Raw genomic sequence first — 57,671 nt, forward strand, 5'->3', positions numbered from 1 at the left:
ACCACGATCCGCCCCGACCGAGCACTCCCCGCGTGACACTGGTCGGACCGACCAAGACCAGACCCACCAGCCGGAAAGCCACCTAAATCACCGGTATTGGGCCTAGAGCAGCGTTTTGATATCCGTTCGGTCCGGGAGCCGCCGCGACTGCCGACCCGCATCGAATATTCACGACGACGGGCCACGGCGCGGGTGCCCGGTCGGAGCACCTTCACCGGCCGATTCGGTGAACACACTCAAATCGGCGGTCGGCTTCCCGTTCCTGGGCGACGAGACGCGCGCCCCGGTCGCGCCGCATTCGGCATCAGGATGACCTTGACGGGTCGGCTACCTGCCTGTGGCCGGCCGGCCCGCTAGCCTCCCTGCCATGACAGAGACCGCGCCCCTCACAGACCCCGCGACCATCGACCACTCCCCCACGGTATGGACCGCGGGCCAGCTCCGGGAAGCCCTCACAGGTCTGCCCGACGACGCCCTCGTCCACGTCGGCGTCGCGGACGGGCCCGGCGATTTCGACGGATACAGCGAGTACGCCCTGGTCGACCTCGCTCCTGTCGAGAAGGACTACGCCCCGGGTAGTAGGGACCATGCCCAGGAGAGTTCGGCCGGGACCGAGGTTGAGTACACGCTGTTCGCCGACTTCAAGGCCGGCCAGTACTACCGAGATCTGGCCTGACCGCCCGCCACGGACGGCTGCCCGCAGATCACACCGATATGCCTCTCAGGTCTTTCAGCGGCTGCTCCTGAGGCGTGTACTGGTGTCATCACCCATCGCCGCCCGCAAGCGGCAGCAGCAACCGAGGGGGGAACGTGGCCGACAACACCGGACCGTCCGTCTCCACCGACGGCAACGGCGCCGGCCCTGACCTGGCACCTGACACACAAGAAGTCTCACCCGACGGCAACACCGCCGGACCATTTATCGCGGCCGAAGGTGCCGGCGCCGAGGGCGGCGAACCTGGATCGGCGGTGTCCCCAGAGGAGTGAGCGGCTGGATTGCCGCCTGCTATCTGGATGAGTAGGTGATCGACGAGTTGCCGCGGACGGATCTCGACGCGTCGCGCGCGATGCGGCGCCCCATTTCACCAAAAGCCGCATCGCCCGTCCCAACGAGGAAAAACCCTCCGGCCAAGCCGTGAAACAACCACTCCAGCCCCGGCTATTCAACGGCGCACGCAACGCCACGAACCGCGAACTCGCATACGTCCACATCCGGTTGGTCGTTCACCAGCGCAGCGCGGTGAAGTCCACCGGCCGAGGTTTCATTTCGCGGGTCCGGTCGGTCAACTGCCTCAATTGATCGGCCATTTGTTGGGCAGGAAGGTGTTTGCGATCTCCGTGTCCCGGAAGCAGCCATTCGAAGCGGAGCTGGTCGGCCGTGCGTGCCAGAGACGCTGCCAGTTCTTGGATGGAGTACCAGGTGACGCTCTCCGCCACCTCGACGGCTCCGGTCGAACGTGACCAATAGAAGCTGTCACCGCTGAAGCAGTACCGCTCGTCCGCGATGTAGAGCACGCTGCCCCTGGTATGGCCCGGGAGCGGGTAGGCGAGCATTCCCTCGCCGATCTCGACGGCGCCGGTGCCGCGCATGACGCGGTCAGCGTCCGGGGCGGCGTCAAGGTCACCCTCGTGGATCCACAGCCGAGCACCGAAGTGGTCCGCGTACCGCCGGCCGTGCGCCGCATGGTCCCGGTGGGTCAGCAGAACATCGGTCACGCTGCCGAGAGCCCCGTACCGTGCGGCCAGCGACGGGCTCCAGCGCGGCGTATCCACCAGCATCAGGTTCCCCGAAGGGCGCCGGACGAGGTAGGAGTTGGCCCCTGCCGTGTGGGTCGAGTTCTGCCCACAGAGGGAGACGGTGTCGTCGAGAGGCAGCGGGAAGGGATCCAGGGCCGGGTCCAGTCGCCGGGCGGTGTGGCGGATGGAGCGGGTGTGGCAGGCGAACGCGGCGGCGTACAACTGACGGGCCTCCACTTCGCCGCGCGGCTGGCGGAGAACCTCGGATCGTCCATCGACCTCACCGATCAGGTCCGGCGCGAGCTGCCTGGCGACGTCGCAGTTCGTGCAGCGATCGTCCACGTACCAGCCGGACTCCCCGGCCTCCGCTACCGGTCCCGGTGCCGGTACCTGGTCGGCGCGTTGCGCATCATCCACGGTGATACTCACTCCTTGCGGCGTGTACGGATCTCGCGACAAAGAGGTACCTCGGCGGCTCTCGGAAGAGGAAGGGGGCCAGCTCTTGCTTCTGATGGCTGCTGCCGCTCTCACCGATGCGATGCGACGCACTGAAAAGTTAACGCATACATGACAAAACGGCACTTGAGCGGAACCATGCCCTCAGCCACGAGGCCCACACAAGGCAGTCATGAGGGGGCCGCGAGGGGGCCACGGGGCAGTCGCCAGATCGCCCGAACGCACCCCGGTCGGCCGACCGCCCGGCTTCCTGGACGAGCCACACCGGCGCCCCAGGTCCCGACCACACCCCACGCCTCGGCCCCAGGTCCACGCATCGGAACCCTGAAGAGACCGCCCCTCACCGCACGCCGCAAGGCACTTCCTCACCCCGAAGCGCGTTCCACAGGTATCAGAACGGCGGATCCGGCCTAAGGTGCTCAGGACCAATTCCCTGCCACGGAAGGGGCGTTACATGCCGATCGCGCGAAGATCAGTACTGGCCGGTTCGACCGCGGCCGCAGCCGCCACCGCGCTCGGCGCCGCGGGGAGCGCCGAAGCCGCCGGCCGGCCGCCGTCCGCGGCGTCCCCCTTGCTCCAGCGCACACCGAGCCGCCTCGACGTGCCCGGCGTGGCCGGGCTGCACCTCCAGTTCGGTGCCGACCCCGGCACCGAGATGACCGTCTCCTGGATCAGCCCCCAGTCCGTGCGCCGTCCGCAGATACGCCTCGGCTCCCCGGACGGAGGCGCCGGCCGGGTGGTCGACGCCGAGACCCGCACATACCGCGACGGACTCTCCCGCGAGGAGGTGTACGTCCACCATGCCCACCTCACCGGACTGCGGCCGAACACCACCTACCTCTACTCGGCCGGGCATGACGGCGCCGCGCCGGAGACCGGTTCGTTCACCACGGCGCCGCGCGGGCGCACCGCGTTCACCTTCACCAGCTTCGGTGACCAGGGGGCGCCCAATCTGCGCCGGGCCGTCAAGTGGCCCTCCGGGGACACCCCTTCGCCCTCCGGGCCCTTCCCGCTCTACACCAGCAGCCAGGCCGGCAGCCCGGCCGCTGCCGACATCGTGGCCGCGGTGGAACGGGTCGGACCGCTGTTCAACTTGCTCAACGGTGACCTGTGCTACGCCTCCGCGGCCGGCGTCTTCGGCGAGGACCGCGTCGCGACCTGGGCGGACTGGTTCATCAGCAACAGCCGCTCGACGCGGCTGCGCCCATGGATGCCCTGCGTCGGCAACGGCGAGAACGAGAAGGGCAACGGCCCCCTGGGTCTGGCCGGCTACCAGACCTACTTCACACTGCCCGGGTCGACGACCGCCACCGACCCGGAGACCCGTGGCCTGTGGTACGCCTTCACGGTCGGCTCGGTCCGCTTCATCAGCCTGGCCAACGACGACGTGGCGATCCAGGACACCGGCGACACCTACGTGCACGGCTACTCCGGCGGGGCGCAACGCCGCTGGCTGGAGCGGGAGTTGAAGGCCGCACGCGCGAACGCGGGCATCGACTGGATCGTCGCCTTCATGCACCACCCGATGATCTCCAGCAGCCGTGGCGGCAGCGGCAGCGACCTCGGGATTCGCAAGGCGTGGGGCCCGCTCTTCGACGCGTACGGGGTCGATCTGGTGCTCAGCGGCCACGAGCACTACTACGAGCGCTCCCTGCCGGTCCGCGGCACCCTGCCGAACGAGGCCCGCACCCCGGTCCCGGTCTCCACCAGGACCGATGTCGCCGACACCGGCAAAGGCACCGTCCACATGATCATCGGAGGCGGCGGCAATTTCGCGACCACCCAGGACAACCTGTTCGAGGAGCCCAAGGGACGCGTCGTGGTCGATCTGAGCAAGGAGACCGAGGGCCGCCACCGCAAGGCCGTCTTCGTCACCGAGGACGCCCCCTGGCGCGCCGTCCAGGACCGGGTCCACACCCACGGTTTCGCCGCCTTCGACGTCGATCCGGGCGACCGCCGTACCGGCCGTACGCGGATGCACGTCACGTACTACACCTTCGACGGCCCCTACGGAGAACTGACCCCCGTGGACACCTTCACCCTGGAACGGCCCCGTAGAGACGCACATGCACGGCACTGAGGCGACGGTGAGGGGGTCCGACCGCGGCCGCGGAAAGTGAGCGGTACGAGCCCGGGGCGGGTGGCGGCCGGGGGACGGGGTCTCCGCCCGCCGGTCCTCACGCACACGCACGCACACGCACACGCACGCACCGCTCCGGCGGAGGTCGCAGCGTTTCGCCGACGCGAGATGCGCCCTGTACGGGACCGGCTGCCCCCGGCCCGCACCGATTTCGCCGTGGGCCGGCCCGTCGCGGTCCCGGTACTCGCTGACGCCCCGCACTCGTCCACGAGGAGGCAGGACGCAAGGATGGGCGGATGACTGCCCTCTCGCGCGCCCATTCGTTCAACGCGGCCGCCGCCCAGTACGCCGCGAACCGCCCCTCCTACCCGCCTGCCCTCCTGGACGCCGTCGAGGAGCTCACGGGGCGACCCCTCGCGGGTGCCCGCGTCGCCGACGTCGGCGCGGGCACCGGAATCGCCACCGCCTTGTTGCGCGAACGCGGCGCGGACGTCATCGCCGTCGAGCCGGGCGACGGTATGGCGGCCGAGTTCCGCCGGGCGCTTCCCGATGTGCCGATCGTCCGGGGCGACGGCAATGCCCTGCCGCTCGCCGATGCCTCCCACGACCTGATCACGTACGCGCAGTCCTGGCACTGGACGGACACCAACCGCTCCGTCCCCGAGGCACTGCGCGTCCTGCGACCGGGCGGCTCGCTCGCGGTCTGGTGGAACACCACGGCCTTCGACGTGCCCTGGATCGCCGCCCAACACGAGCGCATCGCGAACCACTGCGGAGTACGGCAGCCCTCCCTCGCGCGCCCCGACGACAGCCGTGCCGCCCAGCTCGCCGGCTTCTCCGGCCTCCGCTTCGTACGCCGCCAACTGCGCTGGAGCCGTGTCGTCCCCCTCGACACGCATCTCGCCAACATCAGCAGCCACTCGGCCTTTCTCGTTCTCGGCGAGACCGGCACCCAGGAGTTCCTCACCGACGAGCGCGCCCGCCTGCGCGAGATCTTCCCGGACGAGACGGTGGAGGAGACCTATCTGGTCGACCTGCTGGTGGCCGCCCGTCCCTGATAGGCACCGATCCGACAGCCTCTCTCGTTACCGCACCCTCTATGCCTTGTCTGCATTCGCTATGCCAGCGCCGGAAGGCAGCTCCGCGCTTGCCCAGGCGTCAGGCTCGGGACGGTGGGCCGACTGCTCGAACCTTGTGTCCCTCGGTCTGCGTTGGAGCGGGGGCCGAGGTGGGGTAGGGCGGTGTTTTCGCGCCGTAGATCCAGCTCTTGATGTAGGCGCTGAAGTCTCGTCCGGAGACTTCGTTGGCGACGTTGATGTAGTCCTGGGTCGAGGCGGTCTTGTGGCGGAAACGCTCGAAGAAGGTCTTCTCGATCTTCTGGAACGTCGCGTCGCCGACTTGGCGGTTGAGACCGTGGAGCATGACGACGCCAGGCGCGTTGGTGGAGCCGAGGACGTCACCGGGGTCCTTGAGCCGGCCGGGCGGCCCGGTCTCCGAGCGGTTCTCCTGGTCGTACTCGTAGGTGCGTTCAACGCTTTCCTTCAGCGGGTGATCTTCTTTTCTTCCTGGTAGCGCAACGTGTAGTAGGAGGCGTGGCCTTCGCTGATCCACATGTCGTCCCAGCTCTTGAGCGAGACGGCGTTGCCGAAGTACTGGTGGACCAGCTCGTGGACCATGGTCGGCACATCGTCCGGTGTGCTCAGCCCCAAGGTCGACAGTGTCGCTGTTTCCAGGGCTGCCCCGTAGTCCCCCTGGGGAACCAGGACACCGTAGGTCTCGTAGGGGTAGGCGCTGCCGATCATTTTCTGTACCCAGGCGATCTGCTTGCCGATCTGGTCCGCGTACGGCCTGGTCTTGTCGGCCTGCTCCGCGGGCACGTAGCTGCGCAGCGAGAGACCGCCGGGGCCGGTTGCGGTGATCTTCTTGTAACGGCCGACCGCCACTTGGACGACCTCGGTGGGGATCGGGCCACGCGTGCCGTACACGTACGTGGTGCGGTCCCCCTTCGTGGTGGTCCGGCGCAGCGTGCCGGTCGCCACCGCCGTCAGGTTCTTGGGGACGGTGATACGGAAGGTGACACGTGCCTTGTCGCTGGGATGGTCGTTCATCGGGAAGAACAGGTGGGCCCAGTTCCCGCCGTTGCCCGCGTGCCGGGCGGCCTGCTCGGCACCGAGCAGGCCGCCATGGGTGAACACGGTGACCGGATATCGGGCGAGCGGGTTCTGCACCTTCGGATCGTTGCCGGACTGCGGGTGTGGAGGGGTGCCGCGGCCGTCGGACGTACGGCGCCGACGGCCGCGTGCTCGGTCTCGTTCCCGTGGACGGGGATCAGGAGTTGATGACGGACTTGATCCAGTCAGCCCTGATGGTCACGTTGGTGTAGATGGTGGGGTCGATGTCGGGGTCGCCTCCGTTGCCGGAGGTGGCGCCGACCAGGGCCCAGGCGCCCTTGGTCTTGATGAGGGCGGGGCCACCGGAGTCCATGTTGGCCGCGCCGCGGCCGTTGACGGCGGCGATGCACATCTCCTTGCCGTGAACGATCCCCGATCGGTCGCAGTTCCCGTCGGGCAGCCGCTCGGTGTCGAGTTCGCGCAGATCCTTGGGCCAGTTGGCGGGAATCATCTCCTTTCCGGTCAGCCCCCAGCCGAGGATGCGCACCGGGGCATGGTGTTCGGGAACATCGGTGGCGATCCGCGCCGGCGTGGCCGCGGCGGGCCTCTTGAGCTTGATCAGAGCGATGTCGTCGCCAACGATGCTGCCGGAAGGCCAGACGGCCTTCTCGACACCGATCACTTCACCACCCCGGTCCACACGCGGAGAACCGATCCGCACCTTCATGGTGTCGAACCCGCCGCGCCCGTCCACACAGTGGCGGGCGGTGACCATCCATTCCTTGTCCACGAGGGTCGCGCCGCAGGCATGTCCGTCGGGGCGGGGTGATTGGGGGTTCTGCAGCGACCCCATGAACGGGTAGCTCTCCGTGGCCTTTTCACCCTTGATGATGGCCTGGGCCTGCGGGGCCGCCGCGAGTATCGCCGTCGCAGAGGCCGGAAAGGCGCACAGGGCGCCGCGCTTGAGTCGTGTCATGCACACAAGCCTGGGCAGGAGATGTGATGGCCGGATTCCCGAGATGTGAGCGGTTCGCAACGGAAGAACTCCAGCTTCGCTAGCGCCGGATCCTGCCGGTCATCGCCCGCAAGGGCGCCCCGAACATCAAGGGACTGGGCACGCTCCGGTACGTCGTCGAGCAGGCCTTCGCCCTGCTCCACCAGTTCAATCGACTGGCCGTCCGCTGGGAACGCCGCACCGAACTCCACGGCGCCTTCGTCTCCCTGGCCCGCAGCCTGATCTGCTGGAGACACCTCAAGAAGACACGACCGTGATCGTGTTACGAGCTCTTAAGCTCTTAGCCTTCGGACCGTGTGAATTGAGAGGCTGAAGTGGCAGGGTGGAAGGGCAGATGCATCAGTTGCCGCCCGACCTGCCTCTGCTGTGGGCGCGAGGCGAGAGGGACCAGTGGGGCAAGTTTTGAGTGAACGAGCGGAAATCCGCCACGTGTTGGGAATCGGCAGACTCCATATCCCCCTTCTCCGCCGCGGCCTCGGCGTGGCTTGCGGCCAGGTTCCGGCCGGTCAGTTTTCGAGTGGTGAGCGGGAACTTGCCGATGCGGCCTGGGCGTTGATCAATCAGCCGGCCGTTCCGCCGACGGACGGGCCGACCGGCGCACTGGATCGCACCACCCCGGACGCCGCCGCGGAGCCGCTGTTCGACGTCCCGCGACGTGTGCCGCCGCATCTGCACCCCTCGTGCCGTTCTTGGCGTCGATCGCTATCGGCGTGATAGCTGCAAGCCGGACGGCGGATCCCCAGGAGACACCGATCGACGACGTTGAACTGGCGATCAGCATCCTCACCACCACGTCCGACACGCCCGCCGCCCTGGCCCTCCGTACCTGGCGGTGGGGCTCGCGAGCAGTTGTCCGGCGGGCGAGCATATGGCGCCGTTTTGGGGAATGACTTACCGCTGTCGCCGGGACCGACGGACGGCAATCGGATGCGGATCGCGGAAGTACGGCTGCCGCCGGGTCCCGCGCCATTGCGCTGCGCCGAATTTCCCGACGCCTCGGGAATCACGCCGCGGCGGCGTGTGGCATTGCGCGTACCGCTGATGCCAACCCGCACTGCACGTGTTCCAGCGGGCCCTTCCCCAGCGAGCCTTCTCACATCGGGCCCTTTTCCTATGTGGCCGCACGGCGTCATTTCCATGGTCCGGTGCGGCCGCGCGGAGCTGGATGCCACTGCTGCCGAGACGTCCGGTCAAGCGGACCGGACCGCATCTGGTCCAACCCAGCCCCCGGAACCGTCAGCCAATTGGAGGCTCAGTGCGGCAAGCTCGCATATCCCTATCCATATCCATATCCAAGTGCATATCCATCTGTACCGGCCCGGTTGTCCTCGCGCTCGCTCTCGGGCTGTGGGGTATCACGCGCGACCACAGCATGTGGCGGGATGAGGCGGCGACGTGGCAGGTAGCTCATCGGTCGGTGGCCGAGATAGGACACCTGGTCGGTCAGGTCGACATCGTCCACGGCCTGTACTACGCGGTGATGCACGGAGTGTTCGCCCTTTTCGGCGACAGTCTGGCCACCCTGCGGCTGCCCTCGGTGCTCGCCACCGCCGCCGCGTGCGGACTGACCGCGCTGCTCGGCGCCCGGCTGTCACATCGCCGGGCCGGGATGGGTGCGGGGTTCGCCCTGGCGCTCACTCCGGCAGTCCAGGAGTACGCCCAGGAGGGGCGGTCGTACGCCTTCGTCCTCGCTTTCGTGGTGCTCGCGACCTGGCTTCTCGTCGGCGCCCTTGAGCGGCCGGGAGCTTGGCGGTGGGCCTGGTATGCGGGGGCCGTGCTGATCGCCGCGCTGCTCAACTGGTTCTCGCTGCTCGCGCTCGTCGCGCATGGTGTCACCGTGGTGTGCCTGCGCCTCGACCGAACGCGCCGTGCCGGTTGGGCTCTTGCCGCCTGTGGGGCTGTCGCCGGAGCTCTGCCGATGATCCTGGCCAGTCGGGCCCAAGCCTCGCAGGTCGCCTGGATACGGCCGCTCGGCTGGTCGACGGTGCTCGGTGTGCTGATCACCGTAACGATCGCCGCGCTCTGCGCGCGCCTGCCGCACGCACGTGTGCCGAGCAGCGTGCGCAAGGCTGTGCCGCATGCGCGCGTGAGCCTCGCGGCGGTCGCGCTTCCGCTCTGTGCGGTGCCGCAGTGCGGCCTGGTTCTGATCTCCCTCGTCCAACCCCTCTACATCACCCGTTACGTGCTATTCGCCTACATAGGTCTCGCGCTCCTCATCGGCGCCCTGCTGGCCACGATCGCCGTGCGCCTCGGCACACACGCCCGAGTGCTGCTCCCGGTCGCCGTCCCCCTGGCGCTCCTGGCGCTTCTCCCGATCGAGCTCGGCCTGCGCTCCGTGGACAGCCGCGTCGACGATGTGCTCACCGCGGCGACCGTGGTCGACCACGTCCGCGGCTCCGCCGACGGCGTGCTCTACATTCCCGCCGCGCGCCGCGATACCGCCCTCGTCTCACCCCATGCGTTCACCGGCCTACGGGATCTGGCTCTGGTCCAGGGCCCGGTGGAGTCAGGCACTTTGGCGGGCACAGAGGCCGGACCGCGCGCCGTGGAGCGGGCCATGCTAAGCGCGCGGCGCATAGTGCTCGTCACCGATCCCGGGCCCCGCTCAGCCGACTCGGCACGCGACCGTGCCAAACAGCGCGTCCTGGACGAACACTTCGTGCGCCGCTCGGACAGTGTCGAGCGGGGGCGCCGGGTGAGCGTCTACGAACGACGCGAGCCGGGACGACCACGGCCAGCGGCCCAAGGCCATCCCTCTCGGCGGTGACGGGGCCGCCTTCGTTCAAGGACTGACCGGCCCCCTCCCCACCAGGCCGTAGTCATCCGTGCCGCAGAGCCCGCTCGGCGGCGTCTCCTTGACTGTCCGACGGCAACGCGGGAGAGGGGCGAGGAACTGCGACGGGGCAGCCGGTACGCGGACCAAGTCCCGTCACGACAACCGCGGATGCGCCCGCAAGCGCCCTCTACGCAGGCAGGTGGTCGGCCGGGAGTTTCGCCTTCAGGGTGTCGAGGGCAGGACGCGAGGTGGCCGGCCCGACGTACCTCGTGGGCCTGACGACGGTCCAGACGCCAGCCGCACATGGCGGCGACCGGCGTCATGGCCGTCCTGTCGCTCGTCGGCCTCGCGAGGGGCCCGCACAGCAGACAGCAGGTCAGCGGGCGAGCGGGCGAGCGGGGCCAACTTCGGCCGCCGCCTTCCGGTGGATCACGGCGGCGACGAGACGATACCGGCGCCGTTCGTGCCGGGTACGGTCTTCTTCGGAGCCTACTGGTCCATACACCTGCGCCATCTGGTCGGCAGCAGGCAGGAGATGACCGCCCCGTTCCACATCGACAACGCCGCGCTCGGCTACGGCCTGCTTCCGGCCGGCCTCCCGATCCCCTGCTCCCCTGCTCCCCCGCACCACCATGCTCGGCCGCAACGGCGAAATCCCCGAAGGCACAAGCCGGCTCCGAACATGCCGGTGCGCGCGGACGACCGCCTCGGAACTTCCCGTACGAGACCGCCGCATCAGCCCGTTGAACTGCCGCCGCAGACAGAGGAGGCCGCTCCCGTCGGTGGGTGAGCTGCCACCCCTCCTACTACGTGAGTTCACCGTGCGCCACCTCGCCACCCACCAGGTCCGGCCACCCGATGCCCCCTCCCGAAGCCGGTCCCGGATTGCCGAACAATGACCAAGTGAGGTAAACCTTACCCAACACCTCAGGTTGTCTGACGTGTTGCCTAGGAAGGTGATCCGTATGGCAGAACTGCACGATCTGACCCTGCTGGAGCAGGCGGCGGCCATCCGTGAGCGGTCCGTCTCCCCCGTGGCGCTCACCACCCACTATCTGGAGCGCATTCAGCGGCTGAACGCGGGCCTCGGGGCCTACGCACAGGTCGACGCCGAGGGTGCGACGGCCGCGGCGGAGGCGGCCGAGCGGCGAATCGCGGCCGGTGGTGAGGGAGCCGGCGAGCTGCCGCCCCTCTTGGGCGTCCCGGTGTCGGTGAAGGACACCTGGCCCGTCGCCGGGCTGCGCTGCACCGCCGGTTCGGCCGCCTTCGCCGACCGCGTCGCCCCGCAGGACGCCGCGGCGGTCGCCGCGCTGAGGGCGAGCGGCGCCGTGATCCTGGGCATGACCACGGCGGCGGAACTGGGCTGCTCGTCCTATACGGAGACGCATGCGGGCAACGCCGTCACCCCGTACGACCCGACGCGCGGCGCGGGCGGCTCCAGCGGGGGTGCGGCGTCAGGGCTGGCCGCGGGCCTGTCCGCGGGGGCGTTCGGCAGCGACGGCGGCGGCTCGGTACGTATACCCGCGGCGTTCTGCGGGGTCGTCGGCCTCAAGGTGACCCGGGGGCGGATCAGCCCCGAACCGGGCGGGGACCCGGCCGGGCTGACCGGCCCGGGACCGCTCGGCCGCACCGTCCACGACACCGCGGCACTGCTCGACGCGATGGCCTGTACGGTCCCCGGCGATCCATACCCGGCGCCCACTGCGCCGGGCACCACGTTCGCCCGGTACGCGGAGCGCGCCCCGGGGCGGCTCCGGGTGGGCGTACTGCCGGACGGGGCCGGTGACGACCTGCAGTGCCGCGCCGGCAGCGCCGCCGCGGCGAAGCTGCTGTCCGAGCTCGGGCACGAGGTGGTCCAGGCCCCGGCGACCGGAACCGACGAGTACGCCGACGCGTTCAAGGTGGTGTGGGCCATGCTCGCGACGGGCGTGGCCGTGCCCGCCGAGCGTGAGGGCCGACTGCTGCCGCTGACCCGCTGGCTGCGCGAGACCGGTCGCGGCTATCGCGCCACGGAGTTCCTGGCCGCGCTCGCGGAGCTCCGGCAACTGGCCCGCCGGATCGAACAGCGGTACTCGGCCTACGATGTCGTGCTCAGCCCGACGTCCGCCGTGCCCGCACCGCCGCTCGGCGCGACCCGGGATGACGACGACCCCGCGGCCGGCTTCGCGCGGATGCTCGACGTGCACCCGGCGACACCGTTGTGGAACATCACCGGCCGCCCGGCGATCAGCCTTCCGCTGCACTGGACGCCGCCCACGCCCGAGGCGCCCGCGGGTCTGCCGGTCGGCATCATGCTGGCCGGGCGCTACGGCGCGGACGGGCCGCTGCTGTCGCTGGCGGCGCAATTGGAGAGCGCCTCCCCCTGGATCCGGCGCCATCCTCCGGTGTGGTGAGGAGCGCGACCGCTCCCGGCTCCGGCGGGTCCACCCACCGGGGCCTGAACTGACGCACGATCAGACTGTCTTGCCGGGCCCCGCGGTCCGTCCGTACGAGACCGGGTGACCTGCTCCTGATGCAGCCGGATGGGCTGGTGGGCAGGCGGCGTGGCGGACGAACAATGCGGCGGGCGCCCGCGGGGAGGGCTGGCCCGCCCCCTCGATTGCCTGGCGTGACCTTTGCTGCCGGGCCCTCGCCGAAGTGGCAGCACCCGGGACGACGCCCGCACGGCAGTTGTGCGAGGTGCGCAGCGTGGATTCCCGATCGCGAGCCCGTCCGGGCCGTCCTGAATAGGACGGCTCCGGGCGGGCGCCGCGGTTTTTCGGAGGGGGAAGGCGGGGCCTCGATGGCGGTCTTGGGGCATCTGCTCCGCCGGTCCGTCCCGTCCACCGGTCCTTCCCGTCCGCCGGTACCTCCCGTCCACCAGTCCTTCCGGCCCGTCAGCCCTTCCGGTCCTCCGTCCGGGGCTCGGGCCGGTTCAAGAAGGCGTCGGCACTGAGGGGGCCGCGGTGACCACAGTGGCCGTAGTGATCACAGTGGGAGAGTCCGGGTGGGCTGCGAGCCCCCGGCGGACCTCAGCCCCGTACCGACCCCGACAGCCGACGTGGTGCTCCACCCCGGGATGCTCTCCTCACCGACCGCCCGTTCCTCGCGGTACTCGCCCGGCCCGACGGTCGGACCCGATCCCCGCACCGGCACGCCACAGTGCGGCCGGTGATCGTCTCGACCCAACCGGGCGAGTGGCCCCTGCCCCCTGGCCCCTGGCCGGGAGTTTCGCGGCCTTCTCTATCCCTGAACGGCACCGTTCGGTCACGTCAGCCACGTCGACTACGGGGCATCTCCTCGCGACGGCAACGGCGTTCAGTGCCACGCGCTCAGCGAGAATCCGGAACAGTGCATCAGCGCCGCGCAGTTGAACTCCCCCGACCACTCGGGGCCCGAGAAGCCCGTCTCCCGGCCCGGCGGCCTCTGTGGACCCGCCGACCCCCGCCTCACTCATCACGGCCCCCGCCCCCGACCTCCAGCAGCTCGGCCAGCGAGCCAGACGGCCTGGTGGGACGTGGGACGAACCGACCGCAGAGCCCCACCACGGCATCAACAACGAGACCGGGCACAGCCGGGCGAGGCACGGGCACAGCACCGCCGCGCCTGCGACCGGTTCAGGTGAACCGGGCCACAGGCGCGGCGCGTCGGCGGTGCGAAATCCGCTTACCCCACGGCGAGTTGACCCTCAGGCCGGTACCAGCCAGGTCCGGACGGAGGCGTTCATCCCCCGCTCACGAGGGTGTGGACCTGCGGGGCATCCGGGTCGTCGTGGCCGTGGCGGCCGCCGCCGGCGCCGTCGCCACCGCCCCCAGGGCCGGGCGATTGCCCGCCGGTGGGCGGTTCGGTGGACAGATCGCGGTCCCGCATCCGCAGCGCCAAGGCACAGGCCGCGACCAGCACGACGAACATGCCGGTCAGCGTCGTGGTCAGCCCCCGCGCGTCGGCCAGCATGCCGAACAGCGGCGAGAGGAGTCCCCCGACAGACATGGCCAGGCCCAGGGTGACACCGCTGGCCGTACCGGGCCGGTTCGGCAGGTAGTCCTGAGCCAGCGTCACCTGCGGGGCGAAGGGCAGGAACATGCTCAGGCCGAACGCCATCGTGCACACCTCCGCGACCACCGGGTTCGGGGCCAGGATGAGCCCCCCGAGCGCGGGCAGGGCCAGCACATAGCCGATACGCACCGGCACCATGCGTCCCCACCGGTCCGCGATCCAGCCGCCCGCGACGGTGCCGACAGCGCCGGCGGCGGTGAACGTGGTCAGCGCAACCGCCGCGAAGACCTTCGATCCGTCCAGGTCACGGGTGATGTACAGGGAGAGGAACGACGTGGTGGTGACATACGGGACCGACCAGCAGACAGTGGCCGCGGCGAGCCGCCCGAAGGCGCGCCAGTCGTCGCGGTGGGCCGACCGGACGGCCGTCTCCCCGGCGGGCCGCACCACGGGACGGGCCGGGGTATGTCCGCGCGCCCGCATCCATGGGCCGCTGAGAGCCCAGAGCACGGCCATCACCAGGGCGGGGGTGGCCAGCAGCCAGGTACCGGACAGGCCGGTGGCACCGACGACCAGCGTGACCAGCGGCGGGGCGAGCGACCCGCCGACCGTGCCCCCGACCGAGAACCAGCTCATCGCCTGCTGCGAGGAACCGCCCGCCGCCCGCGCCGCGTTGGTGGCCGGCGGATGGTAGGCGGCCACACCTATGCCCGACAGCGCGATGGCGAGCCAGGTCAGCACGTAATTGTCCGCCGGACCCGACAGCGCGATCCCGACAGCGGCGACGACGAAACCGGCGGGGATGAGCCAGCCCCGGTACCGGCGGTCGGCGATGGCGCCGAACACCGGCTGGATGACGCTGGACAGGCCGGTCGCGGCCAGCGTGATACCGGTGGTGGCGGCGTAACTGTAGTGACGCTCGGAGGCCAGATACGGCAGCAGAGCCGGGACGAAACCCTGGTACAGGTCATTGACGACATGGGTCGAGGTAAGAAAACCCAGTTGGCCCTTTTTCACGGGCGGTCCTTTTCTCGGGAAGGTTAAAACTCTGCGGACGGAATGCACGGAATACGCGGAATGGGCGGAATGGAGAATCTACGGAATGGAAACGGGGGCCCGACGGCCCCCGAACAGCCTTCACACGTCTGCTTGTCTGACATGTGAGAGCCGAATCCCCCGACCGTTCGACAACCGGTCGCACGGACCCCGCATCAGATCATGAGCGGGACTCCACCAACGACCGGCCCGGTCGGCACACCAGCACCCCGCAGTACGGCGCCGGTCGACTCGGACCCCGCCGTGACGATTGGCGGGAGCGCCTGCCCCAGCGCCACGCCCGCTACAATATCCACGACTCAAGTCCTCAGACAACCTGAGAGGTGAATGACGGATGTCACTAGGCACCCTCCGCCCCAGCCCCCTGGTTGAGCAGGCCACTCAGCGACTGCGCGAGCAGATCGCCGAGGGGCACTGGCCGATCGGCAGCAAGCTCCCCGGCGAGACGACGCTCGCCAAGACGCTCGGCGTGGGCCGTTCCACCGTGCGCGAGGCCCTGCGAGCGCTGGCCGGCGCCGGACTCGTCCAGGCGCGGCAGGGCGCCGGGGTCTTCGTCCTGGCCGTCGAGCCGGTCGAGGACTGGCCGACGCGGCTGCGCCGGGCCGAGATCACCGACCTCTACGAGGTGCGCATGCTGGTGGAGGTCCAGGCGGCCCGGCTCGCCGCGCAGCGCCGTACGGACGCCGATATCGCCGCGCTGGCGGCCGCGCTGGCCGGCCGACGGACCGCGGCCGCCGGCGACGACGCCACCTTCGTGACGGCCGACATAGCGCTGCACACCGCCGTGGTCGCCGCCGCGCACAACCCGGTGCTCACCGACCTGTTCGGCGAGTTCGCCCCCGCCCTGCACCAGGGCCTGGTCAACCTGCTCGACCTGCTCGGCTACCGCGCCGACGAACCGAACCATGGGGACGCCGCACACGCGGCCCTGGTCCGCGCGATCGAGGACGGCGACCCGGAGGCGGCGGGGACCCTGCTCCACGACCACCTGGCGGAGACCCTGGTACTGCTCCGGGGCTGATCCGGACCCGGCGCTCAGCCGCCCACGGAGGTCGCGGCAGTCATGGCGGCCAGGCATCTCCGACGGACACCGCCGACGTCGCCGTACGCGTGAGACGTCACCGTACTCGTGATCAGAACACGCGCGATCAGAACACTCGTGATCAGAGCTACGCGCGATCAGACCGACGCCCGGTCCGACCGGAACGTGATCGGAGCACCGCGCCCGAGACCGGCCTTCGATACCGGCGGCCTCGCGTGTTCGTCGATGCCGAGGGGGACGGTTCGCCCCCTCACCGCGGGGAGACGAACCGCCCCCTGAACCCCTTCGCACACATCGGACTCGCCGCGCAGAGCCGTCCTGATGATCAAGGAAAGCGAGCCACACCACCCGCGGATATGACTTCAGCGGTGCCAGCTGCGGATTCCTTCGAATCCATCATTTTGGTCCACGAGGAAAAACTCTGACTTGTCGGCCCACCGCACTCGACCTCGGAGACATGCTGCCCTCTTCCGTATTCACATCAAGGGCCATCAGGGCCAAGGGTAAGTCGGATTGGGATGAGTACGGGAAGGGGTGGCCTCAAGATTCACTTGGCCTACCGTCATGCGTGACGGCGGGTTGGCCCGCAGCCTCCCCTCGATGTCGTTCACCTGCTTGGTGTCCGTACTGTCGGGACCTTTTTGTTCACACATGATTCGGTAATGGGCCTGGGAGAAATCACTGCACCGCTTCCGCCAGAAGATTTCAATCAGGTCCGCCCTGTTTGCGGCCAGCATCTTGTCATTGAACGTCGGAAGCACTCTTCCCGGCATTCCTGCGAGACTCCCCTGGAGCGTCCCACTCACCAGTTCCACGAACTTGGTCCTCGCTTCGAACCCCAGGTGGCTAAAGGTGTTGTGCACTTGGTTTATGGCACTCGTGTAAGCCGTGACCTGCTCTGTGGTTTTGGGTAGCGTTGACGCCTTCCGGCTAATCGCTTCAAGCGTCAGCTGGCGCCCATACGCCAGTTCGGATTCCAGCTTCTTCCATGCTTCGGTGAGAAGCCGCGATACATCCTTCTTCAGGCTGTCCCTGACGTCGTCCAAGAGCTTGGACCAAGCGTTGCCACGCGCCGCGTAAAGCTCCTCGTAGACCCTACTTCTGAGCTGGTTGTTGCTGATGATGATTGCGGCTATCGACACCAGGCTCTTGGCGATCGAGGCGCCGATGTTGACCAGCGGAGCAATCATGACCGGCAGCGAAGAACTGATGAGTCCGATCGTGAACTTCGCTATTCCGACGGCAAGATCGACCCCATACAAGATGATGTTGGCGGTATTGCCGGCGTAAATCGCTTCCTTCAGTTTGATCGCGCTGCCCACCTCCGAGGAGATCGCTGACCCCACAGTGCCGGCGGCGGCCTTCACATCCCCCTTCAGTGCGGCTTCCACGCCCCCCTTTATGGAATCGAGGAAAAGCCCTGAGTGCTGGTTGGCCCGTGCGAACTTGGCGAGAAATCCCGCTTCGCCGAAGACTTCCTTCAGGAACGGCGTGTATGCCTGGCCGGGATTGCCCAGGGCTTCTTTCAGATCCTCGGTAACTTCTGCACCGTTGAGGATTTTATCGAACTCCTGGCGCGCGAGATTCGCTATCTCCCGGTCGGACATCCCCTCAAGTCCGTCTGACGGTTTCGACTGCTCCTGAGGTCCTCCCGCCAACTGATTGACGACCTGACGCGCCACCTGGAGCTGTTCGTTGTTCAGGCCCTTCTGGTCGAGCTTGGACAGCATCTGCTGTCGCTGCGCCTCGGTGATGACAGCCTCACCGGCGCTCAACAAACCGCCGCGGGAAACCAACGAAGCGCCGCCTGTCGCCGGATCGGCACCCGCAGATGAGGACCTGTCGAGGGCATTGGCTGCCGGCAGTCCGGATGCCCCCAGCATCGCGATACACATCGTCATGGTCACGGCAGGCTTCGCCGCCTTGCAGGAATACTTCATGAGAACTCATCTCGCTGAGTGGGAAGTATGGGTGATTCGGCTTCCTGCTCACGGAATCGGAGCTCCGAGACCATCCCGCTGCCGACGCGGGAAATGGATTACGCAGGGCCGGAGTGACGAGCCACAGGTGGATCCTGGCGAGTGAGCACGTATTCCGGAAGTCCTCCTCCTGAAACGCCGAACGACGTCTCGGGACTGGGGGCAGGGTGTGCGGGCGCCCGGGAGTGGTTGGCGAGAAGCGCAGGGGGCCTCCGGGGCAACGACGACCTGGACGTTATGCCGTGCTTCCGGTGCTTGTGCGAGGAGCGGGCTCGGCCGCGGCAATCCTGTCGGTGGGGATCAAGTTGCCGTCGACGATGACGAAGTCCCCTTCGTCCATGCCTGCCGGAGCATCACGCAGACCTGACACCGACGAGGCCAGGACCTCGGCAGTCTCGCGTCCACGTAGCCGGCAATGCACTTCGCCGAACAGGCTGCTGGGTTGCGGGAGTTGATGAACAGTCGGAATGTGCCCTGCCGATGCGACCACCCGGGCCCGGATACGTGGCTGTGCATGCGCGGCAGAGGCGTTGTGGCGTGAAGTGTGCAGACGGCGGAGTTCGGTGTACCGGCTCATTCGCCGCGGTGCTGCTGTGCAGCGGCATCCTTACCGGGTTCTCCGGCGGGAGATGTTCCAAGGATGCGTACAGGCACAGGTCAGAATGCGCTACACGTCGAGGCGATGCGGTGCAGGAGGTTCGTGCAACTCGGACCATGGTCCATGGATAACCGCCTCCTCCCGGCCGGGTACATGCTTACAGTCGCGGGAATCCCGGAATTCGAACCGCCGAGTATGCCGACCGCCTGGCCGCGCGACACGTCAAAGTTAACAAGGTCATCATCGAACGCCAGGGGCACAAAGTCCCTGTCACCCGGGACCAAAGCCCCCAAGAGGGAAACGCTGTCGAGGCGTTGTCAAGTTGTGAGTGGGGGTGGCGCGTTGGTGTGATCAGGGGTGTGCTGAGGATGAGGTCGTGGAGGTAGGAGCCACCTGGGCCGGACAGTCACGGCCGTGCCGATGATGGTCTTCCAGAGGGCGAATCGGTTGGATATCTCGGTGCGGTAGTGGCTCGCGGTGATCAGAAGCCGCCGGGGCCGGAAGTGGCTGGAGATCCGGCTGACGGCGGCCAGGAATCTCCGGCAGCCGGGAATGAAGTCGGGGACACAGAAGGGGAATCCGCTACAGAGCGCGGAGCGCTTCGACGGCGATACGGGCGGTGGTGCCGATGACGGCGTCGGCCGGGGGAAACGTTGCGGCGGTGTTGGTGGCGCGGGTGAAGACGGCGACGGCGTAGCGGCCGCCATCGGGGTATTCGATGACGCCGACCTCGTTGCGCACCGTCGGCAGGCTGCCGGTCTTGCCCGCTACATGAACGTCGTCGAAGGGGAAGCCGGAGGCCATGCGATGGGGCCAGACCTGCAGGCCGAGGAGGCGGCGGATCGCGGCGGCGTGTGCCGGCGCGCAGGCTTCGTCGCGCCAGATGGCGGCGAGCAGCCGGGTCATATCGCGCGGGGTGCTGTGATTGGTGCGGACGGGATCGAGGGCGCGCAGGCGGGCGATGATGTACGGATCGGTCAGCGCCTGCGGGCCGCCGGGCCCGGCGTCCTGCCTGATGGTGCCGAAGGTCTCGCCGAAGGTGTAGACGGCGTGGGTATGGGCGAGGCCGAGCCGGGCGGTGGTGTGGTTGACGGCGTCGAGGCCGACGCGCTCCAGGAGGAGGTCGGCGGCGGTGTTGTCGCTGACGGCCATCATCAGATAGGCGGCGTCGCGGAGCGACATGCGGACGGGGTCGAGCATGGCGGCGAGTCCGGTGGGCCCCGGGGTGCGGCCGGCCGGCGGGCACTCGATTTGTTCGGTGAGGTCGACGCGCCCCGCCGCGGCCTGCTGGTGGAGTGCGACGAGCAGGCAGAGCTTGTGCACGCTGGCGGTGACGACCGGGTGGTCGGCGCTCGCGCCGACCTCCGCGCCGGAGTCGATGTCGAGGGCGTGCAGCCGGCCGGTGACACCGGCTCCGTCGAAGGCTTCGCGGATGCGAGTGAGGGTGTTGGTCACAGCCAGTACTCCGCTGCCGGGCGCAGATGGAGCGGTCGCGGGGGTGGGTCGGCGCTCATGGCGGTGGTGTTCCGCAGCGTGTGGGTGGCCGCCTCCGCGAAGGCGCTGACGACGGTGTCGCTGCGCCCTTGCGGCCAGGCGAGGGAATGGCGCCAGGCCAGCGGGGCTTCGGCGAGAGGGCGCCAGATGACGTCCGGGTCCCGGTCGGCGGCACCGGCGGGGTGGGCGTCCCGCGGGCTGAAGGCGACGGCGTGCGCGGAGAGGATCAGACCGCGGACGAAGCTGGCGCCCTGGCCGTGCCGGACGGCCGCGGGAGAGTAGCCGTTGCGGGCGCAGGTGGTCAGCACGTCGTCGTGCAGGGCCGGGGCGGCGGCACGGTGGAAGAGGATCAGCTCGTATCCGGTGAGGGCGGCGAGCGGGACCTCGGCGAGTGCGGCGGCCGGGGCGTCGCGGGGAAGCAGTACCCCCACCTCGCGGCGGAGAACCGGGCCCAGTTCGAGGCCGGAGACGTCGCAGGGGTGATGGATGAGCCCGACGTCCAGCTCGTGCGAGGCGAACTGGGCGAGCTGCTCGGTGGTGGACAGCTCGCGCAGTTCCAGCTCCACCCCGGGATAGCGCTGCCGGAAGTCCGCCAGGATCGCGGCGACCGTTTCGCCGGGGATGTCGGGCGGCAGTGCGGCGCGCAGCAGTCCGCTCTCGCCGTCCCGGATGCGGCGGGCGGTGGCCATCAGCGCCTCGGAGCGGGCGAGCAGTTCACGGGCCTCGTCCAGCAGCAGTGTCCCGGCCTTGGTGATCGTCACCTGCCGGCTGGACCGCTCGAACAGGCGCACCCCCAGCTCGCGCTCCAGGCGCTGGATGCGCTGCGACAGCGGCGGCTGGGCCATGCTCAGCCGCGCCGCGGCACGGCCGAAATGTGACTCTTCTGCAACAGCCACAAAGCACTCCAAGTGCCGAAACAGGTTCATAAGCAGCAACGATATCGCAAATTAATCATTACGAGAATGATATGGAACTTGGACATATACCCGGGAGTGCTGCTCTTCTGCCGGTATGCCGTTGTCCTCTCCCCCGCTGTGCGAGCGCACGGCGGGTAACCGGCCCGGCGCTCCGGGGCCCTGCCCCCGTTCGCCTTCGGCTCCAGCCGGCAGGCCACAGGAAGGCAGCCGTGCCGGCATCTCCGTGAACACCACCAGCACGCCTCCCGATCTCTTCACCACCCGGCGGCGACGCGTGCCGGATGAGCAAGGACCAGGAACCTCCGATGCCTGAAACCCGACACCGCACCACCTCCCGCCGCAAGCCCCGCAAGGTGATCCGGTCGGCCACCGCGGCGGCCGCGGCGCTCGCCGTCGTCGCGGGCGGGGCATACCTCGCCGAGCTGGGCCCGTTCTCCGCCGGTTCCTCGGCCGCCGACCCCGACCCTGCGGCCGTGGCCGAGGCACGGGCGTTCCTGGCCGACTGGGCCGGTGGCCGTATGCCGAGCGCCGCCCGTCGTACCACTCACCCCGACCGGGCCCAGGACGTGCTGCGCAGTTTCACCGCCGGACTCGACATCGCCAAACCGGCCCTGACCCCGGCAAAGGCCACCGTCACCGAGGACGGCACCGTGAGCGTCCCCTTCACCGCCAAGATGCCCATCACAGACCTGGGCACCTGGACTTACCAGTCGAAACTTCCCCTGCGAAAGCAGCAGGACGGCGCCTGGAAGGTGGACTGGTCGCTGTCCCTGGTCCACCCGAAGCTGAGCAGCACCGAGAAGTTCCGCCTGCAGCGCGAGGACGTCGAGCGTCCCGAGATCACCGACCGCAAGGGTGTCGCCTTGTCCGGCGGCACACACCCCTTCCTGGTCCCCGTCCTGAACCAGCTCGCCGGCGCCGCGGGAGCCGGTCCGCGCGGTGCGATCCAGCGCGTTGACCGTGCCACCGGAGAGGTGAGCGGCACGGAGGCCGTCTTCGGGAAGAAACCCACCGGGCTCACCGGCAAGCCCATCCGCACCACTCTCGACTCCACGTGGCAGGCCGCCGCCGAAAAAGCCCTCGCCGCCAAGGCCGAGGGCAAGAATGCCGCGCTCGTCGCCCTGCGCATCGACAACGGCCAGATCCTTGCCGTGGGGAACGCCCCCGCCGGCTTCAATCGCGCCGTCTCCGGCACCTACGCACCCGGCTCCACCTGGAAGATCGTCACCACCAGCGCGCTGCTGCTCAAGGATGCCGTCAAGCCCGGCGACATCGTGGACTGCCCCAAGTACCTCACCGTCGGCAAGCAGTTCCACAACGTCGAAACCTCCGAACACCGCAACGCCACGTTCCTCCAGGACTTCACCGAGTCCTGCAACACCGCCTTCATCGGCCTGCGCGACAAGGTCGGCGACCGGGAACTGGGCAACGTCGCCGGCACGTACTTCGGGATCGGCCAGGAATGGCATATCGGCATTCCCTCGTTCGACGGGTCGGTCCCCGCACCCCGTGACCAGACCGAGAAGGCCGCCTCGATGATCGGGCAGGGCAGGGTGCTGGCCAATCCACTGCTCATGGCGTCCGTTACCGCGACCGCGGTCTCCGGCACCTTCCACCAGCCCACGATCACTCACGGCAACGAGGACACGACCACCACCACCGCGCTCCCGCAGAACGTCGTCACCCGCCTGCGGGAGATGATGCGCGCCACCGTCACCGAAGGCACGGCCAAGGTCCTGGCCGACCTGCCCGGTGACGTCGGCGCCAAGACCGGCACCGCCGAGGTCACCGAGGAAGACCCCAACAACGGCTGGATCGTCGCCTACCGCGGCAACATCGCCATCGCCTGCGTCGTCGAAAAGGGGCGCACCGGCGGCGCCTCCGCAGGGCCCATCGTCCGCAGCCTCCTGGCCGCCGTCCCCACCGACCCCTCATGACGCAGCCGACGGTGCCCCGCCCGGTGCGGGCACATCCCGGCCCTTCCGGCGTCATCAGCAACCACCGCGAGACCTCACCCGGAGAATGATGGACAAGCCACTGCGACACATAGCCGTCTCCTGCGGGGTGCTGATGATGGCCCTGCTCGTGCGGGTCACCTGGGTGCAGTTCGCCCAGAGCGACAGCCTGGCGAACGACCCGCACAACCGGCGGGTGCAGATCGAGGCATTCGCCAAGCCCCGTGGCGACATCATCGTCGCCGGGGAATCGATCACCGGCTCCGAGCAGTCCCCCGGTTCGGACTTCAAGTACAAACGCGTCTCCAAGAACGGCCCGATGTACGCGCCGATCACCGGCTACTTCTCCCAGGCCCAGGGCGCCTCCTTCCTGGAAGGCGTGCACAACGACGTGCTCAGCGGCAAGGACAGCAGGCTCTTCACAGGGCCCCTCGACATGCTGACCGGGACGAAGCCGCGGGGCGGCGATGTCCTCACCACCATCGACCCGAAGGCCCAGAAGGCCGCCTACAAGGGGCTGACGGACCTCAACGCCAAGGGCGCGGTGGTCGCCCTCGACCCGGGCACCGGAAAGATCCTCGCCATGGCGAGCACGCCGTCCTACGACCCCTCCGTCTTTGCCGGCATCTCCGGCAAGGAAGGAGCGGAGTTCAAGAGACTGGACCAGGACAAGGAGAAGCCGCTGAGCAACCGGGCGCTCCGGGAGACCTACCCGCCCGGCTCGACGTTCAAGATCCTCACAGCGGCGGCCGCCCTCGACCACGGCACGGTGACCGACATCAACGCCCCCTCGGGCGCCCCGGCTCCCTACCGGCTGCCGCTGAGCACGACGGAGATCGGCAACGTGGTCCCCAACTCCCAGTGCGACAAGGTCTCGATGAAGACCGGTATGCAGTGGTCGTGCAACAACGTCTTCCTCGACGCCGCGCTCAGGACCGGCAAGGACAAGATGCGCGAGACGGCGGAGAAGTTCGGCTTCAACAAGGAGCAGTTCACCCCCGTCCGTTCGGCCGCGAGCGGCTACCCCGCCGAGCTGGACCAGCCGCAGACCGCGCTGACCGGTATGGGCCAGGGCAGCGTGACCAGCACCCCGCTCCAGATGGCCATGGTCACCGCCGGGCTCGCCAACAACGGCAAGGTGATGAAGCCGTACATGGTGGAGGAGCTGCGCGGACCCAACCTCTCACCGATCGACAAGACCGAACCCGAGGTGCTCAACCAGGCCGTCTCCGAGGAGACCGCGAAGAAGGTGCAGGAGATGATGGAGTACACCGTGAGCGACGGCACGGGGAGCAAGGTGAAGATCGACGGCGTCACCGTCGGCGGCAAGCCGGGCACCGCCCAGCACGGTGCCGACGTCCGTGACGAGCGCCCGTACGCCTGGTTCGTCTCCTACGCCAAACAGAGCGACGGCACCTCCCCGGTCGCGGTCGCCGTCCTCGTCGACCCCGAGGACATGGACATCTCCCGCTCCGACATCGCAGGCGGCCGGCTGGGCGCCCCGATCGCCAAAGCGGTCATGGAGGCCGTCCTGAAGAAGTAAACCTCCTGCGGCGGGACGGCCGGAGGTGATGCGGGCGCCCCGGCCCGATCCCCGCGACCGTCGCCCCGGCCACCACCGGCGGTCGGGCGGTCTCCCGCGGCCGGGCGGTCTCCGGCGATACCCTGTACGAGATCGACGCCGGAGCCCTGGTCCACCACGACAGCCACAACCGCGAGTCCTCCACCGGCCTGTTCGTCCAGCAGACCGTCGCCCGGCTCGCGTGCAACGTCCGGGGTCCGTCCCGGCCACCGGCGGGGTGACCGCCGCGCGACGCCACCGCCGGTAGCCGGCCTACGGGATGCGCCGCGAGGCGTACGGCTACCGGCCCGAGGTCCTCACGCACTGTCGGCGGGTGACTCGGACGTCCGAGCCCGGCGAAGCGTCGCCGGTCGGCCCGGCCGGCGTCGGACCCGGACGGGCACCGGATCGCGTTCGCGGTCCTTCCGGCACCCGCCACCACCGGCCGGCTCACCGCCCGGCCGTGACCGACTCATCGCAGGAGCAACGAAGTGCACCAGCTCACCTACGGCGACATCGAGGCCGCCTCCGAGCGGATCGCGGGGCGCATCCGCCCGGTCACCCTCGTACCGGTCGACCCGGGCGCGGTCCCCACCTACCGCGACCCCCTGGACGACCGGGAACCCGAGCCCTGTGAGGTGTGGCTGGCGCTCGAATACATGCAGCACACCGGCTCCTTCAAGGCCCGCGGCGCGCAGAACTTCATCCAGGCCCACCGCGACGCCGGCACCCTCCCCGACGCCGGGGTGACCATCGCCTCCGGCGGCAACGCCGGACTCGCCTGCGCCTGGGCCGCCCAGCAGCAGGGCATCACCGCCACCGTGTTCCTCCCCACGACCGCCCCGCCGGTGAAGGTGGCCAAGCTCCGCGGCTACGGTGCCGAGGTGCGCCTGGTCGGCGCGGAGTACGCCGAAGCCCTCGCGGCCTGCGCGGACTTCGCCGCGGAGTCCGGCGCGCTCGCCTCGCACGCCTACGACCATCCGCTCATCGCGGCCGGGGCCGGCACCCTGCTGGAGGAGATCCACCGGCAGATCCCCGGCCTGGACACCGTGGTGGTCGCGGTCGGCGGCGGTGGTCTGTTCACCGGGGTGGCCACCGCCGCCCGCCACCACGGCATCCGCACCGTCGCGGTCGAACCGGAGAACTGCCGCGCGCTCAACGCCGCCATCGAGGCGGGCCACCTGGTCGACGTCACCGTCGACTCCATCGCGGCGGACTCGCTCGGCGCCCGCCGCACCTCGCAGATGGCCCTGCACGCCGCCTGGCAGGACGGGGTGCACTCGGTGCTCGTGCCGGACACCGAGATCGTCCGCGCCCGCCAAACGCTGTGGGACGACCGCAAGGTGGTCGTCGAACACGGCACCGCCGCCGCCCTCGCCGCGCTCACCTCACCGGCCGGCCAGCTCCCCGACCGGGACCTGCCGCCCCGCCCGGCCGCACCGAGCCACGGCTACCGGCCGGGCAACGGCGAGAAGGTCGCCGTGGTCCTCTGCGGCGCCAACACCGACCCCGCTGACCTGGTCCACCGGCCGGACAACCACTGACGGAGCAGCCTAATCGCGGCGGGCCGGTCCCCGGCAGGACCGGCCACCGTGCCGCAGCAGCTTCCACACCCCCGGCACCGAGGACGGGACGCGGACGAGACAGGGGCTGACGGCTGACGGCTGACGGCTGACGGCTGACGGCTGACGGCTGACGGCTGACAGCTGACGGCTGCCAACGACCCGACCGGCGTTGAGTACGAGCTGAGCGGCCGGCCCCGCCGGGAGTGGTCAGGCGTGATCAGGGGTGGTCAGGAATGGCCGGGGTTGGCTACTGCGACTCGGCCCCGTTCGTCGGCGCGTGCTCCGTCCTCATACCCGGCTTCGACCTGACGCGCGAGCTCAGCACAGTGTTGGCCGTGTCGAGGATGTTGCGGAAGGTACGGGTGATGATCGGCCGCGCGACGTGCCGGGTGAGGAAGGTACCGAGCAGCGGGACGGGGATCTCGGCCCGGGTCGTCCAGCACACCTGGGTGCCGCCGTCGACCTCGGTGAACGTCATACGGCCGAGTTCATGCCGGGCCGACGGCAGGCTGCGCTCGACGACGTACTCGGTGGCGTACGGCGGGTCGTATCGGGTGATGCGTTCCCGGAACCAGCCGATCAGCCAGAGGTGGCTACGGATCGCGCCGACACCGTAGGGCGCGGTCTCGCCGTGCCGGGTCAGCCGGCAGCGCAGGATCAGGGGCGAGTTCGTGTAGTTGGTGGTCGTGGTGAGCCAGGCGAAAACCTCCTCGATCGGTGCGGCGATGACACGTTCAACGGTCATGGTTTCCATGGCTGATGACCTCCTCTGTCGAGTGGGAGCACCGTCTCCGCGCGGTGCAGCTTGTCCGGATTGCGAACACCGTAGAGGCCGGTGATCCGTCCGTCGTGGATCTCGAAGGCGACCAGCCAGTCGAGCCGGCCATCGCTGACGAACCGTGCCGCAGGCATGCCGTTGTACGTGGCGTGCTCGACGCGGGTCGCCGCGGTGGCGGTCCGCACCACGCCGAGGACGAACCGGGCGACGTCGTCGCGGCCGTTGATCGGGCGGCGGGCGGCGACAACCTTCCCGCCGCCGTCGGAGAACTGGACGACATCGGGCGCCAGCAGCTCCATCAGCTCCCGGACCTCACCGGTCGTCACCGCGAGCAGGAACCGCTGGACGATCGCCCGGCCGGTATCGGAGTCGGGCTCGAAACGCCGCCGCCGCGCGTGGACGTGCCGGCGTGCGCGGTGGGCGATCTGCCGGACGGTGACGTCGGTCTTGCCGATCGAGGCGGCGATCTCGCCGTGGGTGTAGCCGAACACGTCGTGCAGCACGAACACCGCGCGCTCGGTGGGGTTCAGCGTCTCCAGGACGAGCATCATGGCCATCGACACCGACTCGGCCAGGATCGCGTCCTCGCTCACGTCGGGCGCGGTACGGATCGGCTCGGGCAGCCACGTACCGACGTACTCCTCGCGCCGTGCCTTGACCGCACGCAGGTGGTTGAGGGCCTGCCGGGTCACCGTGCGGACCAGGTAGGCGCGCGGGTGCTCGACCGTGGCCGGATCGACCGCGCGCCACCGCAGATAGCTCTCCTGCAGCACGTCCTCGGCGTCGGCGGCGCTGCCCAGCATCTCGTAGGCGATGGTGAACAGCAGCGGACGGTGCTCGGTGAAGGCGTCCTCAGCCACAGCCCGCCCCCACCACGAGCATGTGTGGGTACCTCGGCATCACGACCGGCTCCTCTCCTCGGACGCCCATCGAGACACCCTGCACCGGCAATCCGTGACAGCCCATGCCTGTGATTCACTTCACAACGTGGGGTCAGTGGGGGCTGATTGGCCGGAACTCCGGAGCGTTCCCTTCCCGACGCCGGCGCCCCGCCCCGTCACACCCCCGAAGTCCGCGCAGCCCCCGCAGGACTACCGGGCACCCACCCGCTCGGGCGCAGCCGGCTCCTTCAACGGTGGGCGACCGGGGGGATGCCTTCGCGTTCCAGCCAGGTGGAGAGGCTGAAGAGGCGCCACAGCAGGCGCCAGTCGAACTTCTCCAGGTCGGTGAGGGCGTCGTCGCGCAGGATGCCCAGGCCGTTCAAGGGGCCTCGGGTGATGGTGGCGGAGAAGTCGGGCCAGTTGTCGGTCATCCAGTCCGAGTAGGAGAAATGGTCGTCGAAGCCCACCTTGGGCTCGGTGAACTCCTCGGCGAGCGGAGTGCCGTGGAAGACGTTCCGGAGCAGGTGTTTGGGGGCGCCGGGCCGGATGCGCCGTTCCACCGGCAGGCTGAAGACGCCCGCTACGAGATCGATGTCGAAGAACGGGGAGCGGACCTCCACGCCGCGCGCGATGCCGTTCTCGTCCGTCGCGCGGAAGTTGTCGTACGTCATGAGCCGGAAGAGGTCGAGGGCCTGCCCGAAGAGCACCGGGTCGGTGTCTTCGGCCGTCGAGTAGGGGAAGGGGCGGTCCAAGGCGTCGGCGAGTGCCGCGGCATGGGGGGCGACGGCGTCGCTGCCGAAGGCCGTCACGAACCTGCTCCAGCCGGCGGTGCGGTTCCAGCGTTCCCACCGTGACGTGGACATCCACTCCTCGGTGGTGGAACCCGCGGCGTCCGCGCGCAGTGCGGCGTAGCGGACGTAGCCGCCGAACACCTCGTCCGCGCCGTGGCCGCCCAGGAGCACGGCGGAGTGGTCGCGGGCGGCGCGGTGCAGGGCGTCGTTGTGGAGTACCAGCGGCTCCGCGGCGGGTGCGTCGAGTGTGCTGTTCAGCAGTTCCACCGCGGCGTCGAGGGAGGGGATCCGGAACGGCACCTCGTGCAGGTCCACGCCGAACTTCCCGGCCAGGGCGCGGGCCCGCTTCAGGTTCTCGTCCTCGTCGGGGTGCCGGGCCGAGAACACGGTGACGGCCGCCGCGGGCTCCGCGTGTTCCAGCGCGGCCTTGAGGACCGCGGAGGAGTCGATACCGCCGGAGAAGCCGACCGCGACCGGCCGGTCCGCCACCAGGGCGCGGCGCTGCGCCTGGTCGATGAGGTGCGTGATCTCGGTCTCGTCGGCGGGTGCGTCGCGCAGGCCGGACACCGGGGTGAGTGCGGTCGTCAGCCGCGGACCGGCGTCGCCGGGGCCGGTCCGGAGCACCCCGCCCGCCGGGACGGACCGGATGTCCCGGTAGAGGGTCCGGTTTCCCGTCAGACGGCCCAGGCCCAGGAACGCCAGTGCGTTGACCGGGTCGAGGGGGAGGTTCTCGCCGCGCAGGCACGCGGTGAGGCAGCGCATCTCCGAGGCGAAGGCGAAGAGTTCGGGAGAGTCGTAGTAGTAGAGGGGGCGTTCCCCGAGCCGGTCCCGGACCAGGGTCAGTTGGTGTGCCGTGGTGTCCCACAGGGCCAGCGCGAACGGTCCGCGCAGTTCCTCGAAGGCCGCGGTGCCGCGTTCGGCGCAGAGTTCCAGGGCCACTTGGAGGTCACCGGGCGGCATGCGGCGGCGCCTGTCCGCAGGCAACTGCCGCCTGAGTTGCCGGTAGTTGAGCACTTCGCCGTTGCCCACCATCACCAGTGCGTGTTCGCGGTCGAACATCGGCTGGCGGGCGTCGTCGACGGCGATGACGGCGTGCCGGGCCGAGTGGAGGGAGATCCATTCGTCGTCGAACGATCCCGTTCCGTCCCGCCCCCGGTGCGCCAGGGAGGCAGCGAGCGGCCCGGCCATGGATCGGTGGTCGACGGAGGGGTGCCGCTTCTTCAGAAGGCCACCGATACCGCACATAGTCATCTCCTTGTCAGTCCGTCAGCACGGCTTTCTTCGTGGGCCGCAACGCCTTCTGGGGGCGAAGGGGCGGACCGCTCCTGGTCAGGCGTACTGCCCGAGGTCCCCGTCCGCCCCGAGCCGGCCCGCCGCCGCGACCAGGGCGGGCCACCGGCGGGTCAGTGCGGCGAACTCCCGGATGGCATCGGCCACGTACTGCTCCACCGTGTCCGCCTCCGCTTCCAGGGCCGCGACGCGGACGTCGAGCCGGCGCCGGACGTCGCCGGACGCGGTGGCCGCGGCCTCGCGGTAGACCGCGACGAAGGCGGACGGGATGGCTGCCGCACGCTCCGCCCCGCGCTCCAGGGTGTCGAGGAGGAACTCCGCGTAGGCGCGCGTGTCGAAGTGCTGCCCGTCGGAGAGGAGGAGATCCCGCTGGGTCATCAGGGCCTCGTTGAAGGCGTTCCAGTGCTTGCGCAGCACCGCGTAGCGCAGTTCGGCGCGGGCGTACCAGCTGAGGTGTTCGGCGCTGCTCTGCTCGGCCCGCCACGGCTCGTAGTGGTGGCCGGCGGTCATGCCGTGGTGCCAGACGGGGAGTTCGAGCTGGTAGAGCAGTCCCTTCTGGAAGTAGTCGCTGCCGAGCACCCCGACCGCGGGCATCTCCGGGATCCACTCGTGGACGCGTCGCACGGCGGCGATGCCCATCTCCACCGTGCCCGTGTGGTCGCGGCGGGCTGTCACCCCACCGTGGGCGGTGGTCTCCTCCGGCCGGGCCGGCACAGCGGGCCGGGCCACCCGGGTCTCGGCCGGGGAGAGCCGGCTCAGGGCGTCGATGCGGTGGACGTACTCCTCGGAGCGGTGCAGCAGGTCCCGGCGGTCGCGGGTGGGCCGGCCGGTGAGGGACGAGCCGACGCAGTACGCGCCCTTGCCGCCGGCCGCGGCGCCCCTGTCCAGCAGTTCTGCTTCGATGCGCAGGGGGGAGGCGCCGGAGGCGGGGTCCACCTGGGTGATCTGGTCGCTGTCGCGGCGGTGCAGGGTGTGCGCGCCCACGTATGCGGCCACCAGTGCGGCCTTGTTGGGGCCGGCGCCGTAGGACCCGGTGGGTTTGCACAGGGCGTGCCGGACCAGGGTGTGCTCGGCCGGCGGGAGCGCGGCGGTGGCGAGGACGTCGTGCGCGAGCCGTCGCCATCCGTCCACGCCCAGCACATGGACCCGCACACCGCCGGCCGCGGCGGCTGCCTCGGCGGCCTGCCGGTTGGCCCGGGACACCTGCGGTGGGCAGTCGTCCACCACCAGGAGCGTCACCTGGTGACGCGCCTCCTCGGGCAGGGCCGCCACCTCGGCGGCGACGGAGCGGAACGCCGCCTCGAAGGGACGGTTGGTGGGCATGTACACGAGCCGCCGGACGGGGCGCCCGCCCGCTTCTTCGGTCCTCGGTGCCGGTGGTGTGGGCATGGTGGCTGACGCAACCTCTCAGGACGTGACGGGGAAGGGGGCTGCGGGCGGCTCACCCGCCGGAGGCCGGCTGGGGGGAACCGTCCGGCGCGCGGGCGGCATGCTCGCACCGCACGGCGGTGTCCACCCGCGCCTCCGCTGCCGGGGCGGCCGGATCGATGGCGGGCGCGCACATCTCCTGGAGCCGCACCGCGGGCTCGGGGTGCTTGCGGAGGAGATGCGTGAGATTCTCCCGCCATTCACGTCCCCCGGTTGGCGCCGCCACCGGCGACGGCGGTACCGGTTCACGCACTCCGCCATTCAGCGCCGAGATCGGCGGGTCGGTTCGTCGCCGCGACGGCCTCCGCTGCCGGTGCGGTCGCCGGTGCGCGCACGGCCACGGCTGCCAGTGCCGCCTCCACCGACTCGGCGACGACGAGTTCCTCGACCACGGCGGGGCTGGCGAGCCCCTCCTCCACCAGGTGCCGCTGGACGAAGTGCACGAGTGCCTCCCACAGGCCGGTGCCCTCGGGCTGGACGAGTACCACCGGGAAGCGGTCGAGTCGCGCCGTGTCGTGGTGGACCAGGACCTCGAAGAGCTCGTCGAACGTGCCGACACCCCCGGGGAAGACGAACAGCGCGTCGATGTCGTGGGTGAGGAGGAGTTTGCGCAGGGCGAAGGTGCCGACGGTGAGTGAGCGGTGCTCGTCCAGGACGGTGTCGGGTACTTCGCCGGGGATCTCGATGCGCACCGCCCGGGACAGCGTCGCACCGCTGCCGTCCCGGACGGCCTGCATGATCCCGGGGCCGCCGCCGGTCACGGTCGTCCACCGGTGGGCGGCGAGAGCCGCGCCCAGTTCCCGGGCCATCTCGTAGGCCGGCTCGCCCCGTATGGCGCGGGCCGAGCCGAACACGGTGGCGACGCGTGCCGGTGACAGGGCCCGGGAGGTCTGGCTCCAGGTCCGTGCCCCGTCGACTTCGCCGGCGATCGAGTGCAGCGTGCTCAGGAGTGCGGATGCGGTGTGTGTCGTGGTCGGTTCGCTCATGATGCCGTTGCCTCCGTCGTCAGCTCGTCCGCGCTGCGACGAGCGGCCAGGTCCGCGGCCACCACCGCGGCCACCTCGTGCGCCCCGCCGAACGGGGCGCCCACGTCCGGCGTCCGGGGGTTCCCCACCGCGTGCCGGGCCAGTTGCGCGTAGCGCGTCAGGTATCCGTCGTCCCGGCCGAGCCGTCGGTTGATCTCCTGTACGGCCACGGCCTTCTCCGCCTCGGGCGCCGCCTCGGCGATGTGGTCGTACGGCCCCGTGAGGAACGGCCACAGGCTCTGTTCCGAGCGGCCGGCCAGGTGTCGGCAGATGAGGACCTGGCTCCAGTTCTGCGGGGGCAGCGGCACATAGGGCCGCCCGGCCTGCGACGCCTCGACGAGGGTGGTCATCCCGGGGGAACTGAGCACCACGTCGCAGTGCCCCAGTGCCGTCCGGAAGTCCGCGGCGGACAGTTGGTGCACCGGCATCCCGGCGTGGAGGGTGAACGCGCCGTTGGCGTGGTTCATGGCCACGTTCATCTCGACCGAGTCGTTCCGTACCGCCGCCAGCAGGCGTTCCACCAGCGCCAGATAGACCCGCCCCGAGGTGTGCCCGGCCGGATTTCCCAGGCCGCCCAGCTGCACCAGCACCCGGGTGCGGTCCGGCGCCCGGACGCCGGCGCCCTCGGGCGGGGCCGCGGGTGTGGGGATCGCCGGGGGCGGGGCGACGATCCCGGAGACCGGGATCACGCCGCGCAGGCCGAGCCGGGCCAGGTGGGCCGCGCTGCCGAAGAGGTCCTGGGCGAGGTAGGCGCGGACCTGGTGGAGCGGGCTGTCGGGCGGCACGTCCGCCGCTCCCCACATGAAGCCGAGACTGTCCACGTAGTAGGTGCGGGCGGCCAGCTCGCCGGTTCCGATGAGCTCCGGGGCCAGCACGTTGACCACGGCGTCCGCGGAGCGCAGCGCCGGCGGCCCCTGCCCCGGATAGGGGTCGTCCAAAGGCCGGACGTGGATACCCGGTTGGGCGGTGAAGAAGTCGAGCGCGGAGTCGGTGCCGTAGTACGCCACGTCCAGGCCGTGGTGCCGGGCCAGCACCTGGCCGATGCTGTATGCCTTCGAGGCCGGTCCGAAGCCGAAGGGCGTGGCCACCACTGCCACCCGGGCCCGCCCGTCGGCGGTGGGTGCGGGCAAGGTCATGGAGACTCCTTGGCGGGTTGCGGGCTGCGGGCGATGTCCTCGGGGGACCGGTTGACGAAGTCCACCGACACCGCGTCCGCGCCGATCCGGAAGCGGGAGAAGTGGCCGGTGTCCCAGCGCAGCGCGCGGACTCCGCGGAGTTCCGTGCCCAGTGCCCGCTCCAGCAGCCAGTGGTGCGGTCCGCCGTGTCCCACCACCAGCACCCGGCGGCCGGGGTGGCGGGCGGCCAGCGTGGTGAAGAACTCCAGGACCCGGTCGCGGGCCTGTTCGTAGCTCTCCTCGCCGTCGACCGTGCACAGGTCGCTGTTGCCCGTCAGGACCCGGTCGGCCTCCGGTCCGAGGCGCCGCCGCACCTCGTCCAGGGCGACCCCGGCGAAGGTGTGGAAGACGCGTTCTTGCAGTGCGGCCTCCTCGCGTACTTCGACGCCGAGCGAGGCGGTCGCGAGTGCGGCCGTTTCCCGGGCGCGCAGGAAGTCCGAGGTGTATACCGCCTCCGGGGCGAAGCGTGCGACGGCCGCCCGTGCGGCTCGCGCCTCGTCCCGTCCGCGGGGGGACAGTCCCATGGCGTACGGGTCGGGGTAGGTGTCGCCCGGATAGTCCGGGGCGCCGTGCCGCAGGAACAGTATTTCCACGGCCTCGGTGGCCGGGGGTTCGGTCTCCGCCTCCTGCGCGGTGAGTTCGAGGAGGTCCAGGACGTCGTCGGCGACCTCCTCGGGCTGCTTGTCGTGGATGCCGAGCAGCAGGCCGGCGGGGCGGAACTGCCGGTGCAGTTCGCGGACGCGGTCCTCGTCCATGCGGGCCAGCGGATCGCGGGCGTTGTTGCGGTCCAGCAGATCGGTCAGCGTGCCGTCCAGCGTGATCGTCACCAGGCGCATTCCCTTGCGCCGGAAGCGCAGCTCCTGGGCGGCCAGGAAGTCGACGTCCTCGAAGACTCCGTCGATCACGGGGGTGAAGCCGCTGTCCAGGTAGGACAGGGCGAGGTCGAGGCAGCCCAGTTCGGATGCCACGAGGGTGAAGTCGCTGAAGTCCCGGGGCCGGGCCATGTACCGGACGGAGTCGTTGGAGATCCGGACGGCCGGGACCAGGGAGTCCCGCAGCAGGGCGGCGGTGGTGGTCTTGCCGGAGCCCGGCAGACCGCGCAGCAGCAGCGCGATGCGGTTCATGGGGTGGTTACCTTTCCTGTACCAAATGGTGTCGGAGCGCCACGACGGTCTCGGCCACCCGGGAGACGGCTGCGTCCGTCAGGTATTTCGAGGTCGGCACGCTGAGGATCCTGGGCGCCAGCGCCGCTGCCTTCTCGGGCCGTGGATGTGCCTCACTCGACAGCACGCGCCGGAACAGTCCGTGTTCAGGGTAGGTCTTCTTCCAGACCACACGGGCGAGGACACCGCGGGCCGCGAGCCCGGTGCAGAACTCCGCGGCGTCGCCGGCGCTACGAGCCACGAACAGGGTGTGGGATGCCGCGTCCCCTTCCGGGTGTGAGCTGTCCAAGGCCGGGGTGTCGGCGCCGAGTTGTTCGCGCAGCCGGGTGCGCCGGTCCCGCTGCCGGGCCAGCGTCTGTTCCAGTGTCAGGGCCTGGTCCATCACCAGGGAAGCCTGGAGTTCGGTCATCCGGAGGTTGTCGCCGACGAGCGCCCGTTCGTCGTCCCAGTCGGGCAGTCCGCCGTCGTGGCGGACGGCGCCCAAATCCGCCATCCGGTAGACCCGCTCGACGAGTTCGGCACCGCCGGCGACCAGCCCGCCCTCACCGGAGGAGATCTGCTTGGACTGCTGGAAGCTGGTGACGGCGACATCGGCGAGCTCACCGGCCCGGCCGTCCGCCGACGCGGCGCCGAGCGCCTGGCAGACGTCCTCGATCAGCGGGACACCCAGCCGGTCGCAGAGCTCCCGCAGCCGCCCCGCGGGGACCGCGTGTCCCTGCACATGAACGATCAGCACCGCGGCGACGGGCCCATCGGGCGATTCCAGCGCCGCCGTGTCGGGGGTGAGGGCGGTGTCCATGTCCAAGGGGACGGGTACGGCGCCCACCGCGGAGACGGCCATCGCGCAGGCGATGAAGGAATAGGCGCTGACCAGGACGCGGTCACCGGGGCCGATCCCCAGGGCGCTCAGCGCCAGGCGCAGTCCGACGGTGCCGTTGGCCACCGCCGTGGCGGCCTCCTTGCGGAAATACCCGGCGAAGTGGCGTTCGATGAGCGTGTTGGCGGACTCCCGGTCCCCCTCGACGTAGCGGAAGAGCTGGCCGTCGGCGAGGGTCGTGCGGAAGTGGGTGAGGGACTGCGGATCCTCCCGCGACAGGTCGAAGAACTGATGGGGGTTGAGCACCGTCATGTGCAGTCATCCAATCGTGACGAGAAGGGGTTCCACGGGCCGCCTGCCGCCGGTCATGACGCGCTTCGCACAGCGGTGGAACATCGGCAGCGCGGACGGCGGCTGCGGATGCATCCGCTGTACGGGTCCGAGGTCGTCCGCCAGCTGTTCGATGTGGCGGGGGGTGGCGGACGGCGCCGGGTAGAGCGGCAGCCGGGTCCAGCCCGCGCGGGACCCTGGCAGCAGGCGGGGAAGACGGAAGTGGTGCGCCAGGTCACTGTCGAGGAAGCGGTCAACTGCCGCTCTACGACGGGTGAGTTGACGGTCGGCGCGGGCGATGGCGTCCGCGAGCAGGGGCAGCAGCGGGGCGGGGAAGCGCGCGGGTGACGGGGGCCGCGGCCGGTGCCGGTCCGTGGTGTCGCCCCGGGCGACGGCACCGGAGATCATGTCGGCCGCGCCGAGGAGCGCGCCCCCGGCGCCGAGCGACACCGGTTTGGACGGTCCGAACGAGGTGACGGTGAGGGTCCCGGTGGAGCCGGCCGGCACGCCCCGTGTCGTCGACCCCCAGGTCTGGGCCACGTCCTCGATCACCGCCACCCCTGGAGGCAGCGCCTCGGCGATGTCGGCCACATCGCACGGCAACCCGTACTGGTGCACGGCGATGACCGCGCGGGTCCGTTCGGAGCACGCCAGGGCCACGTCCGCCGGGCGCAGGGTCAGCTCCTCGCCGACGCCGACGAACACCGGCACCGCATCGGCGCGGACGACGGCGGCGGCGACGGAGTGGCAGCCGGCGTCGGGCACCACCACCTCGGCGCCCGCGCCCACCTCCAGTACCTCCAGGGCGACTTCCAGCGCCGCGGCGCCCGAGGCGCAGAACTCCGCGGCGGGCCGGCCGAGACGGTGCAGCAGGTCCTGGACGGCGGCGTCCACACGAGGGTCAGCCGAAGGCATGCCGCAGCCCCTTCCCCGCCTGGTGGGCGCGGGTCACCCGGGCGTCCAGCGCCGCGCGCTCCCGTGCTCGGAGCGCTCCCGGTTCCGCCGCGCCGCACCACACGTCCGCCCGCGGCACGCGCTCGCTGTAGAGCAGGTTCTTCAGCGTGTCGGGGCTGCCGTGCAGGTCCACCGTGCGCACACCGCGGCCCGCCCACTCCTGCCGCAGTCCCTCCGTCAGCAGGTGGAGACCGGGCGAGTAGCGTCGGTAGGTCTCGTCATAGGACCATTTCAGGCTCGTCAGCCGGTCGTTCACCCGGGCGTCCAGCCGGAAGGCCACGGGCCGCTCGCCGTCGAAGAGGATCGCGGCCGTGACCTCGCCCGTGCCGACCAGCCGGCCGTAGAGCGCGTCCTGTCCGCCGCGCAGCCGCATGCTCTGTCCGTGCTCGGCCTTCCACGAATGGTCGTCGACCGCGAGGACGTGCGCGAAGGCGTGCGCACCGGACTGCCCCGGCCGGACCGTCAGGCCGTCGCGCTCTACCAGGAGTCGTTTGCGGCGGAGTTGGGAGGTGCCGCGTTCCAGGGCACGCCCCCACAGGTCGGCGCCGTCGCGGGACCAGTCGATCAGGGAGTTGGGCGGTCGTCGCCAGGTCGTGCACCCGGCTCGGGCGCACGCCCCGGCGTGGGCGGCGTCCACGAGGGGGAGGTAGACCGACGCTCCGGTGGCCCGGCGGACGGACGTCACGAGGTGTGCCAGTCGCTCGGCGTGGCCGTGCTCGGTCAGTACGGGCTCGTCGCCACCGACCGCCGTGAGGACTTCCCCCTCCCGAGTGAAGGCGACGATGCCGAGGGGAGCGAGGGCGACCACCACGCGTTGCCCGGCGGCGCGTACCGCGCGGGCGTACCCCGGGGACTGCTGCAGCCGCGTGCCGTACCGCCGGTACGCGGTCGCCCACGCGTCCTCCTGGGCTCGGGTGAGGGTGTCGAGGTCGACGAGCCTCAGGTCGTGGACCGGTCCGGGTTCCGGTGCGCTGCGGCCGGCCGGGCGCCGGTGCGGCGCCGCGAGGTCCGCGGTCGGCGGGCCGGCGTCGAGGCCGGGTTCGGCGGGAGGGCCGGTGGCGGTCATCCGAACTCCCCCGCCCCCGGGCCCGGTTCGTCCGACCGGAGCCACCGTAGTTGCGGATAGGCACGGGCACGGGCGCCGAACCCGGTCATGAACCGGTCGACGCCGGGCAGCACACTGCCTTCGAAGTCGAAGACGTCGGTCCCGGGCTGCCGCCGTGCCCAGGCGATCGCCTCGTCCACCAGCAGGCTCGGTACCCCGCGCGCGCCCGTGCGGTCGAACCAGGAGTGCATCAGGACCGCGGCGCCGTCGCAAAGCAGCACGAACACCTGGCCCCGGCAGACCCCGTCGGGGTCCGTCGCGGCGAGGCACAACGCCGGTTCCGCACGCCCGATGCGCAGTCCGGATGCGCGCCGCGCGGCCACGGCGGCGGCCGGCTGGCCGACCACCGCGCGGGAGAAGTCGAACGTGTCGAGCGGGGCGCTGCGCACGGTGTGCTGCCGGGCCGCGACCCGGATGTGGTTCCGGGCGGTGGCCACGTACCCGTTACGGGGATCGAGGCCGTCGCGCAACGTCAGTGTGCGGGTGTGCCGGCAGAGCAGCTCGGCGCCCGCTTCGGACAGGGCGGCCACCTCGCCGAAGCGCGGATCCATCGGGATCTCCGCCGACGCCACGCGGGCCATGAGCGCTTCGGTCATCGAGAGGACGGCGCGGTGGCGGTCCACGGGGTGCAGCCCCGGGTCGACCCACGGTGAGGCGTAGGGCAGGAGGCGGAAGGGACGGCGGGCGGCCGTTCCGCCGCCGTCCAGGGGGACCGCCCAGACGCCGGCGGTGCGGCCGCCGCGGGTCCGGCACACGAGGTTGAGGGTCTTGCCGTAGAGCTCGGCCGCCGTCGGTGAGTTCCACACCTGCACGGGCAGGCCGGCGGCGGCCTTGGCGAGCTCGTCGGGGGAAACGGTGTCACTGTGCATGGGGCCCCTTCCGGACGGGCGGGGCCGGCCGGCCCGGCGCCCTGCGAGACGTGGCCTACATCGCGTCGAGCAGTGCGAAGGTCTCCTGGAGGCTGGTGGGGACCTGGCCGCCGGTGGCCGCCATTTCCCGGGCCATCCGCAGTTCGGACGTCGTCCGGTCGCGTACGACGGGCGGTGCGCCCTGCCCGGTGATGATGGCCTCGTCGAGGTCCGAGTAGTGCGCGAGTGCCCAACTGGAGCCGGTCGAGGCGGCCAGTGCACCGCGCAGGACATCGGGGTCGACGCCGAGTGCCCGTCCGGTGCCGAGCGCTTGGAGCGCGGCGTGCCGGTTGCTGTAGAGGAGCCAGTTGTTGCAGAGCTTCACGGTCATCCCGGCGCCGGTCGGTCCGGCGTGTACCACGTTGTCGGCGTAGCGTTCCAGGACCGGCCGCACGGCGGTGAGTTCCTCCGTGGTACCGCCGACGAACAGGGACAGCGAGCCGTCGCGGACCAGGCCGTCCCGGCGGCTGAGGGCGGCGTCCAGCAGGGTGTGCCCCTGCTGCCGTACTCCGTCGGCCAGTTCCCGGACGGTCTGCGGGGTGAGGGTGGTGTGCAGCACCACGTGGGAGCCGGGGGGCGCGGCGGCGCAGAGCCCGTCGGCGCCGAAGAGCAGGGCGCGTACGTCGTCCGGGCGCTTCACTACGACGAGGTGGATAGCGGCGGCGCGGGCGGCTTCCGCGGCCGTCGCGCAGCGGTGGAAGTTGTCCGCTGCCGTCGGCACGTCGGCCACGGGGTCGTACGCGTGCACTTCGGCTCCGCGCGTCACCAGGCAGGACGCGATGTCCGCCCCCATTTCCCCGAGCCCGTACAAGGCGAGGTTGGCCACGTCGTGGTTCCTTTCATGAGTTCCATCGGGTATCGGCGGCCGGTCCGGGGAGCGGAACCGGAGGCAGCGAGATCTCAAACGGGGGCTTCGACGTGCGGCGAGCGGACCCCGGCCCGGGTTCTGGCCAGCACCAGCACCAGTCCCGATCCCAGTCCGAGCGTCATGATGATGCCGAGGTAGACCGTCCCTACGGACAAACAGGTCAGCAGTCCGGCGACCAGGAGCGATCCGACCAGTTGCGACGGGCCCTGCACCGCGCCGAAGACGGCGAACGCCTGCGCCGAGCCGGCCGGGCGCCAGCGGTCCTGGACTTCGCTCTGCAGCGCCGCGTCGCCCCCGCTGAGCAGGCCCACCACGGTGTAGAGGCAGATCGCCCGGACCGGATGTGCGGCATTCAGACCGAACACGGTCTGGACGCAGAATCCGGCGAGGACGATGTGCGGTACCCAGGACCTGGTCCACCGCCCCAACGTGCCGCCGGAGACGAGCACTCCGCTGATCATCGCCGCGAGGGCGAAGCAGGCATTCGCCGTACCGGCGATCCAGGACCTGTCGGCGGCACCGCCGGTCAGCAGCGGAACGAACATGCTGAAGCCGAGGGTGTGACTGAGTTCCATGAGGAGCAGCGAGGCGGTGAACAGCCCCAAGCGCCGCGGCGAGAACACCTCCCGCCACACGCCGGCGGTTCCGTCCGGTTCCACCGGCCCGGCGGCAACGGTCCGCCACGCGACCGCGGACTTGCGAAAGGACGCCCGGTTGATCACCACGAACACCACGAGCTGAAGCACGAGGCCGACCAGGTACGACAGCGCGCACAGCCCCAGAGATGCCTGGAAACCGATCGACGAAGCCAGCACTCCGCCGAGCGCCCAGCCGATCACCACGGATGCCTGGGCGGCGACGGCCAGCATCGCGTTCAGCCACGTCAGCTGTTCCAGGCCGGTGGTCTGGCCGGCGACCCAGCCGCGCATGGCGGGGAGGTAGAAGGCGCCGAAGCCGGCGAAGAGGAACATGCCGACGTAGATCTGCCACGCCTGTAGCCCCCCGGCGCGCACCAGCAGCCAGAGCGTCACGGTCACGGCGAACGCTCCGGCGTCCGACGACAGCATCACCCAGCGGTGGTCGACGAGTTGGTTGACGATCCGGACCGCCCGGACCAGCAGCAGTGCGGGCAGCGCACCGGCCGCCACGACCAGGGGCGCGCTCGCGGCCGAACCCGTCACCCGCAGCGCGAGAAGGGAAAGCAACAGCAGCAGCAGTGCGGAGGTGCTCTGGCTCTGGAAGGTCGACACGATTACCGTGCCGACTTCCCGCCTTTCGACCGCGCCGAACCCTTGCCAAATCTCTGATCGGGTACGGGTTTGCACCGACGCCTGCCCCATTCGCCTCACCTCCCGAATTTCGCATTTCTTTTCGAATCGCACCGCGGCCTCTAACGGGTCAAGCAGCCCGCGACGACATCACTTCTTCGACCCCTGCCGGGAGAGTTTCTCCGGGCGGCGATTCCCGGAAACCCAAGCACGATTACTCGGACATGGTCAACCAAATCCGTTCCGTACCTTGGGCTTTGGCCAGAAGGCCGCCGCCTGCTCCTCGCCGGGAATATCACCGGGAACAATGCCCCGAACCCATACCCGGATAACCCTCCGAGCTCCTCCCCACTCGACAAAACAGCGATCGGAGTACCGCGAGCAACGCCTGTATGACACCGTCATGACGCCGCATCGGGAACACGATCCCCGGGACTTCCTTTTCCTGAACGCCACCTCTCGTTCACATCCGGACGACCAGAACAGGTCAGCGCGACAACCCACACACCCATCCATGGCGGTTATTCATACATTCACAAGAAGAGCGAAAGTATCGCGCCTTCCCGAAAGGCAAGAAAATATCGGCATCGTCGCCTCGCTCCCTTGGCGCGGCCCGGCACGGGGGCTCGGAGCTGCCCTCCGCCGCCGGGAAAGAGGCCCCATCGCTGGCCGATTTCCCGCGGCGCACCCCGTAGCCGCAACAGGCCAACGGGTAGCGCGGTGACCCGTGGGCAGCCTGTGTGGACCTCTCCCACCGCTATCCGATTCCGTCCGGCGTCGCATCCAGGCGGCACGGGGCTCGGACAACGCCCTGGGAACCAGCGGGGCCGGACCGTCCCGGCGCCGGCAGTCATACGCCCCACCGAGCCGCCGCTCCCCCGTCGGTCGCCCTACACCACAAGGAGCCCTGCCGAGTGAATCCCGCGCAGTGGGAGGCTTTGCTCTACGACTGGCACAACACCCACCGGCTACGCCGTCAACGCAACGACACGGCCTACTGGACCCGCGTCACCGAGCAACACGAAACCGTGCTGGTCCTCGGGGCCGGCACCGGACGGGTGGCAAGCGCACTGGCACAGCGCGCAAGACGCCGAGTGACCGCCATCGACCTCAGCCGGGAACGGCTCGCCAGGATGCCCCGCACGCCCGGTCTGCACCCCGTCTGCGGGGACATGCGCAGCCTCCCGCTACGGGGACTTCACTCAATCGCCGTCATCCCCTATTCGACGCTGCAATTGCTGTTGACACCATCCGACCGGGAACGGGCCCTGACAGAGGCCGCCCGCGTTCTCGCACCGGGTGGTTCGATCCACATCGACGTCAGCGAGAGTTTCGACTCACGCACGGAGAGCGACTGGCAACTCAGCCTCGCCGAAACCTGCCTAGAGGCCGGTGGCCACGTGGAGGAGTGGGAGCGGCGCCGCCTGCGAACCGACCACGTGCTGATCGAAAAGCAATTCCGTCGAGCCGGCCGCATACTTACCCAGGTAACGGAACGCTGGGTCTTCCACCGCGCACTCCATCTCGCGGCAGCACTCGCCCACGCAGGCTTCGAACTCGTCGGAATCGACCGCGGATACGGTCAGGGACTGTCGCCCCATCGGCTCATCTACCACGGTCGCCGCACAGACTGATCCGGTTCCCCACCGCCCCGCCACCCTTTCGCTCTCCGCCATCACCGCCAAACGGAGAAACGGACGGGATTCGGGCGTGACTGCGAGCTTGTTGCCACCCTCGAACCGGCGCACCTCTCCGCCCAGGGCGATCACATTCGAACTCAACTTGTCTTTTACGTACGGCAGTTCGACATCAAAGCGGCTTCATCGCACCCCTTGGCGTTCTCTTGTTCCGAGTTCCCCGGTGACGGTGGCGGCTTCCGCCAGGATGGCGCGCGACAGTGCGTATCGCGAGGCAAGGAAGCTCCAGAATGAGAATGACGGATATATCGCTGGATTGGCTGGTTCCGGCAGCGCTGCTGCTCGCCGGCGTCCTGGCGGCCGCGGCGCTGGTCCTGCGCGGCAGGCGCGCGGCCGCCCGGTCCACCGGCGATGACTCCTGGGAGCGCAGCGAGGAACGGCGCCGCCGCAAGGAGGCCCTGTTCGCCTCGGCCTCGTATCTGCTGCTGTTCTGCTGTGCGGCGGTCGCCGCCGCGCTGTCCTTCCACGGCCTGGTCGGCTTCGGCGTGCAGAACCTCAACCTCACCGGAGGCTGGGAGTACTTGGTGCCCTTCGGGCTCGACGGTGCGGCGATGTTCTGCTCCGTGCTCGCCGTGCGCGAGGCCAGCCACGGGGACGCGGCGCTCGGTTCGCGCATGCTGGTGTGGACGTTCGCGGGCGCGGCGGCCTGGTTCAACTGGGTGCACGCGCCGCGCGGCTTGGACCACGCGGGCGCGCCGCAGTTCTTCGCCGGGATGTCGCTGTCGGCCGCGGTGCTCTTCGACCGGGCGCTGAAGCAGACCCGCCGGGCGGCGCTGCGCGAGCAGGGCCTGGTGCCCCGCCCGCTGCCGCAGATCCGGATCGTGCGCTGGCTGCGCGCCCCCCGGGAGACCTTCGCGGCCTGGTCGCTGATGCTGCTGGAGGGTGTGCGGACGCTGGACGAGGCCGTCGAGGAGGTCCGGGAGGACCGCCGCGAGAAGGAGCGGAACCGGCAACGCAGGCGCGAGCAGGGCAAGTTCGACCGGGCCCGGATCAAGGCCATCAACCGGCAGCACCGCTCGTGGGGCCTCGGCCGGAGCGGGCGGCGGCTGGCCGTACCGCAGGGCGCCGCGGCCACCGCGGAGATGGCCGGCCCGGACCCCGTCATAACCGGCGACCCGGAACCACTGCCCTCGGGAGAGCCACCGGTGCGCTCCCGCCCGGCCCTGAAAGCGGTGTCGGACGCTGAGAGCACCGCCCCGCGGCGGCCGGCCGTGGATCTCACCGCCGAGGACGACACCCAGACCATCCCCCGACTGGACTCACTGGAGGAAAAACTGGCCGAGATCGAACGGCATTTCGGCTGACCGGCGGCGGATCGCACTGGCGCCTCCGACGCTCCGCCAGACCCGGTCCGCCGCCCAGCCCGTCAGCCCGCGCCGCCACCCAGCTCGAACCAGACGCATTTGCCTGCCGCGTGGGTCCGCACCCCCCAGGCGTCCGCGAGCGAGCGCACCAGCATCAGACCTCTGCCGGAGGTACCGTCGACGCCCGGCGCGCGCGGTTCGGGGCGCCGGGGTGCGAAGTCCCGCACCTCCACCCGCAGCCGGTCGGTGACCGCGGCGGTGACGACCGCGCCGCCCTTCGTATGAACGAGGGCATTGGTGACCAACTCGCTGGTGAGCAGCGCCGCCACCTCTATCAGGCCGTCGTCCGGCGACGGTGGCCAGCGGCTCAGCAGCTGGCGTAACTCGGCACGCACCTCGGCCACCGCGGCGAGGTCCGCGGGCCGGACCTTCCGCTCCAGCATCCGCGGCGCCCGCGCGACGACCGCCCCGCCTCCGTCCCCCTCGGCCGCATCCCCCCGGCCGTCCCGTTTCTGCTGCCGCACAGGCTGACGCATGTCTCCCCCGCCCCCCAACGAACCGTAGGCCCGCTCCCTCGAACAGCCTCACGGTCAGCATGCCCATCCGATCAGGCGCCATGCTTGGGCCCGCGGCGGGCGCGCGGCGACCGGCGCACCGGCGGGGCGTACGCGTCACGGACGCACGGCGCCCGGAAGCGCCGCGCTCGGGCGCGTACGGTCCGGGCGTGTGACGCGGGAGGCGCTCCCTCTCACGTGTCACATCCGTCGCAGGCCCGTCCGCCACGTCCGCACGATGTTGCGCAGGCCCCGCGTCACATCCGCGGGATGTTCCGCAGGTTGGAGCGGGCCATCTGGAGCATCCGGCCGACGCCGCCGTCCAGCACGATCTTGCCGGCCGACAGCGCGAAGCCGGACACCATCTCCGCGCTGATCTTCGGGGGGATGGACAGGGCGTTGGGGTCGGTGACGATGTCGACGAGTGCGGGGCCCTTGTGCTTGAAGGCGTCGTGCAGCGCGCCGCGCAGCTGGCGGGGCTTCTCCACCCGTACGCCGTGCGCACCGGCCGCGCGGGCGATGGCCGCGAAGTCCGGGTTGCGGTTGGTGGTGCCGTACGACGGCAGTCCGGCGACCAGCATCTCCAACTCCACCATGCCCAGCGAGGAGTTGTTGAAGAGCACCACCTTCACCGGCAGGTCGTACTGGACCAGGGTGAGGAAGTCGCCCATCAGCATGGTGAATCCGCCGTCGCCCGACATGGAGACGACCTGCCGGTCACGGTCGATGAACTGGGCGCCGATCGCCTGCGGCAGCGCGTTCGCCATCGAACCGTGGGTGAACGAACCGATCACCCGGCGGCGGCCGTTGGGGGTGAGGTAGCGGGCGGCCCAGACGTTGCACATGCCCGTGTCGACCGTGAAGACCGCGTCGTCGGCGGCCTCCTCGTCGAGGACGGAAGCGACGTACTCGGGGTGGATCGGGACGTGCTTCTCGACCTTGCGGGTGTAGGCGCTGACGACGCCTTCCAGCGCGTCGGCGTGCTTCTTCAGCATCCGGTCCAGGAACCTGCGGTCGTTCTTGACCTGCACCCTGGGCGTCAGGCAGCGCAGTGTCTCCCGGACGTCGCCCCATACGGCGAGGTCGAGTTTGGAGCGGCGGCCCAGGTGCTCGGGCCGGACATCGACCTGGACGATCTTGACGTCGTCGGGCAGGAACGCGTTGTACGGGAAGTCCGTGCCGAGCATGATCAGCAGATCGCATCCGTGGGTGGCCTCGTACGCCGCGCCGTATCCGAGCAGCCCGCTCATGCCGACGTCGTAAGGGTTGTCGTACTGGATCCATTCCTTGCCGCGCAGCGCGTGCCCGACCGGGGACTTCACGCGCTCGGCGAACTCCATCACCTCGGCGTGCGCGCCGGCCGTCCCGCTGCCGCAGAACAGCGTGATCTTGTCGGCCTCGTCGATCATCCGGGCCAGCCGGTCGATCTCGGCGTCACCGGGGCGCACCGACGGACGCGCGGTGACCAGGGCGTGCTCGATGGCACGGTCGGGTGCCTGCTCGGCGGCGATATCGCCGGGCAGCGAGACGACCGAGACGCCGCTCTGCCCGATGGCGTGCTGGATCGCCGTCTGGAGTACGCGCGGCATCTGCCGGGGACTGGAGATCAGCTCGCTGTAATGGCTGCATTCGGCGAACAGCCGGTCGGGGTGGGTCTCCTGGAAGTAGCTGGTGCCGATTTCGCTGGAGGGGATGTGTGAGGCGAGGGCGAGTACCGGGGCCATGGAACGGTGGGCGTCGTACAGGCCGTTGATGAGGTGCAGGTTGCCGGGGCCGCAGGAGCCGGCGCAGGCGGCGAGCTTGCCGGTGAGCTGGGCTTCCGCGCCGGCGGCGAAGGCCGCGACCTCTTCGTGCCGGACCTGGATCCAGTCGATCGCGGAGTTCCGGCGGATGGCGTCCACCACCGGGTTGAGGCTGTCGCCGACGACGCCGTAGAGCCGTTGCACCCCGGCGCGCACCAGGATGTTCACGAACTGCTCGGCCACGGTCTGCTTCGCCATGTCGCTTTCGCTCCTCTGACGGGGATCGATGGGGCGCGTGGGCCGGTGGCCCCTGGGCGGGCGGACTCACCGGCCGGTGGCTCGTGGACCGGTGGGCCATGGACCGGTGAGCCATGGGCCGCGGTCCGACGGACGTTGCTCCCTCCCATGAACCCACGTGCGGCGCCGATCCGCCTCCGCTGCCCTGGGCGGCGCGGCCCGCCCCGTCCGCCCCGCCCCTTCCGGCTCCGGTCGGGCTCCGTCCGTCTCCGTCCATCTCCGTCCGGTCGGCTTTCGCTCCGGTGGCCTTCGCTCCGTTTCCGGGCCGGGTCCGGTTCGGCGGCCGTCCCCCGGTCCGGTGTCCGGTGCTACGTCTCCCAGACCGCCACGGCCGTGCGGTCCCGCGCATGCCCCTTGACGCGCAGTTGCGCGGCGGCAAGGAAGGAGACCAGGCCGGGCGGCTCGGCGCGGGACCACTGGGCGGCCAGCCGGTCCGCGAACTCGGGCTCTTCGGTCAGCGGCTCGGCCAGCCCGGCGCTGCACAGCAGCAGGGCGTCACCCGGACGGGTGGCCAAGACCTGGAAGAGGAACGGTGCCGGCTCCGCTCCGTTCTCGGACGGTTCCGGGGCCTGCGGCCGGTCGGGGGCGGAGTGGCCCGGGAGCGGGGCGGGAGCGGGTATGGCAGGGCCCGGGGTGGGAGAAGCGGCCGGGCCGGGGGTGGTGAGCGCCGAGACGTCGGCGGTCCGGGGGGCGGTGGGGGCGGCAGCGGGCCGGAGGTCGATGGGCGGGCCGTCGGGCCCGTTCCCGGACGGTCCCGCGCCATGGCCGGGGTCCGGTGCGGGGCGCGGGCCGTCGTCCGGCGGGGTGTGCCCGGAGCCGGACTGCGGCGCACCGCCCGGTCCGGCGACCGGCTCGTGGCCCGGCCCGGTCACCGCGTCGCGGCCCGGCGGGGTGGGTTCGAGGTCCTGCCAGGCGTCGTCGCGGAGCCGGAAGAGGCCGCCCTCGCCGACGCCGAAGAACACCCGGGTGCGGCATTCCGGGTCGGCGGGCAGCAGCAGACAGCGCAGCGCGGCCGTGTACTCCTCCGGTTCGGCACCCAGTTCCGCCGCCCGGCCGCGGAGTCTGCCGTAGGTGCGGGCGGTGAGCCGTTGCAGTCCGGCCTTGAGGGCGCCGCGATTGTCCGTACGGATGTCCTCCGCCAGTCGGGTGTGGCCGCGACCGACCGCACCGCCGATCCAGGCGCAGGCGTCGCGGGCGGCGAGGTGGGCGCGCTCACCGACGGGCGCGCCGGTCGCGAGGGCGACCAGGATGAGGGTGTGCCGGCCGGTGCCGAAGCGGGCGGTGAGGAGTGCGTCCCGGCGCGGTTCGCCCCGATAGCGCGCGGAGTCGCCGCGCAACGAGGCCGCCCGGAGCGTCAGCGACCCGTACCGGGCGCCCTCCAGCGCGGTATCGGGCACCAACTCGTCGAGGGCGGCGGGGTCGGCGGCGGGCAGTGCGACCGGCTCGGGGTCGTACGTGGGCGGCCGGTCCCCCACGTAGTCGACGGCGAGGGGTGCGCAGGGCGGGGAGGCCGATGTGGCGGGTGGGGAGAGCTGGGACGGAGGCAAGGAGGGCGGAGAGGGTGGGGCGGACGGGAGCGGCGACGGGTGCGGGTGCGGTCCCGGACCCGGACCCGGCTCCATGACCTGGAGCGGGATCCCGGCCGAGGGCGCGGACGGTACGGGCTCGGGCGGTACGGACGAGGGCGGGGACGGTACGGGCTCAGGCAGTACGGCCGAGGCAGCCGGCGGAGCAGACAGCCCGGCAGACGCCCCAGCAGACGGCGGTAACAGCTCCACCAGAGACGCCTCCGGCGCCTCCGCCACCGACCCCGCCACGTCCTCCCCCGGCTCCCCCGGCTCCGCCGCCTCCTCCCGCCGCACCACGGTCGCCGGACCCACCGCCCGCAGCACCGATTCGACCCGGTCGTCGAGCGTGTCCGACACATCGGACGGTCCCGCGTCCCGCGCCCCGCCGTGCCGCGTGCCGCCTTCCCTCGCGCCGCCGCCGGCACGTCCCCCGTCGGCGCCGCCGTCGCGACCGCCGTCGCCGTCGCCGTCGCCGTACAACTGCCGCCACCAGTCGTCCTCGTGGCCGCGTCGTGCCCCCTGCTGGTTCATGGGCGGTATCTTCCATGGCCGGGCGCGCCGGAAACAGGGCGCGGACCCGGGACGCCGCCGGGCGGCCACCCACGAAGGGTGACCGCCCGGCGGAGTTCAGAGGTCAGCGCACGTCATAGGCGCGGGCCACGGTCTGGCTGACCGAATTCCCCTTCGTGTCGGTCAGTTCGGACTTCAGTGTGACCTGTTCACCGGCGGCTCCGGCGTGGTCGACGGTCGCCGTCCACGTCCCGCCCGTGTGCGCGGTCCTGGCGGACCGCCAGGTCTTCCCGCCGTCGTACGAATAGGACAGCGCCGCCTTGGCGATGGCTCCCGGGGTGTACCCGGCGTGGCCGGATACGGCCAGGGTGATGCGCTGGCCGTCCTTGGCGGGGAGGGTGTTCATGCCGTCCACCGGCACCCCGTAGTCGGGGAAGAGGATCGGCAGGCCGCGGGAGTACACCTCCGGCTCCAGATGGGAGCGGAAGGTCCAGGTCGTCGAAGTCGACGCGGAACGCAGCCAGTTGCGGTCGGAGGAGGGGATCTTCTCCGTATCGCGCTGGAGTTGGTACGTCGCCTCGTCCGCCGGGACGTCGAACACCCCGGACGGGTAGGCGCTGTCGCCGATCTGCTCCCCGTTGCGGCGCAGCCGGAGGTTGCCGATATCGCCGAACGAGCCGCCCTGGGACCAGTGTTCGCCGGAGCTGTCGTTCCAGAAGCCGGCGCTGAAGCCGATCTGGTTGCCCTGCCGCTCGGCGACCAGCTGCGGGGTGCCGTCCTCGTTCTGCGGGGCGGTGGGCCGCAGTACGCCGCGGTACCACTCCTCGGTGCGCCGCTCGCCCGCCCGGTAGCTGCGGTTGCGGTCGGTCAGCAGCGCCGCGAACGGCATGGTGGTGAGGGCCGAATGCTGCCAGACGACGCCGCCGGGCGTGTAGTACTCGGTGCGGACGCCGGGCGCGTGGACCGCGTCGAAGGAGCCGACGTCCACGTAGCTCTGCGGATTCCAGGACGGCCGGATGGCGAGCAGGTCCAGGTAGTCGGCCTCCTTGCCGACGGCGTGCCAGTCGGCGCGTACGGCGGCCAGGTCCTTGTCGCGCACCCGGTAGGAGCGGTCGGCGCCGACCGGGCCGTCCTCGGGGAAGGCCAGGTTGTAGACGTACGGGCCGGACCCGGGATCCGTGCCGTACGCGCGCCAGTCGCTGCTGAATTCGTAGCCGCCGTCGTGCGCCCGGCCCTCGACCGAGGCGTAGATCTGCGTCCCCGGGGTCGCGGTCGTCGCCGTACCCGCCATCAGCCAGGTGTCGTCCCACCAGCGGCCGTAGGTGAGTACGGTGCGCCGTACCTCGGCGTTGCGGTCGGTGCGGACGGTCAGGCGGTGTGCCCGGCGGGCGTCCAGGAGGAGGGTGGTGTCCTTGGTCAGGCGGAATTCGGGGTGCCCGAGATAGCTCAGCGAGTCGTCGCCGGTCGTGACGAACCCGCTGATGAGGTAGGCGCCGGGGCGGACGTGGAAGAGCTGTTCCTTGGCGCCGTCGTTGACCCGGCGCTCCCCGGTGGCGGTGTCGGTGGACACCACGTCGAGGGCGGAACTCCCGGTGGCCGGGGCGCCGGTCCGGTCGGTCATCTTGATCTTCAGGGTGACGGTCTGCGGTTCGACGTGGAGGGAGAACGGTACGGACACCCGTACGCCGCCCACGCCGGTACCCAGCACCCGCCCGGTGATGTCGCCGTACTGCCCCTTCGCGAGGTGCGCGTCGGGGGTGAGGGCCAGCGGTACCCGGACGGTGCCCCCGGCCGGTACGGTCACCGTGCGCTTGCCGATCCGGGCGATCGGCGAGGTCACGGCGGTGCCGTCGTTGCCGCGCACCCCGCTGACGGTGAGGGTCAGCCGCACCTCGTGGGCGGTGGTGTTGGTGTAGGGGACGTCGACGCTCGTGCGGTCCGCGGGGCTCTGCGGCCAGCTGAAGTCGCCGCCCTGGACGGCGGGGACGGCCAGCACCTGCTGGTGGACGGCGGCCGCCACGTCGAGCCGGCCGGCCCCGATCTCGTCGGCGCCGCCGAAGGCGCCCGCGGCCGCGGTGCCCGTCCCGGTCTGCGCGGAGGCCACCAGGGCGGACTTGACCTGCTGGGCCGTCCAGTCGGGGTGTGCCTGGCGGACGACGGCCGCGGCACCGGCGACATGCGGTGCGGCCATCGACGTACCGGACATCGAGCGGTAGGCGTAGACGCCGCGGCCCCCGGCGGACGCGGCGGAGATCCCGACGCCCGGGGCGGCGATCTCCGGCTTGAGGGTGTGGGTGGTGAGCACCGGGCCGCGGCTGGAGAACTGGGCGGTGCTCTCGTCGCGGTCCACCGCTCCGACAGTCAGCACACCGGGCGCGCAACCGGGCGACGAGACGGTCGACTTGGCCGGTCCGGTGTTGCCCGCGGCGACGACGAACAGGGTCCTGGTGTTCTTGGACAGTTCCTCGGCCGCCAGCCCCAGCGGGTCCGTGCAGTCCGTGGGCTCGGGCGTGCCGAGGCTCATCGACACCACGTCGGCCCGCTGCTCGACGGCCCACTGCATACCGGCGATGATCCACGACGTGGCCCCGGAGCCGCTGTCGTTGAGGACCTTCCCGATCAGCAGCCCGGTGCCCGGCGCGACGCCCTTCTTCTTACCGCCGCTGGCGGCGCCGCTGCCGCCGACGGTCGAGGCGGTGTGCGTACCGTGCCCCTGGACGTCCTCGACGCCCGCCGCGTCGGTGAAGTTCTTCGTACCGGCGATCCGGCCCTGGAGGTCCGGGTGTCCGGTGTCGGCGCCGGTGTCCAGGACGGCGACCTGGGTGCCCTTGCCGTCGAAGCCCGCGGCCCACGCCTGCACCGCGTTCACCTGCTTCGTCGACCGGTCCAGCGTGGCCTTCACCTTCCGGTCCAGCCACAGCTTCTTCGGTGCGGCGGCGGCGCGGGACCGGCCGTCGCCGATGTCCTGCCAGAAGTCCCGCGCCTGCTTCTTGTCCGCGGCCAGCGCGACCCCGTCGATGGCGCCGAGCACCGTGCCGCGCCGGGCCCCGCGCGGGGTGACCGGTACGGAACGGGCGACGTCGACCGAGGAGTCGTACGTGGCGATCAGCGGCAGCGTGGCGCTGTGCGCGTCGTCGTAGCCCTGCCGGATCAGCCCGGTGACGTTGAACAGCTCCTCGTCCACCCGTCCGCGGGCCAGCGCACCGGCCGCCGTGGCCGGGTACACGTACAGATCCTTGCCCAACTGCCGTGTCTGGACGTCCGGTTGGCTGCCGTCCGCCCGCGGCAGCACGGCCGCCGTACTGTGCCCCGTGGCGTCGGTGAGCACCTGCACCCGGTCGCCGGTGACGAGGGTGACCGTCGCGCTCGTCCCGCCCTGGCCGGCCGCCGCCGCGGCACTGCCCACGATCGGCCGCGCCCCCGGTTTACCCGCGGAAACCCCGGGCCCCGCGGCGCCCGCAGCCGGCTGCGCCTGGGACGGTACGGCGAGGGCGACACCCAGCACGGCGGCGAGGGCGGCGCCGAGCCCGGTACGCGCCGTACGTATCTGCCGGGCCGTGCGTATCCGGCGGGCCGTATATATCTGGCGGGCCGGCGGGCGGGGCGGCTCCGCGCCCGGCACGGCCGACGTATCCGCCGTCCCCCTCCTGCCGATACGAGGTCTTCGTGCCCTTCGTGCACTGCTGCTGTCCGAGCCGGAACGCATCACACACCCCATCTCCACCTGTGCCAACTGGTGCCGCGGTGCCGACACCTTGGCAGAGCACGGGGTGGTGCGGGGATGATGCCGATGGCGGGTTCACGCCGTGGCCCCTTCCCGCCACGGCTCGCGGTCCGGCGGCCGGAGGAGAGACGAAATGCTCGGTGCCATAGGTCTGGACGAGGCGCAGGAAGCGGCCTATCGGACGCTGGTCGGCCTGGGCGCCGCCGAAGTCCCTTATCTGGCCAATCAGTTGACGCTGCCCGAGGACGACACCGTACGTGCCCTGCGTCACCTGGAGCGGCAGGGGCTGGCCGCCCGGTCCTCCACCCGGCCCGGCCGCTGGGTCGCCGCGCCGCCCGCGGTCGCGCTCGGCGCGCTGCTTACCCAGCAGCGGCACGAACTCGACCGGGCGGAGATGGCGGCGGCGGTGCTGGCCGAGGAGTTCCGGGGCCGGGCCGCCGAGCCCGCCGTCCACGATCTGGTCGAGGTGGTGACCGGCACCGGCGCCGTCGCGCACCGGTTCCGCCAGCTCCAGCTCGGCGCCGCGGAGGAGGTGTGCGCCCTGGTGACGACCACGCCCGCCGCGGTGACCAACGCCGAGAACGAGGCCGAGGACCGGGCCGCCGAGCGCGGTGTCGACTACCGCGTGGTGATCGAGCGGGGAGTGCTGGCCACGCCCGGCGCACTGCTCGGGCTGTCCGAGGCGCTGGGCCGCCGGGAGCGGGTCCGGGTGGTCGACAAGGTGCCCACGAAGCTGGTGATCGCGGACCGTACGCTCGCACTGGTGCCGCTGAGCGCGCGCGGCGCGGCGGCCGCTGAGCCCGCGGCGCTGGTGGTGCACGACAGCGGACTGCTGGAATCGCTCCGGGCCCTGTTCGAGGCCGTCTGGCGGCAGGCCGTACCGCTCCGGCTGGCGGCCGACGGCACCGCGCACGAAACGCGCACGGGCGACCCGGACGACGCCGACCTCGAAGTGCTCTCGCTGCTGCTGGCGGGCCTGACGGATGCGAGCGTCGCCAAGCAGCTCGGTCTGGGCCTGCGCACCGTCCAGCGCCGGGTCAGCCATCTGATGGCGCTGGCCGGTGTGACCACCCGCCTCCAGCTGGGCTGGCGCGCCTACGAACGGGGGTGGGTGGCGCGCGAGGGGCGGGAGAGACACGACGGACAGGACTGACAGGACGGATGGCGGCCGCGGTCCGGCGGCTCCCGGGCCTGCGGGGCGATGGAGCGCCGCGCCGGGAAGCGCGTCCGCCCCGTGTCCGGCAGGCTTGGGCCATGAGAGAGCACGGCGTACGAGTCACCCGCCGGACCGGACCGCGCCGGACGCCTCCCCCGTCCGGGCCCGCGGCCGGACCGTCGGACGGACCCGCCGTGGGGCTCGTGGCCGAGAGCGGCGGGCGCGCACCCACCGGGCGAAGAGGCGCCGGGCGGAGTGAGGCCGGCGCATGAACGGGTGGCAGCTGGTCGCGGTCGGCCTCGTCATGCTGCTCGGTCTGCTCGGGGTGCTGATTCCCGGCATCCCCGGTCCGCTGATCGTCTGGGCGGGCGTGCTGTGGTGGGCCACGGCCGGCCGGTCCTCGCTCGCCTGGCAGATCCTGATCGGCGCCACGCTCGTCCTGCTGCTCGGCCAGGCCCTGAAATGGCTGCTGCCGGCCCGCGACCTCCGCGCGGCCGGCACCCCGTACCGCACCCTGTTCACGGCCGGGGCCGCCGGCATCGTGGGCTTCTTCGTGATCCCGGTCATCGGCTGCCCCCTGGGCGGCGTCGGCGGGCTCTACCTCCTGGAACGGGACCGGCTGGGCAGCCACGGCGACGCCTGGGCCGCGACCCGCAGGGTGATGCGCGCCATCGGCCTGAGCGTGCTGGTCGAACAGTTCGCCTGCCTGCTGGTCGTGGGCGCCTGGGCCTGGGTTGTCCTCACCGGCTGAGCCGATGCGTCGAGGGGGCACGGGGCGCCGCCGGGGTCGGGGGCGGGGTCGGGGGCACCGTCGGGGTCGGGGTCGGGGAAGCCCACCCGAGGTGGCACCGGCCCCGCGCCGGGCTTCGCGGCCGGCTGCCGCCGCACCCGGCGCACGGCCGGATGCGGCGGCGTGCTCACCCCCGCGGTCCCCGCTTCCGCTCCATCATGTGCCGCCCCAGCGCCTGCTGCTGCTTCCAGCCCCGCCGGATCTCCGCGCGCATCCGCGCATCCGTCTTCGCGGCGATGCGCTGGTTCTCCCGCAGCAGCTTCCGGTAACTGGCGAGCCGGCGCTCGGGCAACTCCCCGCTGTCGATGGCCTCCTGGACGGCACAGCCGGGCTCCGCCTCGTGGGCGCAGTCGTGAAAGCGGCACTCCCCGGCCAGCGTCTCGACGTCCGAGAACGCGCGGGTCAGCCCGGACTCCGCATCCCACATCCCGACGCCCCGCAGACCGGGTGTGTCGATCAGCCCGCCGCCCCAGGGCAGCGGCAGCAGATTCCGCGTCGTCGTCGTGTGCCGCCCCTTGCCGTCCCGGTCCCGGGCGGCCTGCACCCCCTGCACCTGCTCCCCCAGCAGGGCGTTGGCCAGCGTCGACTTCCCCGCGCCGGACTGCCCCAGCAGTACGGACGTCCCCCCGGCGAGCACCGCGGCCAGCACTTCCAGCCCGTCCCCCGTCTCCGCGCTGACCGCCAGTACCTGCACACCGGGGGCCGCGCTCTCCACATCCGCAACGAGATACGCCAGCGTCGCCGGATCGCCGACCAGATCCGCCTTGGTCAGCACCACCAACGGCTGCGCACCGCCCGCCGCGGCGGGTGCCGCCTCGTGCAGCAGCGCATCGCCACCGGAACTGGACATGGCGAGCGCGAGGAACCGCTCGATGCGCCCGGGGTCGAGTTCGACCGCGAGCGACACACAGATGACGATCTGGTCGATATTCGTGGCCAGTACCTGGCCCTCGGAACGCTGCGACGACGTCGACCGCACGAACGCGGTACGGCGCGGCAACAGCGTCCGCACGTACCGCGGATCACCGGCCGCGTCGACGGCGACCCAGTCCCCGGTGCACACGATCCGCATCGGGTCGCGCGGTACGACGAACTCGGTGTCGGCCCGCACGGTGCCGTCCGCGGTGACGACATCGCACTGGCCGCGATCGACCCGCACCACCCGGCCGGGCAGCAGCCCCTGCGCGGCGTACGGAGCGAACTCGGCGGCCCAGCCGTCGTCCCAGCCGTACGCGACGAGAGCGTGCGGGGCTTCGGTGGCGAGCTGGGCCTGAGTGGCGGTCCGAGCTTCGGAAGCGAAAGACGCGGTCGGCGCGAAATCCTCGGAAGACTTCGAAAACGCCGAAGACGTGTGGCGCGAAGCGTGAATCAAGGGGAACCCTTCGAAGGGTGGCCCCGGCGGCGCGCTGGGCGCGCGGAAGTGGTGTGGGTGTCAGCCGGAGGCCACGGAGGTGAAAGCGATGAACTTCTGAATGCGGGCCGCGCCCGTCACCATGACCGTCATCAATGCCCCCACCTCCCACTCTTCTCCGCGGCGAACCACGTACCCCGACGCGCTCCCTTGCACCGCTGCCTGCCTGCGTACCTGTGCACCCGAGAGCGACACATCGACACATCGATATACGTCGCGGCTCGGAACGGGGGAACCATAGCCCCCGCTCCGAACCGGACGCCAGCGATTTACGACTGCTTCCGCCCCTGCGCGTGGGCGCCGAAGGCGACGGACAGGACGCTGGTGATGTGGGCTTCGACGGCCGCCTTCTCAAGACCGAGGTCGGCGAGCACGCCCGTGCCGTTCTCCAGTTCCAGCAGCGCGAGCAGGATGTGCTCGGTGCCGATGTAGTTGTGGCCCATCCGCAGGGCCTCCCGGAAGGTGAGTTCCAGTGCCTTGCGCGCCTGCGCGTCGTACGGGATGAGTTCGGGCACCTCACCGGCCGCCGGCGGCAGCGCCGCGGTGGCGGCCTGCCGGACGGCGTCCAGCGACACATCCCGCGCGATCATGGCGATCGCGGCGAGGCCCTCCGGCTCGTGCAGGAGCCCGAGCACCAGGTGGACGGTGCCGATCTCGCCGTTGTTCGCCGCCCGCGCCTCGCTCTGGGCCGCCACGACGACATTTCGGGCCCGCGGGGTGAACCGGCTGAACCCCTGGTTGGGATCGAGGTCCGACGGCTCGCCCGGATTCTTCGGGACGAAGCGCTTCTGCGCCGCCTGCTTGCTCACCCCCATACTCCGGCCGATGTCCGTCCAGGACGCGCCCGAACGTCGTGCCTGATCGACGAAGTGGCCGATCAGGTGGTCGGCGATGTCGCCTAGGTGATCCGCGGCCAGGACCGCGTCGGAAAGCTGCTCAAGAGCGTCGGAATGAACCTTCTTGATGGCCTCGATCAGGTCGTCGAGACGGATCGAGTTCGTCACGTGCACCGGTTTCTCCATGCGTCAACCATAGGTTGACGATCGCGGATCGTCAACCCTGGGTTGACGATCTACCGGCCGCGCCGCCACCCACCCCGACCGTCGGACCCGGACCGCCCGCCACCTCCCCGCCGCATTTCACTCGCCCCAAAAACCACGCCTTTCGATCACATCACCCCCATATCGGCTCACAAATATTCTCACCAACCGCAATGGCGAAAGTTACGCACCTAACTCAGGGGCCGCACGAAGCCCGCCGGCCCCCACCCTCTTTCCCTCCCCGCCCCACACCCTTCTCGCCATCCCACCGTCCCCCTATCCCACGGCCTGCTATCTCACGGTCCGCTATCCCGCCGCCCGTCGCCCCATCGCGCAGCTCACCTCGCCCCGCATTCCCGCCCCCGCAAACAAAAAGAAGCCCCTCGGAAGCCGAGGGGCTCTCACCGTTCGATTCTTACTTGTTGGCCTTCTCGTAGGCTTCCCGCACAGGGGCCGGGACGCGGCCGCGGTCGTTGACCTCGTATCCGTTCTCCTTGGCCCAGGCCCTGATGGCAGCGGTGTCGCCGCCGCCGGAAGCGGCCTTGGACACCTTCCGGGCCTTCCCGGTCTTACGCCCCACCTGGATGAAGGGCCCAACGGCCTCCAGCAGCTGGTCGTAGCTGTCCGGACCCAAGTCGATCTCATATGTCACACCGTCGAGGGAGAGGGTGTGAGTTGCGGCCTCCGAGGACTCTTCGCCCGTGAGGTCGTCTGTGTAGATGGTGATTACCTTCTGTGCCATACGGTGATTGTACGGCCATTTGGAGGCTTCACAACACC

The 57,671-nt window shown here is 70.7% G+C and carries 44 protein-coding genes; 14 read left to right on the top strand and 30 right to left on the bottom strand.

The window, feature by feature from the left end; all coding sequences use genetic code 11:
- The first annotated feature begins 367 nt into the window (after positions 1-367).
- Both IH09_RS21720 and IH09_RS39225 read left to right on the top strand, forming a co-directional pair.
- A complete protein-coding gene (locus tag IH09_RS21720; protein ID WP_052859036.1) occupies positions 368-676 on the top strand; it encodes a DUF6225 family protein in 309 nt (102 codons plus the stop codon).
- A gap of 134 nt (positions 677-810) precedes the next feature.
- The gene (locus IH09_RS39225) at positions 811-987 is read left to right on the top strand and encodes a hypothetical protein (RefSeq protein ID WP_190233370.1); all 177 of its coding nucleotides are present in this window, start codon (positions 811-813) and stop codon (positions 985-987) included.
- Between the two features lie 237 nt (positions 988-1,224).
- Here the strand turns inward: IH09_RS39225 and IH09_RS21725 are convergent, their stop codons facing one another.
- Positions 1,225-2,079: an MBL fold metallo-hydrolase gene (locus IH09_RS21725; RefSeq protein ID WP_052859038.1), complete on the bottom strand. Its 855-nt coding sequence runs from the start codon at positions 2,077-2,079 to the stop codon at positions 1,225-1,227.
- A gap of 568 nt (positions 2,080-2,647) precedes the next feature.
- On the opposite strand from IH09_RS21725, the gene IH09_RS21730 reads away from it, so the two are divergent.
- Positions 2,648-4,273, top strand: a complete 1,626-nt coding sequence (locus IH09_RS21730) for a purple acid phosphatase family protein (protein ID WP_052858920.1) — start codon at positions 2,648-2,650, stop codon at positions 4,271-4,273.
- Positions 4,274-4,569: 296 nt separating this feature from the next.
- Positions 4,570-5,331 (top strand): class I SAM-dependent methyltransferase, encoded by a 762-nt coding sequence (locus tag IH09_RS21735; RefSeq protein ID WP_052858922.1) that lies wholly within the window; start codon positions 4,570-4,572, stop codon positions 5,329-5,331.
- Positions 5,332-5,431: 100 nt separating this feature from the next.
- Here the strand turns inward: IH09_RS21735 and IH09_RS39230 are convergent, their stop codons facing one another.
- The 4 genes from IH09_RS39230 to IH09_RS21755 all read right to left on the bottom strand — a co-directional run bounded on the left by IH09_RS39230 (position 5,432) and on the right by IH09_RS21755 (position 7,590).
- Entirely contained in the window at positions 5,432-5,884 is a 453-nt protein-coding gene (locus IH09_RS39230) for a gluzincin family metallopeptidase (RefSeq protein ID WP_190233371.1), read from the bottom strand.
- Positions 5,815-6,501: a M1 family aminopeptidase gene (locus IH09_RS21745; protein WP_052858926.1), complete on the bottom strand. Its 687-nt coding sequence runs from the start codon at positions 6,499-6,501 to the stop codon at positions 5,815-5,817. Before IH09_RS21745 ends, IH09_RS39230 begins: the two co-directional genes overlap by 70 nt.
- 100 nt (positions 6,502-6,601) lie before the next feature.
- Entirely contained in the window at positions 6,602-7,360 is a 759-nt protein-coding gene (locus tag IH09_RS21750) for a S1 family peptidase (RefSeq protein ID WP_052858929.1), read from the bottom strand.
- Positions 7,357-7,590, bottom strand: a complete 234-nt coding sequence (locus tag IH09_RS21755; protein ID WP_052858930.1) for a hypothetical protein — start codon at positions 7,588-7,590, stop codon at positions 7,357-7,359. The genes IH09_RS21750 and IH09_RS21755 overlap by 4 nt, the downstream gene beginning before the upstream one ends.
- A gap of 1,226 nt (positions 7,591-8,816) precedes the next feature.
- Here IH09_RS21755 and IH09_RS21760 point away from each other — a divergent pair.
- Together IH09_RS21760 and IH09_RS21765 are read left to right on the top strand one after the other, a co-directional pair.
- On the top strand, positions 8,817-10,166 hold the full coding sequence (locus tag IH09_RS21760; RefSeq protein WP_318279515.1) for a glycosyltransferase family 39 protein: 1,350 nt from the start codon (positions 8,817-8,819) through the stop codon (positions 10,164-10,166).
- A gap of 974 nt (positions 10,167-11,140) precedes the next feature.
- Complete coding sequence (locus IH09_RS21765) at positions 11,141-12,568, top strand: amidase (protein WP_110952491.1); 1,428 nt, start codon at positions 11,141-11,143, stop codon at positions 12,566-12,568.
- A gap of 1,309 nt (positions 12,569-13,877) precedes the next feature.
- Here IH09_RS21765 and IH09_RS21770 read toward each other — a convergent pair.
- The gene (locus IH09_RS21770; RefSeq protein ID WP_110952492.1) at positions 13,878-15,167 is read right to left on the bottom strand and encodes an MFS transporter; all 1,290 of its coding nucleotides are present in this window, start codon (positions 15,165-15,167) and stop codon (positions 13,878-13,880) included.
- Positions 15,168-15,540: 373 nt separating this feature from the next.
- On the opposite strand from IH09_RS21770, the gene IH09_RS21775 reads away from it, so the two are divergent.
- On the top strand, positions 15,541-16,227 hold the full coding sequence (locus IH09_RS21775; protein WP_052858933.1) for a FadR/GntR family transcriptional regulator: 687 nt from the start codon (positions 15,541-15,543) through the stop codon (positions 16,225-16,227).
- Positions 16,228-16,739: 512 nt separating this feature from the next.
- On the opposite strand, the gene IH09_RS21780 is transcribed toward IH09_RS21775, so the two are convergent.
- From IH09_RS21780 to IH09_RS21790, 3 genes are all read right to left on the bottom strand, one after another.
- Complete coding sequence (locus tag IH09_RS21780; RefSeq protein ID WP_052858934.1) at positions 16,740-18,188, bottom strand: hypothetical protein; 1,449 nt, start codon at positions 18,186-18,188, stop codon at positions 16,740-16,742.
- A 1,219-nt stretch (positions 18,189-19,407) separates the two neighbouring features.
- Positions 19,408-20,280: a serine hydrolase gene (locus IH09_RS21785; protein ID WP_381718482.1), complete on the bottom strand. Its 873-nt coding sequence runs from the start codon at positions 20,278-20,280 to the stop codon at positions 19,408-19,410.
- Complete coding sequence (locus tag IH09_RS21790) at positions 20,277-21,245, bottom strand: LysR family transcriptional regulator (RefSeq protein WP_094792366.1); 969 nt, start codon at positions 21,243-21,245, stop codon at positions 20,277-20,279. The genes IH09_RS21785 and IH09_RS21790 overlap by 4 nt, the downstream gene beginning before the upstream one ends.
- 296 nt (positions 21,246-21,541) lie before the next feature.
- On the opposite strand from IH09_RS21790, the gene IH09_RS21795 reads away from it, so the two are divergent.
- The 3 genes from IH09_RS21795 (at position 21,542) to IH09_RS21805 (ending at position 26,296) form a co-directional block, all read left to right on the top strand.
- Positions 21,542-23,173, top strand: a complete 1,632-nt coding sequence (locus tag IH09_RS21795; RefSeq protein ID WP_052858940.1) for a penicillin-binding transpeptidase domain-containing protein — start codon at positions 21,542-21,544, stop codon at positions 23,171-23,173.
- 88 nt (positions 23,174-23,261) lie between these two features.
- Positions 23,262-24,734, top strand: coding sequence for a peptidoglycan D,D-transpeptidase FtsI family protein (locus IH09_RS21800; RefSeq protein WP_052858942.1), 1,473 nt, complete (start codon positions 23,262-23,264; stop codon positions 24,732-24,734).
- Between the two features lie 509 nt (positions 24,735-25,243).
- On the top strand, positions 25,244-26,296 hold the full coding sequence (locus IH09_RS21805) for a serine/threonine dehydratase (RefSeq protein ID WP_052858944.1): 1,053 nt from the start codon (positions 25,244-25,246) through the stop codon (positions 26,294-26,296).
- 268 nt (positions 26,297-26,564) lie between these two features.
- Here IH09_RS21805 and IH09_RS21810 read toward each other — a convergent pair whose 3' ends face one another.
- The 14 genes from IH09_RS21810 to IH09_RS21875 form a co-directional block, all read right to left on the bottom strand.
- Complete coding sequence (locus IH09_RS21810; RefSeq protein ID WP_052858946.1) at positions 26,565-27,071, bottom strand: SRPBCC family protein; 507 nt, start codon at positions 27,069-27,071, stop codon at positions 26,565-26,567.
- Positions 27,059-27,955 carry an RNA polymerase sigma-70 factor gene (locus IH09_RS21815; RefSeq protein ID WP_052858948.1) on the bottom strand — a complete coding sequence of 299 codons (897 nt, stop codon included), beginning with the start codon at positions 27,953-27,955 and terminating at the stop codon, positions 27,059-27,061. Before IH09_RS21815 ends, IH09_RS21810 begins: the two co-directional genes overlap by 13 nt.
- Positions 27,956-28,224: 269 nt before the next feature.
- Positions 28,225-30,012, bottom strand: a complete 1,788-nt coding sequence (locus IH09_RS21820) for an asparagine synthetase B family protein (protein WP_052858951.1) — start codon at positions 30,010-30,012, stop codon at positions 28,225-28,227.
- An 84-nt stretch (positions 30,013-30,096) separates the two neighbouring features.
- Positions 30,097-31,380 carry a DUF6271 family protein gene (locus IH09_RS21825; RefSeq protein WP_190233372.1) on the bottom strand — a complete coding sequence of 428 codons (1,284 nt, stop codon included), beginning with the start codon at positions 31,378-31,380 and terminating at the stop codon, positions 30,097-30,099.
- A 118-nt stretch (positions 31,381-31,498) separates the two neighbouring features.
- Positions 31,499-31,711, bottom strand: coding sequence for a hypothetical protein (locus IH09_RS21830; protein WP_190233373.1), 213 nt, complete (start codon positions 31,709-31,711; stop codon positions 31,499-31,501).
- A gap of 19 nt (positions 31,712-31,730) precedes the next feature.
- Complete coding sequence (locus tag IH09_RS21835) at positions 31,731-32,471, bottom strand: LOG family protein (protein WP_052858958.1); 741 nt, start codon at positions 32,469-32,471, stop codon at positions 31,731-31,733.
- Positions 32,468-33,646, bottom strand: coding sequence for a hypothetical protein (locus tag IH09_RS21840; protein WP_052858960.1), 1,179 nt, complete (start codon positions 33,644-33,646; stop codon positions 32,468-32,470). Before IH09_RS21840 ends, IH09_RS21835 begins: the two co-directional genes overlap by 4 nt.
- Positions 33,643-34,809 carry a histidine phosphatase family protein gene (locus IH09_RS21845; RefSeq protein WP_052858961.1) on the bottom strand — a complete coding sequence of 389 codons (1,167 nt, stop codon included), beginning with the start codon at positions 34,807-34,809 and terminating at the stop codon, positions 33,643-33,645. Before IH09_RS21845 ends, IH09_RS21840 begins: the two co-directional genes overlap by 4 nt.
- Positions 34,810-34,816: 7 nt before the next feature.
- Positions 34,817-35,977 (bottom strand): DegT/DnrJ/EryC1/StrS family aminotransferase, encoded by a 1,161-nt coding sequence (locus IH09_RS21850; protein ID WP_052858963.1) that lies wholly within the window; start codon positions 35,975-35,977, stop codon positions 34,817-34,819.
- 6 nt (positions 35,978-35,983) lie between these two features.
- Positions 35,984-36,910: a DegT/DnrJ/EryC1/StrS family aminotransferase gene (locus tag IH09_RS21855; RefSeq protein WP_110952494.1), complete on the bottom strand. Its 927-nt coding sequence runs from the start codon at positions 36,908-36,910 to the stop codon at positions 35,984-35,986.
- A complete protein-coding gene (locus IH09_RS21860) occupies positions 36,897-38,015 on the bottom strand; it encodes a GNAT family N-acetyltransferase (RefSeq protein WP_052858967.1) in 1,119 nt (372 codons plus the stop codon). Before IH09_RS21860 ends, IH09_RS21855 begins: the two co-directional genes overlap by 14 nt.
- Complete coding sequence (locus IH09_RS21865) at positions 38,012-38,923, bottom strand: hypothetical protein (RefSeq protein ID WP_052858970.1); 912 nt, start codon at positions 38,921-38,923, stop codon at positions 38,012-38,014. The genes IH09_RS21860 and IH09_RS21865 overlap by 4 nt, the downstream gene beginning before the upstream one ends.
- A gap of 55 nt (positions 38,924-38,978) precedes the next feature.
- Entirely contained in the window at positions 38,979-39,788 is an 810-nt protein-coding gene (locus IH09_RS21870) for an NAD(P)-binding domain-containing protein (protein ID WP_052858972.1), read from the bottom strand.
- 74 nt (positions 39,789-39,862) lie between these two features.
- Positions 39,863-41,080, bottom strand: a complete 1,218-nt coding sequence (locus tag IH09_RS21875; protein WP_052858974.1) for an MFS transporter — start codon at positions 41,078-41,080, stop codon at positions 39,863-39,865.
- A 932-nt stretch (positions 41,081-42,012) separates the two neighbouring features.
- Here IH09_RS21875 and IH09_RS37685 point away from each other — a divergent pair.
- Positions 42,013-42,732: a class I SAM-dependent methyltransferase gene (locus IH09_RS37685; RefSeq protein ID WP_172450704.1), complete on the top strand. Its 720-nt coding sequence runs from the start codon at positions 42,013-42,015 to the stop codon at positions 42,730-42,732.
- 293 nt (positions 42,733-43,025) lie between these two features.
- Positions 43,026-44,099: a DUF2637 domain-containing protein gene (locus tag IH09_RS21885; protein ID WP_052858978.1), complete on the top strand. Its 1,074-nt coding sequence runs from the start codon at positions 43,026-43,028 to the stop codon at positions 44,097-44,099.
- 62 nt (positions 44,100-44,161) lie between these two features.
- Here IH09_RS21885 and IH09_RS21890 read toward each other — a convergent pair whose 3' ends face one another.
- The 4 genes from IH09_RS21890 to IH09_RS21905 all read right to left on the bottom strand — a co-directional run bounded on the left by IH09_RS21890 (position 44,162) and on the right by IH09_RS21905 (position 52,275).
- A complete protein-coding gene (locus IH09_RS21890) occupies positions 44,162-44,542 on the bottom strand; it encodes an ATP-binding protein (RefSeq protein WP_190233374.1) in 381 nt (126 codons plus the stop codon).
- Between the two features lie 368 nt (positions 44,543-44,910).
- Positions 44,911-46,653, bottom strand: a complete 1,743-nt coding sequence (locus IH09_RS21895) for a pyruvate dehydrogenase (RefSeq protein WP_052858980.1) — start codon at positions 46,651-46,653, stop codon at positions 44,911-44,913.
- Between the two features lie 347 nt (positions 46,654-47,000).
- Positions 47,001-48,791, bottom strand: a complete 1,791-nt coding sequence (locus IH09_RS21900; RefSeq protein WP_052858982.1) for a protein phosphatase 2C domain-containing protein — start codon at positions 48,789-48,791, stop codon at positions 47,001-47,003.
- Between the two features lie 103 nt (positions 48,792-48,894).
- Complete coding sequence (locus IH09_RS21905) at positions 48,895-52,275, bottom strand: S8 family serine peptidase (protein WP_318279516.1); 3,381 nt, start codon at positions 52,273-52,275, stop codon at positions 48,895-48,897.
- A 352-nt stretch (positions 52,276-52,627) separates the two neighbouring features.
- On the opposite strand from IH09_RS21905, the gene IH09_RS21910 reads away from it, so the two are divergent.
- Complete coding sequence (locus tag IH09_RS21910; RefSeq protein ID WP_052858984.1) at positions 52,628-53,647, top strand: helix-turn-helix transcriptional regulator; 1,020 nt, start codon at positions 52,628-52,630, stop codon at positions 53,645-53,647.
- Positions 53,648-53,918: 271 nt separating this feature from the next.
- Entirely contained in the window at positions 53,919-54,401 is a 483-nt protein-coding gene (locus IH09_RS21915; protein ID WP_052858986.1) for a DUF456 domain-containing protein, read from the top strand.
- 166 nt (positions 54,402-54,567) lie between these two features.
- Here the strand turns inward: IH09_RS21915 and rsgA are convergent, their stop codons facing one another.
- The 3 genes from rsgA to IH09_RS21930 form a co-directional block, all read right to left on the bottom strand.
- Positions 54,568-55,812, bottom strand: coding sequence for a ribosome small subunit-dependent GTPase A (gene rsgA, locus IH09_RS21920; protein ID WP_205379277.1), 1,245 nt, complete (start codon positions 55,810-55,812; stop codon positions 54,568-54,570).
- Positions 55,813-56,120: 308 nt separating this feature from the next.
- The gene (locus IH09_RS21925; RefSeq protein ID WP_052858989.1) at positions 56,121-56,873 is read right to left on the bottom strand and encodes a Clp protease N-terminal domain-containing protein; all 753 of its coding nucleotides are present in this window, start codon (positions 56,871-56,873) and stop codon (positions 56,121-56,123) included.
- 433 nt (positions 56,874-57,306) lie between these two features.
- The gene (locus IH09_RS21930) at positions 57,307-57,633 is read right to left on the bottom strand and encodes a histone-like nucleoid-structuring protein Lsr2 (RefSeq protein WP_052858991.1); all 327 of its coding nucleotides are present in this window, start codon (positions 57,631-57,633) and stop codon (positions 57,307-57,309) included.
- Positions 57,634-57,671 lie beyond the last annotated feature (38 nt).

It is taken from the genome of Streptomyces celluloflavus (genome assembly GCA_000720995.1).
GTDB classification, from domain to species: Bacteria; Actinomycetota; Actinomycetes; order Streptomycetales; family Streptomycetaceae; genus Streptomyces; species Streptomyces celluloflavus.

Coding starts and splice junctions, on each gene's coding strand:
- IH09_RS21890 (WP_190233374.1), bottom strand. CDS start 44,542: ATGCTGGAGCGGAAGGTCCGGCCCGCGGACCTCGCCGCGGTGGCCGAG.
- IH09_RS21865 (WP_052858970.1), bottom strand. CDS start 38,923: ATGCACAGTGACACCGTTTCCCCCGACGAGCTCGCCAAGGCCGCCGCC.
- IH09_RS21850 (WP_052858963.1), bottom strand. CDS start 35,977: ATGACGGTGCTCAACCCCCATCAGTTCTTCGACCTGTCGCGGGAGGAT.
- IH09_RS21840 (WP_052858960.1), bottom strand. CDS start 33,646: ATGACCTTGCCCGCACCCACCGCCGACGGGCGGGCCCGGGTGGCAGTG.
- IH09_RS21825 (WP_190233372.1), bottom strand. CDS start 31,380: ATGCCCACCAACCGTCCCTTCGAGGCGGCGTTCCGCTCCGTCGCCGCC.
- IH09_RS21720 (WP_052859036.1), top strand. CDS start 368: ATGACAGAGACCGCGCCCCTCACAGACCCCGCGACCATCGACCACTCC.
- IH09_RS21900 (WP_052858982.1), bottom strand. CDS start 48,791: ATGAACCAGCAGGGGGCACGACGCGGCCACGAGGACGACTGGTGGCGG.
- IH09_RS21915 (WP_052858986.1), top strand. CDS start 53,919: ATGAACGGGTGGCAGCTGGTCGCGGTCGGCCTCGTCATGCTGCTCGGT.
- IH09_RS21780 (WP_052858934.1), bottom strand. CDS start 18,188: ATGAAGTATTCCTGCAAGGCGGCGAAGCCTGCCGTGACCATGACGATG.
- IH09_RS21820 (WP_052858951.1), bottom strand. CDS start 30,012: ATGTGCGGTATCGGTGGCCTTCTGAAGAAGCGGCACCCCTCCGTCGAC.
- IH09_RS21800 (WP_052858942.1), top strand. CDS start 23,262: ATGGACAAGCCACTGCGACACATAGCCGTCTCCTGCGGGGTGCTGATG.
- IH09_RS21845 (WP_052858961.1), bottom strand. CDS start 34,809: ATGAACCGCATCGCGCTGCTGCTGCGCGGTCTGCCGGGCTCCGGCAAG.
- IH09_RS21855 (WP_110952494.1), bottom strand. CDS start 36,910: ATGCCTTCGGCTGACCCTCGTGTGGACGCCGCCGTCCAGGACCTGCTG.
- IH09_RS21810 (WP_052858946.1), bottom strand. CDS start 27,071: ATGGAAACCATGACCGTTGAACGTGTCATCGCCGCACCGATCGAGGAG.
- IH09_RS21790 (WP_094792366.1), bottom strand. CDS start 21,245: ATGAACCTGTTTCGGCACTTGGAGTGCTTTGTGGCTGTTGCAGAAGAG.
- IH09_RS21930 (WP_052858991.1), bottom strand. CDS start 57,633: ATGGCACAGAAGGTAATCACCATCTACACAGACGACCTCACGGGCGAA.
- IH09_RS21925 (WP_052858989.1), bottom strand. CDS start 56,873: ATGGAGAAACCGGTGCACGTGACGAACTCGATCCGTCTCGACGACCTG.
- IH09_RS21795 (WP_052858940.1), top strand. CDS start 21,542: ATGCCTGAAACCCGACACCGCACCACCTCCCGCCGCAAGCCCCGCAAG.
- IH09_RS21860 (WP_052858967.1), bottom strand. CDS start 38,015: ATGACCGCCACCGGCCCTCCCGCCGAACCCGGCCTCGACGCCGGCCCG.
- IH09_RS21835 (WP_052858958.1), bottom strand. CDS start 32,471: ATGAGCGAACCGACCACGACACACACCGCATCCGCACTCCTGAGCACG.
- IH09_RS21765 (WP_110952491.1), top strand. CDS start 11,141: ATGGCAGAACTGCACGATCTGACCCTGCTGGAGCAGGCGGCGGCCATC.
- IH09_RS21910 (WP_052858984.1), top strand. CDS start 52,628: ATGCTCGGTGCCATAGGTCTGGACGAGGCGCAGGAAGCGGCCTATCGG.
- IH09_RS21750 (WP_052858929.1), bottom strand. CDS start 7,360: ATGACACGACTCAAGCGCGGCGCCCTGTGCGCCTTTCCGGCCTCTGCG.
- IH09_RS21775 (WP_052858933.1), top strand. CDS start 15,541: ATGTCACTAGGCACCCTCCGCCCCAGCCCCCTGGTTGAGCAGGCCACT.
- IH09_RS21885 (WP_052858978.1), top strand. CDS start 43,026: ATGAGAATGACGGATATATCGCTGGATTGGCTGGTTCCGGCAGCGCTG.
- IH09_RS21735 (WP_052858922.1), top strand. CDS start 4,570: ATGACTGCCCTCTCGCGCGCCCATTCGTTCAACGCGGCCGCCGCCCAG.
- IH09_RS21895 (WP_052858980.1), bottom strand. CDS start 46,653: ATGGCGAAGCAGACCGTGGCCGAGCAGTTCGTGAACATCCTGGTGCGC.
- IH09_RS21730 (WP_052858920.1), top strand. CDS start 2,648: ATGCCGATCGCGCGAAGATCAGTACTGGCCGGTTCGACCGCGGCCGCA.